The sequence below is a fragment of the Mesorhizobium sp. M0296 genome, assembly GCF_040321675.1.
Taxonomy (GTDB): Bacteria; Pseudomonadota; Alphaproteobacteria; order Rhizobiales; family Rhizobiaceae; genus Mesorhizobium.
The window spans coordinates 107,965-153,657 of record NZ_JAMYRZ010000013.1 but is presented as its reverse complement, the minus strand read 5'-3'; the positions used below and the strand labels follow the sequence as shown (position 1 = coordinate 153,657).

At 59.8% G+C, this 45,693-nt stretch carries 59 protein-coding genes and 2 tRNA genes (1 of these 61 only partly in view); 15 read left to right on the top strand and 46 right to left on the bottom strand.

Annotated features, from left to right (window positions below; translation table 11 throughout):
- From NKI97_RS15540 to NKI97_RS15510, 7 genes are all read left to right on the top strand, one after another.
- Window positions 1–254: integrase core domain-containing protein (locus NKI97_RS15540; protein ID WP_352835122.1), on the top strand; the 254-nt coding region annotated here is incomplete at its 5' end.
- The gene (gene hxsB / locus NKI97_RS15535) at window positions 251–1,258 is read left to right on the top strand and encodes a His-Xaa-Ser system radical SAM maturase HxsB (protein WP_352835137.1); all 1,008 of its coding nucleotides are present in this window, start codon (window positions 251–253) and stop codon (window positions 1,256–1,258) included. The genes NKI97_RS15540 and hxsB, both read left to right, overlap by 4 nt.
- A 1-nt stretch (window position 1,259) precedes the next feature.
- On the top strand, window positions 1,260–2,423 hold the full coding sequence (gene hxsC / locus NKI97_RS15530; protein WP_352835119.1) for a His-Xaa-Ser system radical SAM maturase HxsC: 1,164 nt from the start codon (window positions 1,260–1,262) through the stop codon (window positions 2,421–2,423).
- An 8-nt stretch (window positions 2,424–2,431) separates the two neighbouring features.
- Entirely contained in the window at window positions 2,432–2,998 is a 567-nt protein-coding gene (locus NKI97_RS15525) for a class I SAM-dependent methyltransferase (protein ID WP_352835116.1), read from the top strand.
- A gap of 25 nt (window positions 2,999–3,023) precedes the next feature.
- Window positions 3,024–3,392 carry a DUF6232 family protein gene (locus tag NKI97_RS15520; RefSeq protein ID WP_352835113.1) on the top strand — a complete coding sequence of 123 codons (369 nt, stop codon included), beginning with the start codon at window positions 3,024–3,026 and terminating at the stop codon, window positions 3,390–3,392.
- A 537-nt stretch (window positions 3,393–3,929) separates the two neighbouring features.
- On the top strand, window positions 3,930–4,196 hold the full coding sequence (locus NKI97_RS15515; RefSeq protein ID WP_352835110.1) for a hypothetical protein: 267 nt from the start codon (window positions 3,930–3,932) through the stop codon (window positions 4,194–4,196).
- Window positions 4,197–4,393: 197 nt separating this feature from the next.
- Window positions 4,394–5,350, top strand: coding sequence for a hypothetical protein (locus NKI97_RS15510; RefSeq protein ID WP_352835108.1), 957 nt, complete (start codon window positions 4,394–4,396; stop codon window positions 5,348–5,350).
- 564 nt (window positions 5,351–5,914) lie between these two features.
- Here NKI97_RS15510 and NKI97_RS15505 read toward each other — a convergent pair.
- From NKI97_RS15505 to NKI97_RS15440, 14 genes are all read right to left on the bottom strand, one after another.
- Window positions 5,915–6,439 (bottom strand): cell division protein ZapB, encoded by a 525-nt coding sequence (locus tag NKI97_RS15505; protein ID WP_352835105.1) that lies wholly within the window; start codon window positions 6,437–6,439, stop codon window positions 5,915–5,917.
- Window positions 6,440–6,542: 103 nt separating this feature from the next.
- Window positions 6,543–7,292: a hypothetical protein gene (locus NKI97_RS15500; protein ID WP_352835103.1), complete on the bottom strand. Its 750-nt coding sequence runs from the start codon at window positions 7,290–7,292 to the stop codon at window positions 6,543–6,545.
- An 11-nt stretch (window positions 7,293–7,303) separates the two neighbouring features.
- On the bottom strand, window positions 7,304–7,879 hold the full coding sequence (locus NKI97_RS15495) for a hypothetical protein (RefSeq protein WP_352835100.1): 576 nt from the start codon (window positions 7,877–7,879) through the stop codon (window positions 7,304–7,306).
- 451 nt (window positions 7,880–8,330) lie between these two features.
- Entirely contained in the window at window positions 8,331–8,690 is a 360-nt protein-coding gene (locus NKI97_RS15490) for a hypothetical protein (RefSeq protein WP_352835097.1), read from the bottom strand.
- 268 nt (window positions 8,691–8,958) lie between these two features.
- Window positions 8,959–9,414, bottom strand: coding sequence for a hypothetical protein (locus NKI97_RS15485; RefSeq protein WP_352835094.1), 456 nt, complete (start codon window positions 9,412–9,414; stop codon window positions 8,959–8,961).
- 754 nt (window positions 9,415–10,168) lie between these two features.
- Window positions 10,169–11,503 (bottom strand): tyrosine-type recombinase/integrase, encoded by a 1,335-nt coding sequence (locus NKI97_RS15480; protein ID WP_352835092.1) that lies wholly within the window; start codon window positions 11,501–11,503, stop codon window positions 10,169–10,171.
- Between the two features lie 176 nt (window positions 11,504–11,679).
- Window positions 11,680–11,765 (bottom strand) — tRNA-Leu (locus NKI97_RS15475).
- A 38-nt stretch (window positions 11,766–11,803) separates the two neighbouring features.
- The gene (locus NKI97_RS15470) at window positions 11,804–12,076 is read right to left on the bottom strand and encodes a hypothetical protein (RefSeq protein WP_352835089.1); all 273 of its coding nucleotides are present in this window, start codon (window positions 12,074–12,076) and stop codon (window positions 11,804–11,806) included.
- Window positions 12,069–13,148 carry a tyrosine-type recombinase/integrase gene (locus NKI97_RS15465; protein ID WP_352835086.1) on the bottom strand — a complete coding sequence of 360 codons (1,080 nt, stop codon included), beginning with the start codon at window positions 13,146–13,148 and terminating at the stop codon, window positions 12,069–12,071. Before NKI97_RS15465 ends, NKI97_RS15470 begins: the two co-directional genes overlap by 8 nt.
- Window positions 13,149–13,150: 2 nt before the next feature.
- A complete protein-coding gene (locus tag NKI97_RS15460; protein ID WP_352775833.1) occupies window positions 13,151–13,528 on the bottom strand; it encodes a winged helix DNA-binding protein in 378 nt (125 codons plus the stop codon).
- Between the two features lie 123 nt (window positions 13,529–13,651).
- The gene (locus tag NKI97_RS15455; protein ID WP_352835083.1) at window positions 13,652–14,017 is read right to left on the bottom strand and encodes a hypothetical protein; all 366 of its coding nucleotides are present in this window, start codon (window positions 14,015–14,017) and stop codon (window positions 13,652–13,654) included.
- Window positions 14,018–14,082: 65 nt separating this feature from the next.
- Window positions 14,083–14,295: a hypothetical protein gene (locus tag NKI97_RS15450; protein WP_352835080.1), complete on the bottom strand. Its 213-nt coding sequence runs from the start codon at window positions 14,293–14,295 to the stop codon at window positions 14,083–14,085.
- 238 nt (window positions 14,296–14,533) lie between these two features.
- Entirely contained in the window at window positions 14,534–14,944 is a 411-nt protein-coding gene (locus NKI97_RS15445; RefSeq protein ID WP_352835077.1) for a helix-turn-helix domain-containing protein, read from the bottom strand.
- An 83-nt stretch (window positions 14,945–15,027) separates the two neighbouring features.
- Window positions 15,028–15,195, bottom strand: a complete 168-nt coding sequence (locus NKI97_RS15440) for a hypothetical protein (RefSeq protein ID WP_352835074.1) — start codon at window positions 15,193–15,195, stop codon at window positions 15,028–15,030.
- A gap of 51 nt (window positions 15,196–15,246) precedes the next feature.
- On the opposite strand from NKI97_RS15440, the gene NKI97_RS15435 reads away from it, so the two are divergent.
- Window positions 15,247–15,546, top strand: a complete 300-nt coding sequence (locus NKI97_RS15435) for a hypothetical protein (RefSeq protein WP_352835071.1) — start codon at window positions 15,247–15,249, stop codon at window positions 15,544–15,546.
- A 55-nt stretch (window positions 15,547–15,601) separates the two neighbouring features.
- A complete protein-coding gene (locus NKI97_RS15430; protein ID WP_352835069.1) occupies window positions 15,602–15,952 on the top strand; it encodes a hypothetical protein in 351 nt (116 codons plus the stop codon).
- 7 nt (window positions 15,953–15,959) lie between these two features.
- Here the strand turns inward: NKI97_RS15430 and NKI97_RS15425 are convergent, their stop codons facing one another.
- The 3 genes from NKI97_RS15425 to NKI97_RS15415 form a co-directional block, all read right to left on the bottom strand.
- Window positions 15,960–16,178: a hypothetical protein gene (locus NKI97_RS15425; protein ID WP_352835066.1), complete on the bottom strand. Its 219-nt coding sequence runs from the start codon at window positions 16,176–16,178 to the stop codon at window positions 15,960–15,962.
- Window positions 16,179–16,181: 3 nt separating this feature from the next.
- A complete protein-coding gene (locus NKI97_RS15420; protein ID WP_352835063.1) occupies window positions 16,182–16,601 on the bottom strand; it encodes a hypothetical protein in 420 nt (139 codons plus the stop codon).
- A 184-nt stretch (window positions 16,602–16,785) separates the two neighbouring features.
- A complete protein-coding gene (locus tag NKI97_RS15415) occupies window positions 16,786–17,580 on the bottom strand; it encodes a GP88 family protein (RefSeq protein ID WP_352835061.1) in 795 nt (264 codons plus the stop codon).
- 667 nt (window positions 17,581–18,247) lie between these two features.
- Between NKI97_RS15415 and NKI97_RS15410 the strand changes: the two genes are divergently transcribed.
- From NKI97_RS15410 to NKI97_RS15390, 5 genes are all read left to right on the top strand, one after another.
- A complete protein-coding gene (locus NKI97_RS15410) occupies window positions 18,248–18,481 on the top strand; it encodes a hypothetical protein (RefSeq protein WP_352835058.1) in 234 nt (77 codons plus the stop codon).
- A 100-nt stretch (window positions 18,482–18,581) separates the two neighbouring features.
- Window positions 18,582–18,821 (top strand): DUF982 domain-containing protein, encoded by a 240-nt coding sequence (locus NKI97_RS15405; RefSeq protein WP_352835056.1) that lies wholly within the window; start codon window positions 18,582–18,584, stop codon window positions 18,819–18,821.
- A complete protein-coding gene (locus NKI97_RS15400) occupies window positions 18,815–19,093 on the top strand; it encodes a DUF982 domain-containing protein (RefSeq protein ID WP_352835053.1) in 279 nt (92 codons plus the stop codon). The genes NKI97_RS15405 and NKI97_RS15400 overlap by 7 nt, the downstream gene beginning before the upstream one ends.
- A 190-nt stretch (window positions 19,094–19,283) precedes the next feature.
- Complete coding sequence (locus NKI97_RS15395; protein WP_352835134.1) at window positions 19,284–19,529, top strand: DUF982 domain-containing protein; 246 nt, start codon at window positions 19,284–19,286, stop codon at window positions 19,527–19,529.
- Window positions 19,530–19,606: 77 nt separating this feature from the next.
- Complete coding sequence (locus tag NKI97_RS15390) at window positions 19,607–19,837, top strand: hypothetical protein (RefSeq protein WP_352835050.1); 231 nt, start codon at window positions 19,607–19,609, stop codon at window positions 19,835–19,837.
- 294 nt (window positions 19,838–20,131) lie between these two features.
- On the opposite strand, the gene terL is transcribed toward NKI97_RS15390, so the two are convergent.
- The 7 genes from terL to NKI97_RS15355 form a co-directional block, all read right to left on the bottom strand.
- A complete protein-coding gene (terL, locus tag NKI97_RS15385; RefSeq protein WP_352835048.1) occupies window positions 20,132–21,838 on the bottom strand; it encodes a phage terminase large subunit in 1,707 nt (568 codons plus the stop codon).
- A 100-nt stretch (window positions 21,839–21,938) separates the two neighbouring features.
- Window positions 21,939–23,435: an SGNH/GDSL hydrolase family protein gene (locus tag NKI97_RS15380; protein WP_352835045.1), complete on the bottom strand. Its 1,497-nt coding sequence runs from the start codon at window positions 23,433–23,435 to the stop codon at window positions 21,939–21,941.
- Window positions 23,435–23,692 (bottom strand): hypothetical protein, encoded by a 258-nt coding sequence (locus NKI97_RS15375; protein ID WP_352775785.1) that lies wholly within the window; start codon window positions 23,690–23,692, stop codon window positions 23,435–23,437. Before NKI97_RS15375 ends, NKI97_RS15380 begins: the two co-directional genes overlap by 1 nt.
- Window positions 23,692–23,964, bottom strand: a complete 273-nt coding sequence (locus NKI97_RS15370; protein ID WP_352775782.1) for a DNA packaging protein — start codon at window positions 23,962–23,964, stop codon at window positions 23,692–23,694. The genes NKI97_RS15375 and NKI97_RS15370 overlap by 1 nt, the downstream gene beginning before the upstream one ends.
- Window positions 23,961–24,137: a hypothetical protein gene (locus tag NKI97_RS15365; RefSeq protein ID WP_352775779.1), complete on the bottom strand. Its 177-nt coding sequence runs from the start codon at window positions 24,135–24,137 to the stop codon at window positions 23,961–23,963. Before NKI97_RS15365 ends, NKI97_RS15370 begins: the two co-directional genes overlap by 4 nt.
- A 26-nt stretch (window positions 24,138–24,163) precedes the next feature.
- Window positions 24,164–24,589: a hypothetical protein gene (locus tag NKI97_RS15360; RefSeq protein WP_352835041.1), complete on the bottom strand. Its 426-nt coding sequence runs from the start codon at window positions 24,587–24,589 to the stop codon at window positions 24,164–24,166.
- Entirely contained in the window at window positions 24,589–25,980 is a 1,392-nt protein-coding gene (locus NKI97_RS15355) for a phage tail fiber domain-containing protein (RefSeq protein ID WP_352835038.1), read from the bottom strand. Before NKI97_RS15355 ends, NKI97_RS15360 begins: the two co-directional genes overlap by 1 nt.
- 117 nt (window positions 25,981–26,097) lie before the next feature.
- Between NKI97_RS15355 and NKI97_RS15350 the strand changes: the two genes are divergently transcribed.
- On the top strand, window positions 26,098–26,337 hold the full coding sequence (locus NKI97_RS15350; RefSeq protein WP_352835036.1) for a hypothetical protein: 240 nt from the start codon (window positions 26,098–26,100) through the stop codon (window positions 26,335–26,337).
- A gap of 8 nt (window positions 26,338–26,345) precedes the next feature.
- On the opposite strand, the gene NKI97_RS15345 is transcribed toward NKI97_RS15350, so the two are convergent.
- The 22 genes from NKI97_RS15345 to NKI97_RS15240 all read right to left on the bottom strand — a co-directional run.
- On the bottom strand, window positions 26,346–30,074 hold the full coding sequence (locus tag NKI97_RS15345) for a hypothetical protein (RefSeq protein WP_352835033.1): 3,729 nt from the start codon (window positions 30,072–30,074) through the stop codon (window positions 26,346–26,348).
- A gap of 58 nt (window positions 30,075–30,132) precedes the next feature.
- Window positions 30,133–32,343 (bottom strand): hypothetical protein, encoded by a 2,211-nt coding sequence (locus NKI97_RS15340; protein WP_352835030.1) that lies wholly within the window; start codon window positions 32,341–32,343, stop codon window positions 30,133–30,135.
- Complete coding sequence (locus NKI97_RS15335; RefSeq protein WP_352775766.1) at window positions 32,343–32,888, bottom strand: virion core protein, T7 gp14 family; 546 nt, start codon at window positions 32,886–32,888, stop codon at window positions 32,343–32,345. The genes NKI97_RS15340 and NKI97_RS15335 overlap by 1 nt, the downstream gene beginning before the upstream one ends.
- Window positions 32,889–32,891: 3 nt before the next feature.
- Window positions 32,892–33,356, bottom strand: coding sequence for a hypothetical protein (locus tag NKI97_RS15330; protein ID WP_352835028.1), 465 nt, complete (start codon window positions 33,354–33,356; stop codon window positions 32,892–32,894).
- Window positions 33,356–35,830: a phage nozzle protein gene (locus NKI97_RS15325; protein WP_352835025.1), complete on the bottom strand. Its 2,475-nt coding sequence runs from the start codon at window positions 35,828–35,830 to the stop codon at window positions 33,356–33,358. The genes NKI97_RS15330 and NKI97_RS15325 overlap by 1 nt, the downstream gene beginning before the upstream one ends.
- Window positions 35,830–36,417, bottom strand: coding sequence for a phage tail tubular protein A (locus tag NKI97_RS15320; protein ID WP_352835022.1), 588 nt, complete (start codon window positions 36,415–36,417; stop codon window positions 35,830–35,832). Before NKI97_RS15320 ends, NKI97_RS15325 begins: the two co-directional genes overlap by 1 nt.
- A 79-nt stretch (window positions 36,418–36,496) precedes the next feature.
- Window positions 36,497–37,429: a major capsid protein gene (locus NKI97_RS15315; protein ID WP_352835019.1), complete on the bottom strand. Its 933-nt coding sequence runs from the start codon at window positions 37,427–37,429 to the stop codon at window positions 36,497–36,499.
- Between the two features lie 194 nt (window positions 37,430–37,623).
- Window positions 37,624–37,698 (bottom strand) — tRNA-Ile (locus NKI97_RS15310).
- Window positions 37,699–38,244: 546 nt separating this feature from the next.
- Complete coding sequence (locus NKI97_RS15305; protein ID WP_352835016.1) at window positions 38,245–38,481, bottom strand: hypothetical protein; 237 nt, start codon at window positions 38,479–38,481, stop codon at window positions 38,245–38,247.
- Complete coding sequence (locus NKI97_RS15300) at window positions 38,441–38,737, bottom strand: hypothetical protein (protein ID WP_352835013.1); 297 nt, start codon at window positions 38,735–38,737, stop codon at window positions 38,441–38,443. The genes NKI97_RS15305 and NKI97_RS15300 overlap by 41 nt, the downstream gene beginning before the upstream one ends.
- The gene (locus tag NKI97_RS15295) at window positions 38,707–38,988 is read right to left on the bottom strand and encodes a hypothetical protein (protein WP_352835011.1); all 282 of its coding nucleotides are present in this window, start codon (window positions 38,986–38,988) and stop codon (window positions 38,707–38,709) included. Before NKI97_RS15295 ends, NKI97_RS15300 begins: the two co-directional genes overlap by 31 nt.
- The gene (locus NKI97_RS15290; RefSeq protein WP_352835009.1) at window positions 38,988–39,371 is read right to left on the bottom strand and encodes a M15 family metallopeptidase; all 384 of its coding nucleotides are present in this window, start codon (window positions 39,369–39,371) and stop codon (window positions 38,988–38,990) included. Before NKI97_RS15290 ends, NKI97_RS15295 begins: the two co-directional genes overlap by 1 nt.
- A gap of 90 nt (window positions 39,372–39,461) precedes the next feature.
- Complete coding sequence (locus tag NKI97_RS15285) at window positions 39,462–40,289, bottom strand: capsid assembly protein (RefSeq protein ID WP_352835006.1); 828 nt, start codon at window positions 40,287–40,289, stop codon at window positions 39,462–39,464.
- Entirely contained in the window at window positions 40,289–40,453 is a 165-nt protein-coding gene (locus NKI97_RS15280) for a hypothetical protein (protein ID WP_352775745.1), read from the bottom strand. Before NKI97_RS15280 ends, NKI97_RS15285 begins: the two co-directional genes overlap by 1 nt.
- Window positions 40,446–42,038: a portal protein gene (locus tag NKI97_RS15275; RefSeq protein WP_352835003.1), complete on the bottom strand. Its 1,593-nt coding sequence runs from the start codon at window positions 42,036–42,038 to the stop codon at window positions 40,446–40,448. The genes NKI97_RS15280 and NKI97_RS15275 overlap by 8 nt, the downstream gene beginning before the upstream one ends.
- Window positions 42,039–42,041: 3 nt before the next feature.
- Complete coding sequence (locus tag NKI97_RS15270) at window positions 42,042–42,167, bottom strand: hypothetical protein (protein WP_352775740.1); 126 nt, start codon at window positions 42,165–42,167, stop codon at window positions 42,042–42,044.
- Between the two features lie 61 nt (window positions 42,168–42,228).
- A complete protein-coding gene (locus NKI97_RS15265) occupies window positions 42,229–42,456 on the bottom strand; it encodes a hypothetical protein (RefSeq protein ID WP_352775737.1) in 228 nt (75 codons plus the stop codon).
- A 5-nt stretch (window positions 42,457–42,461) separates the two neighbouring features.
- A complete protein-coding gene (locus NKI97_RS15260; protein ID WP_352835000.1) occupies window positions 42,462–42,674 on the bottom strand; it encodes a hypothetical protein in 213 nt (70 codons plus the stop codon).
- Window positions 42,671–43,405, bottom strand: a complete 735-nt coding sequence (locus tag NKI97_RS15255) for a hypothetical protein (protein ID WP_352834997.1) — start codon at window positions 43,403–43,405, stop codon at window positions 42,671–42,673. Before NKI97_RS15255 ends, NKI97_RS15260 begins: the two co-directional genes overlap by 4 nt.
- Window positions 43,402–43,587, bottom strand: a complete 186-nt coding sequence (locus NKI97_RS15250) for a hypothetical protein (protein ID WP_352834996.1) — start codon at window positions 43,585–43,587, stop codon at window positions 43,402–43,404. Before NKI97_RS15250 ends, NKI97_RS15255 begins: the two co-directional genes overlap by 4 nt.
- A gap of 24 nt (window positions 43,588–43,611) precedes the next feature.
- Complete coding sequence (locus NKI97_RS15245; protein ID WP_352834993.1) at window positions 43,612–43,881, bottom strand: GIY-YIG nuclease family protein; 270 nt, start codon at window positions 43,879–43,881, stop codon at window positions 43,612–43,614.
- 67 nt (window positions 43,882–43,948) lie between these two features.
- Window positions 43,949–45,693, bottom strand: partial view of a DNA polymerase gene (locus NKI97_RS15240; protein WP_352834990.1) — the 3' portion only. Its footprint extends 223 nt past the window's final position; the window shows 1,745 of its 1,968 coding nt (coding positions 224–1,968); its start codon lies off the right edge, out of view; its stop codon occupies window positions 43,949–43,951.

The window sequence follows — 45,693 nt, the reverse complement described above, 5'->3', positions numbered from 1 at the left end:
ATGAACTGCTCAACGAGACGCTGTTTACTTCGCTGGCTCAGGCACGCGTCGCCATCGCCCTGTGGCGCGCCGACTACAACACCGCCCGGCCGCATTCCCAAATCGCCTGGCAGACACCGGCCGAGTTCGCCACCACCTTCAATCTGCGACGGTCGCTCGCGCTGCGCGATGCCAAAGGCTCCGCGCCAGCGCCCGTCGCTTCACCCGCCCAGCAGGGCACAACCCACGCCGGAAACGAACTCAAAACTGGATAGAAACTGGGGGCAACGTCAAGGGGGGCGAGCCGCTTCTGAACTTTGAGTTGATCCGTTACGTCGTAGGACGGGCGGAACAGGTAAATGCGTCGGAGCAAAGGGACCTGCAATTCGTAATCACGACAAACCTCGCTGTCGTCGATGATGCCATTCTCGAGTTCTGCCGCCTACACGACATTCTCATTTCAACGTCATTGGACGGACCCGCTGACCTTCACAACCCAAACCGTCCACGCCCGGGCAAGAACAGCTACGAGCTGGCTGTTGCCGGAATCGAGAAGGCGAGGAAGGTGCTGGGGAACGAACGGGTTAGCGCCCTCATGACCACGACCAAAACGAGCCTCTCTAGGGGCCGTGAGATCATAGACGAATACGTGCGGCTGCAGTTTCCGGGAATATTTCTTCGACCTTTGTCGCCATATGGTTTCGCGATCAAAACCAAGTCGTATGCGGCCTATGATGTCGACAGATGGCTGGATTTTTATTTCGACGGCCTGGAATACATAATCGACCTGAACCGGAGGGGCTTGCCGTTCAAGGAGCTATACGCGTCAACTATTCTGACGAAGATGCTCACCCCATTTGAGCCGGGGTATGTGGACTTGATGAGCCCAGCCGGAATCGGGATTTCGGCGGTCGTGTACAATTATGACGGCGATGTGTACGCCTCCGATGAAGCTCGAATGCTGGCTGAGATGGGCGATAAGACGTTCCGTATCGGCAACGTCCATCACAACAGTTACCATGAGATATTCGCGTCAGACGCCCTGCTGGACCCAATAGAGCAATCCTTCGCTGGCTCGGCCCCAATGTGCTCAGAGTGCGCTTTTGAACCTTACTGCGGGTCCGACCCTGTCTTTCACATGGCCACGCAGCGTGACTTCGTAGGGCTGAAGACGAGGTCAGCCTTTTGTCATCGAAACATGACGATTTTCAAGAGGCTCATCAGCCTAATGGAAGACAGCCCAATGATCCGCCAGTTGTTCTTACAGTGGGCCAACTAGGATGCTCCAGCTCAGCGGCTTCGCCAAGACGGACACCCCAGCAGCCGACCTTCGGCCCGTATTACTCCGGCTGATCGGCGCCCATCGGGCAGAGCGGCATGTTAATCCAGAGCATGACGCCTCCCTCTTCAGAGGCGGGAACCTAGCGGAAGGTTTCGAATGGGTTGTCACCTTTGAAGCTCACGAGGCGGAAGCTGCGCGCATTGCTGGTGACAAGCAACTTATCGTCCTGCCGGACCACTTTGGTTATCTTGGCGATGGAGATGTCATAAGGTTCGTTCCCGGCCGGAATGCGATCCGGGTGCTCTTTCGGGTAACGGCCAGTGCGAACTATTTTCTCCTAACGGAGCGCTGCAACCACTACTGCCTTATGTGCTCGCAGCCCCCGAAAGACATAGATGACAGTTGGCTCGCTGCAGAGATGCAAGAATTGCTTCCGCTTTTGCCGATCAGCACGCCGTTTATGGGTCTGACGGGAGGCGAACCTACTCTGCTTGGGCAAGATTTTTTTGAGCTTTTGTCCACAGCCAAAACGCTCCTACCAGACACGGCGGTCCACATTCTGTCCAACGGTCGAGCTTTCCAAGATTTCGAGTTTGCGTCGCGCTATGCAAGACTGAACCACAGACAGTTATCGCTAGGCATTCCTCTTTATTCGATTGATCCGGAAGTCCACGACTATGTTGTTCAATCCAAGGGCGCCTTTGACGAAACTGTTAAGGGCATTCTGAACCTGGGAGCACTTGGACAGAAGGTCGAAATACGTGTTGTTGTGCACAAGCAGACATATCAAGGGCTTCTAGAGCTCTCCGAGTTTATATTCAGAAATCTGACATTCGTTGACCACGTCACGTTCATGGGATTGGAGATTACCGGGTTCACCCGCGCAAACATGGACAAGCTCTGGATCGACCCTTTCGAGTATCGCGAGGAGCTTCGGTCGGCGGTTCAGTTCTTAGCGGCCGCCAAGATGAATGTGTCAGTGTACAATCACCAGTTATGCGTGATTGATCCGTCGATTCATCGGTATGCTAGGCAATCGATCAGCGACTGGAAGAATGAGTACCTAGACGAATGCTCAAACTGCAGCCGCCGTGCCGATTGTGGGGGGTTCTTCTCCTCAAGCAAGCTCGCGCATAGTGCTCACATTGTAGCGTTCCATTAGAGCTACTTGTGCCAGAACAGCTTGATCGCCGCGCCCGCTTCCCTACCGACCTAGATTTGTCTCCATACGTCAGAGGCTGCCTCCGGCGCTTACCAAACGTATCCGAGCTGGATGTGCTCGATATCCCCTCCGGATTTGGCAGGCATTCATTGTTCTTGGCCGCTCAAGGTAATCGGGTTGTGGCGGCGGATATAGACCAACACAGACTTGACCAGTCGATGGCAAGCTGGCGAGCCTTAGCGCGACGCCACGGGAATTTGCGGTCAGTTTTGGTCGACGCCGAACAGTCTTTGCCGTTCTCTAGGGAGGCGTTCGATCTCGTCCTGGTTGTCCACTACGTTTCTGATAGGATCATTGAGGCGGTCTGCCCTCTAATACGCGCCGGTGGGTTTCTCATATACGAGACGTTCGGTGCCCACGGTCTTAATAGAGGAACCCTCCCGACTGCGGGCCAAACAGCTAGTAGGGTTTCGGGATTTGAGGTGTTGGATTTGAGAGAGAGACCGGTTCGTACTGCAGCCGGAGAGATAGTTACAGTCAAGATGTTGGCGCGAAAAATGGGCAGTCTGATATGATAATCAGAAGGGGGGAGTCTCAACAGTGGCAGAAGAAGTCTATTCCAGGCACGGCAATGTAATAATTGGCCCATCCATGGCGCACTTTGGTTCGACCTCGTATCCTATCGCTAATATCGGCAGTGTCAGCATAAAGGATATCGGTCGGGGACCGGCAGGACCCCTCGGTGTGATAATGGCTATTGTCGGTCTTATTCTGTTGCTGCAGAGCAACGTATTCGTCGGATTGGTTCTGCTTGCACTGGGAGCGATACTCTTCATCAGAGCAAAACCAAAGGCTGCGCTGGTCCTCAAAACCTCTAGCGGCGATGTCCAGGCTATGGAAAGCACAGAGAAGCAGATTATCGCAGATACAAAGACCGCCATCGAAAGAGCTTTCATGAACCGGCGTTGACAATCCTGCTCCAATCCTCAGGGTCTGGCGGCGAAACATGCCGGTGTCATTGCGTGGTCCCGCGATGACAACCCGGCGCTAGGCGAATACGTGGGCCGACGACGCTCTTTGTTGGTGGCGACGTGCCGGATATGGAGTGACGGTCGGCCAGTACCCCTCTGGCTCCCTGCGTTCTCCCAAGGTGTAGAGAGCACAGAGACACAGGAGACCTTGAGCAGGGCAGGCTGCTTATGGCCTTGGTGCCTTGTTGATCAATTCGGATAGATCGGTGACCAGTTCGCGAAGGTGGTCTGGAAGGAAGGCAGGGGGCAGGTATCGACCATTTTTTGGGTCTTACCTGAACAGAGGTCGGACAAAAGATGACTGGTCGTCCAAGTGGCATTGCGGACCACCTCGAGCAATATCGGCAACCCATCGTCCGATCCGTAGGCTCGACAGCTTCTGAACAGTATCTTGCGACATTGGCCGATCGGACCTTCCTCAACCTTTGGTCTTACCCCAATCCGTACCGCGAACAGAAGCTTCTGGGAGGCTCAGATGGAAAAGAGCTATGTGACCTCCTTGTTGTTTGTGACCCTCACGTCATCGTCTTCAGCGAGAAGCACATTGGCTGGCCCGATAGGCCGATCGAAGTCGCGTGGCCAAGATGGTTTAAGAAAGCTGTCAGCGCTGCTGCAAAACAACTTCGCGGCGCCGAGCGTTGGATTGCAGAATTTCCTGACCGGATTTTCCTCGACCGAGCGTGTTCTGTTCCATTTCCACTCAAATTTCCTCCAGCCGAGCGCCGGAAAGTACATCGAGTAATTGTGGCGAATGGGGCTGCAAAGGCTTGCCGCGATCACTTCGGCGGAGGCATGGGCACCTTACTAATCAAGCCGGATGTGGTCGGGGACAACCATTGGGACGCAAAAGCCCCAAACCACATCCCATTTGCGATTGGAGACATTGAGCCAAATAGTGATTTTGTCCATGTCCTAGATGAAGCATCGCTAGATGTCCTAATGTCGGAACTCGACACGATCTCCGATTTCACTGACTACCTCGATAAACGCTCAATCTTTCTCAGATCGGGGCGATTGGCGGCAGCTCACGGAGAGGAAGACCTCCTCGCGTACTACGCAACGAACATCAACGAGAGCGGCGACCACGATTTCGTCCCTCCTGATGGTAAATCATGGGAAGAAGTCGAGGCTATAGCGCTAGGCCCTCGCTACGGGAGCTTTGTTCGGAACCCCCGGTACATTGCCAAGAAACGAGCTGATGAAGTTTCTTACGCTTGGGATAGGTTGATTGAGACATTCACGCAACACATGCTCAGCGGGACCTCGATTGTAGTCCCCGGACAAGTCTACTCGCTTACCAACAGCGAAATGGCCGTCAGGTACATGGCGCTAGAGAGCCGCTTCAAGCGACGCAGCCACAGCGAGGCCATCCTCGGAGCCCTGAAGAGAGGAGAGACGGAGCAGGTATTTTTTCGGGCCATGATCGCGCCTGCAGAGGCTAGGTATTGTGAAACCGGCTTTTTCTTCATGACCTTGAAGTTCATGACATGGATGGAGGCGGACGGAGGTTATGAAAAGTATCGAATATTCCGAACGTTCTACTTGAAAACTTATGCGCAGGCGCTGTTGGTGAAATTCCCGTATTTGAAACGGGTAGTAGGCATAGCGATGGAGCCGCCAAATCAGGGGCGGGGTGCGTCGGAAGACTGTATCTATGCGGCGCAAGCTGAATGGACTGATGCAGAGCTAGCTGAAATCAAAGACGACTGTGAGGGTCTCGGCATCATGAAGTCGCTCGTTCCACGGGAGTATGGCGGCGAAGAGTTTCCCCAAGTTGAGCGTGAAAGGCTCTCTCGACCTTTGAACGGGCTTGAGGGAAACCGGAAGGAGAGACGTGCAAGAGCGGCCGCCGCGAGGGCGCTGCGCAAGCGACCGTTGCAGAGGAATGTTCGGTAGGAATTTCTGAGCGGGGGATCGGATAACTGGCTCGCGGACCTCCCGTGGATAAAATCCCTTCGGCAACGAAGCCTCTCCGTTCCGGAATCTCCCAGATTAGGTCTCTTTTTTATCTTCCATTGTGTGAACAATGGGCATCGGCAATCAAGCCACTTTGTTTGGGAAGCCGAGACCATGACCAACTTTAAAATCATCTTTTTTGGGAAACAAGGCCAGATCATCGGGCAGCGCTACCGCCTGCAATGACCACTGGGATGCCTGCCAATGGGGGGAAGCACATGCCCTCGAAAGGGGACGACTTTCACGTCGAGGAAGATGATCTTCGGGAACGAACGGCAAGATCGGGACAGAAAGGATGACGAAATCATCCAGGAGGCGTTCCACGTTCTTAGAAGGCGAGCAGGGATGGTCAAGGTTCCTGACTAAGCTTCACCACCGGTGCCCACGCGTCGACCGTAACGAGAACGCATGGGCACCGGGCGAAACCCGCGCTCCCTTCCGCCGTCTCCAAACCGGATTTGAGATACGAAAGGAGGGCAGGTAGGGGAGCGAGGGTGTTGTACGTTATTCAGCCTTGGCGATCTCCAAAGCGGTCTTGAGTTCCGACAGATCGGTATCAACCAAGACGTCGGCAGTGCCCGTCACGTCCACCTCAGGACCACTCAGGGACGGAAAGAAGGACGCGAGTTCCGTCTGGGTCACCTTGGGTGCCCCTGCCGTCAAATCACGCTGCGGCTTGGTCTCAGCGGTATAGGGCAGGCCGGTCGCGGGATCATGAGTGCCCTTCTGAATACCAAGACGCACCTCTGCCCATTCCATGCGGCCAGCGCGGTCGGCAGCTGTGGCAATCTCGGCATGGCCTGGCCTGTCTGCGCCGTGGGAGCGCGTCTGAACGTCAACCTTGCGGATTGCCTCACGGACCAACTGGAGGGCCTCGCGTTCGTGCTTAAGCTGTCGCTCAAGTTCCTGGCGCTGGGCGAGCAGTGAAGCGTTCTCCTCGGTTAGCCGGGAGACCTCGGCGTTGAGCTTGCCGATCTCGGTTGAGTTGTCGATGGAATCGAGTTGAGCGAGGAGTTCCTCGCGGGTCATAGGTTTCTTTGCCATTGGTGGCTGTCCTTTGTCAGATGATTGAAGTGATAGCGATCACGCAGATCGAGGCGAGGTAGATGGTGATGGCGAGGTTCAACATGGGTCAGCCATCGACATCCGGCAGGGACTGCCACCAGAGGGAATAGGCGTTTGCCAATCGGGCAGGGTCCAGCCGACCAGTCACCACATCTGAGACGATGCGACGGGCCAAGCTGTCGTCGGTGCGGGATGCCGCATAGACTAGCGAGTTCCAGCGTTCTCCACCGATCTGTTCGGATGCAATGGGGGTCGCTTCCATCACTGTCGTTTCGAGCAGGTTGGTGGCTGTCACCTCGTCCAAGCCGGTGGCCTCAGCTAGACGGGCGAGCGTGTCGTGGAAGTCACCTGTTTCGACCATGGCATCTACGCCAGCCTCGAACGCCTCAGGCGTGAAGCATTCGGCAATTTCGTCCAGGGTTTCGGATAGGGCGAGTGTAGGGTCATTGGCGTCGACCTCAAGCTCTTGCTGGAGAGCCTCAAGTTCCTCGTCGGACATTTCGTCGGTATCAACGTGTTCAAGAGGATCGTCGCCAGCCGGGATTGCTCGGCGATCAAGCGCGACCTCGTTGGTTGCGTAGGCGGTCGAGGGGGCACTGGGGGTGCCCTGCGGTCCAGTCAAGCCAAGCTGTTCGGCAATGTCAGCATCGACATAGGTGTTGAGACCGGCGACAAACACCTTGCCATCAGGGGCGGGACCGGCAGCGGAGCCGCTGGCGTAGTTGGGGTTACTCGTGGGGGACCAGCCGGACCTGTCGTCCATGGGGTTGGGCATGCGCATCGTTTCGGCTGCGGTGTGGTCGTAGTAATTGGACATAGCGGGGTTTCCTAAAGGAGGTTAGCGGCCTTGACGGCCATTCGGGTGTAGTCGAGGAGGGTCATTGAATGACCGTCGTTGGTGGAGACGGTGGAGGACCAGAAGTCCTTGCCGTGTATCTGTTGGGCATGGCGCACGAAGTCGCGGCCAAGGTGCCGGTGGGTTGCCCCGGAGGCCTTCTTGACCAGCGAAGTGGTGCCGATGGTCTTGCGGAAGTCCCCCAAGAGGGCACCCGCGCGGGTCTCAAGGAACCGGTTGCGGTTCTCCCAGAGGCCCCCGGCCTGACCAGAATGGAAGTAGACATGCATCCACCCGATGAGAGCCAGGGCGTGAATGACCGCTTCGGTATAGGTGCGGTGGTCCTTGTGCTGCCAGTTGGCGAGGAGACCTTTGGCCTTGGCGACCTGGGGGAGCTTCTGGTGGAGGTCGGAAACCCCGAGACAGAAGGACGGCGGAAGGACCATGCGGCGCTCAAGGGCCTTGAGGTCCACCCGCACACGCGCGGCGAACTTGGGGTCCGTCTGCATGTAGAGGTCAATCGCCTTCTTGAAGATGGCCAGTTCGTTTCGGGAGGGAAGGCGGGCCAAGGGGTCCCCCCGAGAACTGGTGGCGTCCCGATGAGGTCCGCAGTAACGGGAGACCCCGGATCGTTTGCGGTCGCAACCGGGGCAGTCGCAAGGTTTGGTCTCGTTGCTGATTTGGCGGCAGCGAAGTTGCCGAGCGTTAAAAACAGATTGGGCACCCACGCGCCAATCGCGGGGGCGTCCCGAGGTGACGGGAGATGCCATCGGGTTCCTTGGGGTATGGAGAGCCTCCCCTTGAGGGAGGGGTATAGGAAGCTGCATCGAAGATTGAACTTCGAGCCGAGCTTGTGGGGAACTCAAGTTCAACCCGAGTTCACTGGTGCTGAACTCAGGGGTACTTAAGAGATAATCCCTAGTAGTAATCCTCGAGAGAGAACCTTGAGGAGTCTCTAGATAACTAAGGATAACTTAAGGGGTGCGCGCGTGTACGCGTATAGGGAGCCAAATCTCGTCTTCAAGCAGCGAGAACGATTTTTTGTCTTTCAGTAAGGGTCTCGCCACTAGACAGGGCCTCGAATGGACGGAACTTGATCCGCACCGCTGAGCGGTCCTGAGTGTCAATGACATCGTGGTCGGCCCAATAGGCCAGGGTTAGGTCTCGCTTCAAGACCGGGGTTCCTGCCCGTTCAACGTGGATACGGGTCTCGGGCGGGTAACCGAGGGTGTCCCTGAGGCTGCGGCAGAGGGGACCGAGCGGGTCCTTGTAGGTCCGACGACCGTAAGCCTTGTCGGATGTGTCGATGCGTGTGCCTGATGCCGGGTGGTGGGCGGCATAGGAACCGTTGAGTTCAATAGTGGTGGTGTGAAGGGACATGGAACGGCTTTCTTCCCGTGTGCGGTGGTGGCCACAACAGGGGTTGGATAGGTGTGGGTGGTGTAGGACAGCGGGCGTGGGTCGATGGCCCCTGAAACAGGGCCACCGCACACAGACGGAGCGAGCGTGAGCCGGTGGCGAGTAGCCTTCCTTTTCCTGTATGCGGTGGTGCCGTGGATGGGTGCCCGGGGGGTTGGGTGGTGCATGACAGCGGACCTACTGGCCAGTGTCGTGGAGACGGGGCACGGCACACAGGTTACGAGGGAGTTCAGACCGGCTTGCCGTCCTGGAAGACCCTGAGTTCATCGACCGAATAACGGCGGGTGAACCAGTCGGGCATAAGGTCTTGGGTGTCCTTGGGGCGATGGGTGCCAGCGGTTACCGTGTCGGTGATCTGGTCATAGTCCAGATAGATGGTGTCCGAAGGGAGCCACCCGAGGAGCCGGAAGGACCAGAGGGTCCCGAGGATTTCCTTGATCGCATCGACAGAGATGCGGTGGTTGCATCGTACCCTTTCCATGTCTTTGGCGGTGCAGCCTTCTGGAACCATTCCGCCGACGTGGGCGAGACGGCGGGCGGCACGGGTGATGCGGACGGGCAGGGGAGAATGGCGGCCCCAATGGCGTCCATGGGTTGGGAACGTGGCAGCTAGTGAGGGCTTGGCGGCAGTGACGCGCATGGCGTCAATGGTCGCGGCGATGTCCGCAGCGGCGGTATAGTTCATGGCTTCCTAGATGTTGTTGATGTGTAGCGCTGTGGCGCAAGATGTAGATGAGGTGCCCTCGGCGAACAGAAGGAACCACCAAGGCAAAAAGAGGGAACAGACCTGAGGACTCACTCCTGGGGTCGTTCATATGTTTTCTGTATGAGGGGGAAATCGCAGGTGATGCGAACAAGGCGTTCGTTTGTCATCTCGATACAGGCGCGACACCGGCTCGGAGCTTTACCTGTATCTGTACGGCCCTAATTGGCAGGAGCGCTGAGCTTTGCCTGTATCTATACGGGTGGGTAATCGTGTCGTGGGAAGAAACATGGGCGAGGCCGCCAAGGAGCTTGCCTTTGTCGGTATGGCAACCTTATTGGCGGCTTAGAACAAGGAAACAGACGTGGGGATGCGCCGTGCGGGCGTTCTCTTGTCTCAGTATGGGAACCCATTAGATATTGCTAATGCGGACGTTCGTATGTCTTGTAGAGGGGGCAAACCAGAGATCAGAAGCGAGCGGAGGAAAAGAAAATTCTTCGTTCTATGTCCACTATATGGCAACGCAATTATTTTATTCTAACGGACCCCACGTGGGGGTGTTGCGGGAATAATTTTCTCTTCAGCCATAATCAGCCCGGCTCTCCGCTGCCGTCGAAAACGAGGGCGTGAGTGTGACCACTCCGCATGGGTGACTGAGGCGCGCCTGAGGGTCTTGCTGTCGCTCTCAAGGCGTCTGTCCGATCTGCCAGACGAAGCTCAGGTTCCCTCACGGACTTCACCAAGTTTTTTGGAGCGCCTCGCGTTTCACCTTGAGCGCGTGTCCGGCACCGTAGTTGAAAGCGACCCCCTGTTCGGAATGGCCCATAATCTCCCGGGCCAAGCTCTCGGGACAGTGGGTATTGCGAAGCAGGTCCTTCATTCGGTGGCGTAGGCTGTGGATGGTCTTCTTCCTTTCAGGCACCACTGTACGGAGTCGTTTCATGAGTGCGGCGGATGCGGTCTCTGATTTCCTCGGACCCGCGTAACGGCTGAACAGGGGCGTCTCGGGAGCAAGGTCTCCAAATAAACATTTGAGGGCACCCAAGGCTTTGGGAGATAGTGGCACGGTGCGCTCTGAGTTCTTGGTCTTTAGCGTGTGGTCGCCGTATGGGCGGATGTGGATGCTTTCCGCGTTCTCGTCGACATCCATTCTCCTGAGGTTGCAGACCTCACCAAGGCGCGCGCCCGTGTCTCGAAGGGCAACCCAAATAGCTACCAGAGAGACGTCTCCCTTCTCCATCACTGGGGCGAGGGCGGTCATGTCGTCTTCTGACAAGGGGAGGCGGGCGTCTCTGCTATTGGCTGCGCCTTTGATCTCCAACTGGGAGAAGGGGTTCTTCATGTCGAGGTCGTGTTCCTTGATCATCTTGTTGATGGCAGGGCTAACGATCTCGATTGTTCGCTTCACTGACGGGGGCGCCATTTCAGCAGCCAGGGCGTCTCGGAACTTTCTGGCCTCAGAGCGCGACAGTTTCTCTAGCGGACGCTTGGTGACCTCGTGCTTGCCGATCACGACTTTCAGGCGTTCCTTCACCTTGTTGACCCTGTTGGTGAGCGCCAAATCCCTTGCGCGAACTCCTGTGGACTTCATGCTTAGATAATGGTCGAGAGCGCTGGAGACGGTATAGGTTTCCTTGGGTAGCTGCTTCCGGCCAATGGCCCGAATGGCCTCAACGGAAAATGCGGGGCCTTTGCCGCGATCTTCGGCTTCTTCGTATTCGCGTATCAACTCGTCCTGAAAGAGGCTGAGGCCCTCGTCCAAGCGTGAGTCGGGTTCTACGCCGTGTCCGGCTATTGTGGCGATGTCCTTCTCGGTAAAGCCCATTTGCCGCATTCTGCGGATGACTAAAGCCCGTTCGCCGACGTCTGCTGGTGCTAAGACTTTGGCCGACTTGAGAAGCCTTTCGGTTTCCCTTTCGACCTGGGCGTAAAGCCTCAAGGCTTGGGTGCGGTCCTTACCGAGGGACTTTTTGATTTCGCGTTTGCCAACGACTTCCCTCAGGGCTTCGGGCACTACGAAGCGATACTGATAGTGACCGGATTGGGAAACTTTGAGATGCGGCGTTGACAAGGCGGGCTCCCGTGATTGGCGGGCGCTTTGTACCAGAGTTTGTACCGCTAAGTCAACGGATACGCGCAAGAATGGCGCATTTGCGGGCTTCTAGGTGGAGAAAATGGTGCGGATGAAGGGACTCGAACCCCCACGCCTTTCGGCACTGGAACCTAAATCTGTTCCGCTAGCGGAGCTGGTGCGGGTAGAGGGACTCGAACCCCCAAGCTTTTCAAGCACTTGGACCTAAACCAAGCGTGTCTACCAATTCCACCATACCCGCTGAAATTGTCACTTTGTCACCGTTTGTCACGGCGTTTGTCACAAGTCAACGCGGCGCATCCTGGGGGTTTCCGGCTCTTTGAGGTGCCTCAGGAGTAACTGTGCGGTCAAATGGAGCCCGATGGCGAACGCGGCCCCAATCGCCCACGGAATGAAGAACGCAAGGTAGGACTTGGCGCTGAGGCTAACCATCGGGATAATGATTCCGGTCGCGAAGGATGCGACGGCCAGATTGTTGAAGAACACTGCGCCGAGTTTGACCTGCTCGTTGTAAACAAGGTTGGTCACCGGTTTCTTCTCTGGTTTATACATCGGACACCACCTTAAGCTGTGGCTTGGTCACGTCAAGGATGTCCCCGAGAATGTCGCCGGCAAGATCCAGATCGCCGGTCGCCAGCTTGGCGTATTTCAGCGTGGTCTCGATGCGCTTGTGCCCGAGCCACGTCTGGATGCGCTTGAGGTCGACCCCGTTCTGGACCAACCAGCTCGCACAGGTGTGGCGAAGCGTGTGGACCACGACATCGTCCCACCCGAGGGTCTTCTGCATCTCGTCCCACAGGTCACGCAGATGGCGAGCCTTACCGTCCGAGCCCTTCATGTGCTGGAACGGCCCTCTGCTGTCGGGATAGGCGCGCTGCATGGCGAGGACCGCTTCCTTGGCAGCCTTCGACATCGGCAGGGTCCGTGGCTTGGACTTCTTGTCGCCGCCGAGGAAGAGGACGGTGTTGAAGCCCGGCCCGAAGGCGTTCCAGCGGAGGTCCATGATGGCCCCGACGCGCGCCCCGGTGTGGAGGGCGAAGACGGTGAAGGCGTGGGCGTCAGGCTGGTGCCAGTCGCGCCACAGCTTCAGGAGCTTCTGAGCCTCGTCCTTGGTCAGGAACCGCAGGCGCTCGTTGTCCTCTCGATAGAGGGGCACCTTCGGGACGCGAGGGATCACCCCACGCTCGACCGCGAAGCGCAGCATCTTGGACAGGGCGGCGAGCTTGCGGTCAGCGGTGGCGAAGGATCGCCCGCTCTCGACGACGTGCCGAGCCAGCCGCTTCATCTCGTCCTGGGTGAGGTCTTGGACCGGCGTGTTGCGCCCAAAGAACTCCACGACCTCGCGCCCGTTGGCGATGGCCGTCTGCGGGGCCTTGATCTTCGGGTTGTTCTCCCAATGGTCGGTCTTCACGTAGTCGAACAGCGCCCCGAGCGTGTGTAGGGAGGAGCCGGTCTCGGTGCGACCGTTCTTGGGGGCCGGGACAGGAGAGCCACGCACGAGGGCCGCGCGCGTCTCCAGCTCGTATGCTTCGGCCTCAACCTCGCTGTCGAAGGTCTCACGGTAGCGGGTTCCCGCGACCATGAAGTCGGCCATGTAGGTGTCGCCGCGTTTCCTGACGGACATGATTAGCTCCCCAAGAGTTGGATCAGGGTGTTGTAGACCCGAAGACCCCGCTGCGTCGGCTTGACGCGCTTGAAGCGGCGATCCAGAGGGTCCTCGTAGGTCTCGATTAGGCCGTGACCGTCGACCAGCTCGGGCTTGCCGGCAACCATGACCTTTCGCTTCTCGCTAAGCGCCTCAATGTTGCGCGAGATAGGCCCACCGTCGCCGAGCCCGGCGCGCTGAGCGTATTCCTTGATGGTCAGCTCCGGCTGCGCAACGATGTGCAGGAACAGGCTGATCTGTTGGGCCTGCATCTCGGCGTTCAGCTTCCTGAACTCGTCAATGAAGGCGATGAATTTACGGGCGGTCTTGTTCTCGACCCCGCGCGTGCCAGCGTTCATGGTGGTAACTCCTTCCCAGTGATAGGTACGAGGTAGTTGTTATTCCAGTCCCGCATCTACTGCAATAGCGGAGGTTCCCTCATAGACCTCCGCCACAGTTCCCCCTGTTATCCCCCGCCTGTGTTACCGGATACGCTCTTGGAGAAGCGACACCGGATAGGCGTTCAGTTCGTTGATGCCGATCTCAACGAGAGGTTCCGGCGCGGGGACCTTGATGATCCCGATCCCCCGCCGACTGGCCTGATGCGTGAGCCAGTGTCCGTCCCGAAGGGTTCCAGTGATGGGGTCGTCCATCAACTCGAACGCGCCGGGCATGTTCTTCGAGAAGTAGCCGAGAACCGTGTCGTACCCATCGGGAACGTCAGGGCTCTGGTAGGGGTTGTTGGGGGTTGCCGCGCTTCCCCCTTGCGCGACCCCTCCCGCACTCTCCAAAGCGATGGCAATACGGGTCAGTCTATCGAGGAGGACCTCGATCTGGTGTTCTTGCATAATGGTAGTTCCCTGAGTTGGCCGTTATCCCGTGGGTGGGCCGGCTACAATCGATTTATCGACGGTCACATTTTGTGTCTATCCGTTAACGTGTCCATTTTGGACAGGTTAGCTGATGCTTGAAGAACGAGCTGCTCCAGCCTCTTGTAGAAGCCCTTTGTCAGCGGGCGATCAGCACCAATGAGGATCGGCAGCGCGCGGCGCCCGGTATTCACGACCGTGATCCTACCTAGCTCCTCCAGAGCCTTGATGTGGCGGATCACAGTCGTCCGTGGCATGATAGTTCCCGAGGCGTATCGCCATCAGGACCAGATGTAGGTCCCGGTTCTCACCAAGAGCGACCATCTCTGCGCAGATGCCGAGGACCAACTCGATCACGGCAGTGCGTCTCGCTCTTTCCTTTGCAGGCACGTTCGGCATGGGTTCCCTTCCTGGCCCCGCGAACGGGTCACGTAAGGGCACCAGAGCGGGAGTGCGAGAGTGCATTAGTAGCAACTCACACTCCCCGGCCAAGGTTCACGCAGCCTGCAAATGGTAGCGGGCGTACTTCTGGCCAGTCGGGTCGACCTTTAACTCGGTGATGATCCGGTGCCCGAGGCGCTTCAGTTCGAGCATGCGGGCCGGCAACTGGCGACAGCGCAGGACACCCTGAGCTTCGAGCGGGGTGATCGCACCTTTGCGACGCAGAAGGTCGAGGACCGACTTGGTCATCGGTGCCGTGGGCTCTTTGGCGTCGATCACCTCGAACTCGTCGGGGTAGAGTATGCCGGTGTTGCCTGTCGTGGCGCTGACCGCTTCGACCAGCCCGTGAAGGTCCGGCTCGGTGATGGTCACGGTGTTGCCCGTGGCGAAGCCATCGGTATGGGCAGCCCACGCCTGTTCGATGATGCGGATGCGCTGGCCTTTGAAAAATTCTTTCTTGAGCATGTCAGTTGCCTTTGAGAGTTGCTGAGAGTTTTGACCCGGGCGGACCACCCGAACCGGGACTACGAAATGCAAGAAGTGTGCCATCAGTTGACTGCGAAGCGGGAGCCGACCACCTCCCAATACTGGCCGCAGCGGGAGCGGCGCTTGGCCAGCCGGGTGCCGAAGATCGAGGGGCGGTACTTGTCGCTGTAGTCCCGCATGAAGGTGGTGGCCTTCCCCTCGGTCAGGAAGAGTTCGTTGACGTGGTGCATGGTGATCTCCTGTTCTTGCTCCGTTCACGTCGAGGCACTATTTGTCCTGGCATGAGCGAGATCGAGTTGAAGTTGAGGTGGAAGCGGACGTGGGATGACCGTCCCGACGACTTCTCGGCCTTTGCCGAGGAGCAGGGAGTGGGTCGCATCTACAAAATGGCTGGTGGCCCTCAGGGTCACCGCTGGTATTGGACAATGAATGCCATGATCGGGCACACCGGCTTCAGCCACGCAGGGTTCGAGGACACCCCGCGCGAGGCCGCGAGGGAAGTCGAGGAAATCTGGTTCACAAGAGGGGTGGCAGTTCTGGCCCGGAAGGTGGCTGCATTTCACGCGCCCAAGGGCGATTAATCCACAAGGGTTGCGCGGACGTGCTAGCGTGCGATTCTAATTAGGATTGGCAGCGATGAAACTGGAACGTGGGACTGTAACCGAAATATCATTCACGCCAGATAGGGATTGCCTATTCGGTCGAGTTGAACTTCAGTTTGATGCCCCTGAATTGGGCGAAGATTTCGGACACGTTATTGTTGCGCGTGTTCGCATCAAAGCCAAAGAAGCTCAGAGTCTAGTAGAAGCTGAGGCCGCTATCCTTGACGCAGCACAAAAGGTTTTGGCTCGCTCCGTCGAAGCCCTCGTCGGCGCAACTCCCCAATCCCTACACGAGTTGAGTGTAGCGTCTGAGCGTGAAAAGGCTCAGGCGATCCAGAGGGAGATGGACCAAAACCTAAACATTGCGTTTGCATCTACAAACTGAGCGAGGGTCACGCTTCCATCCTCCACTCAGTGATGCGGACGGGATTGTCACGAACCTCGACCTTGCCCCGGCGACCGGCCAGAAGCCGCGCCACGGTGACCGCAGCGGTGCGCTTCATGTGGAACCCGAGAGTCGTGCGGGCACCATCCAGATGCTCGGTGAACAGCAGCCATTTGTTGCCCCGGTCGGTGTATTGATCGAGGCGCTGGACGACGAACTTGGTCATTGGTCAGCACTCCCCGGCTGTTTTGAGGGTGGCGAGATCGAGGGTGGCGATGGGCTTGGCAGCGGAGTGCCGGAAGGCGATTTGCCAGTTGCCCGCGACGACGTGTTGAGGGTCCACCTCGTAGACCCGGAGGACGGCGCTGCCGCCTTCCTGCATGGCTTGCCGGCCAGCCTTGGACTTGAACCAGCGAACCAGTTGCGTCTTGGACCGGAAGCCGAAATAGAAGTCGCCGTAGGACGCGCGGCACTCGTTGAAGAGCGCATATAGCGCGGTGCCGTGTTCGCCGTAGCTGCGCGGCCCGGGCGGATCATAGGCACTGTGGTCGCCATTGACGCGCGGATGGCCGTCATAGCGAAAGACCGCGCCAGTCTGCCAAGGCCCCCCGCTGGCGTCGTTAGGGTGTTCGATGCGGTAGACGTTCATGACGGGCTCCGCAGGGTTGCGATGAAGAACACGGCGCAGGCGGTGATCAGGGCCGACCACAGGACAGCGGCGACAAGCGTTTCAGTTGGCATTGGAGGGTCCTTTGAGATTGACCCGAGCGACACCGGCCAGCACTGGAGGGGCCGACCGATGCGCTCAGGGAACTGGTACCTTGTGGGAGGCGTTAGCCCACGACGAAGCCCGAGGTGTCGCGCTTGGCGGGACCCTTGGCGTAGAGCCCCACGATGACCCCGCGAGGATCGCTGAAGCGCATGTCGGTTTCGTCGCCGTCGATGACTTCACGCGACCAGCCGCCAGTATAGTCACGGCTTGCCATGCGGGCATTGCGCAGCGCCTTGGTGCGGAACACGATGGCGACATTCATGCCGGTCTCGCTGGCAGTCTTGGTGACCGCGTTGGCATAGGCCGGATTGGCCTCGCTATAGGACAGGGTCAGCGCGTAGTTAGCCGGCAGCGCCCGGTAAGCCCGCTTGGTGATCTTGGTGTAATCGTAGAATTGCACCTCAGGGAACGCATGGAAGATCGACGCGAAGTGCGCCTCGCGTTCCTGTTGGGGATGCTTAAGCTTGATGTAGCGAACGCAAGGGTGCGCTACTTCCCATTGAATGTCGCTGGTACCATTCAGCCGCACCGCGGGCTTGACGCCTTTGCGCTCGCAGTAGCGAACAAAGGCTTCAATGTCCTTGACCAGTTCGGCCATGAACGCGGCACGGTCGCTGAAATAGCGCCGCGTCTTGGCGATCCGAGCGTTGACGATGGAATTGAAGATTGCCGCGCGGCCAGCCTTTGACAGACAGCCCATTTCGCAGCCAGCTTGACCAGCCATTGGGCAGACATTGCCCATGCCCGATTGTGCAGCCGGTGCAAGGTACATGATGGCCGTTTCGTACTCGCCGGCCTTATCGCCCTTGATCGTCTTGGCGTTGCCGCCAGAGCGAATGAGTGATCCACGATACATGATGGAACCCCTTGATTTGTGTGAGCTTGTCAATCCCCTACGTTGCCGTATCTAGTACCTTAGAGGATGGACAAGATCACACTTGTCACGCTGCCCGGTTCAACCTTGCGGTCTTGCCACTGCGTTGATTGCGGTCCACCTAGCTCTTCAGCTTTCGCTCTAGGCTCTTATCTCGCAACCATCCCGGTTAAGCGTTGTCTCCCGGTTCCGCACCAGTCTGACCTTTGGTTCCGCTGTACGGTTAGGGCTCGGAAGCCCACCCCTGCGCCGAGGGTTTGTCCCCGGTCTCGAACCGTCTGGCGAAGCCGTCTTGTTCGATGACCCTTTGTCTCACAAACGTATTAGATACGCAAACGGAGTTAATGAAAAAAACGACAGATAGGGCTCACTTTTGAGCTAAGACATTGAAATCACTGTGAAAGAAAGTTTGAAAATAATCCTCTGAATGCCGGAAATGGCCGATTAGGTCCGCTTGTGGACGCTTTGCGCGCCCCTATCGTGACCTATTGCGCGCCCCTGCCGATCACCTAGCGCGCGCCATGCGAGCTATGCCATAACCTACAATGACCGCTGCAAAAACACGTGAATATGGAGTCTACCTATGATTTTTCCCGACAGAGGATCATGAATGTTCCGCGTGGGTTCTCGCTGAGGTGGGAGGCCTTGTATGAACGTTTGGACGAACTGCCGACTCATCAAAGTGACTGCCAATGAGCTTGTTCAAGAGCTGATTTTACAAGCCCGGCGCGGCCAAATCATCATCATCTCCGTCAAAGAGACTATCGCAGCAGTGCGCCGAGACGGCCCGCATCTCGCGGAAAGTGACTGCGAGCTGGTGGAGCTTATCGTCAATGTTGCCCCAGCCTTTGGCATGTTCGTCGCGTTCGACCTTCGCGAATAGCCGCATGGCTCTCAACTGGTTGAACCCGCCCAGTCTACGTCAGAACCAAACATTCCCGACCCGGCTTGGCGCAGAGACAGTCCTGCTCTAAATTTCACCCATGGTAATCCTTTGGTTCTCACCTCCTGTGTACGTTAAGACGGAAACTAAAGGCTTCCGCTACGGGGTCCACCACGTTGAGGCTGCGGCTGAGGAACTCATCTTGTGGACTAGGCGTGGGCCCAGGTGGGAAGAGGCAATGCGCGTTTGTGTGGATGCCATCAGCGGAAGGGTATCCCCACAGCAGGCCCGTGATGCGTTCGAGGAGGCTGCCAAGGAGGAGGATATGCTCTTTTGCTGATTGGGAGTTCTATCTCTCGCCATTGGTTCTCCCCTCCGGTCTACGTCAGGACCGACCAGCCAGGTGTCCGCGTCGGGGTCAGCCACGTCGAGGGTGCGGCCGAGGAACTCATGAAGTGGACTAACCGGGGTCCTCGGTGGGACCTTGCGGTGCGTATCTGCACGGCCGCACTGGCCGATAAGGTGTCACCTCAAGTGGCTGGTAAGGCATTCCTGGCTGCTGCAAAAGAGGAGGGGACATTACTCCCCCCATATGACAACCAGCTAACTTGAACTGCGGTAAAGGTTCTCTGACCAACACCGCCTTCGCGAAAGGAGCCCGCCGCCCGTGAGAAAGGCGACGGACCCCCACAGCGGCTGCACATCCAAGAAGAACCGCTGCGAGTTCCAAACCCGCGAGGGCCTACATCGTTCCCTACAACCTGCGTTGGTCGGCAGGCCTGTGCTGCTCTACATTTCCCCCATGGCAACCCATTGGTTCTCCCCTCCGGTCCCTGTGAGGACTGAGCGCGCCGGTCTGACCCGGAACGTGAATAACGTCGAGGCAGCCGGCCAGGAGCTGATGAAGTGGACCAAGCGTGGCCCCAAATGGAACCAAGCGGTGCGCGTCTGCATCGCCTGCATTGCCGACCAGATGGAACCTGAGGAGGCACGGAAGGCATTCCTGGCTGCTGCCGAGGAGGAGGGGATGCTGCGCTCCTCTGAATAGTTCTGCATTCCGCTTGCCACCACCCCCCACGTCTGATTACTACCTTTGATTGTTTTCAAACCTCGGGAGGGAATAAAATGACTATGTTTCCGCAGACCATGATCGATACCGCACGGGCTGGCGGCGGCCTGGATATAGACCTGTCCAAGCAGGTCATGTTCCCCCAGACGATGATCGACGTTGCAGCCGCTGCGGCTGCGAGTGGCAAGAAACCCACCATCACCTTCCGCAACTGTAAGAGCGTCTTCCCACAGACGAGGATCGACGTCGCGCGAGCCGGGCAAGGCTGTGTCGTGTTCGTAGACTAGCACTTTGGGTAGCCTGTCTGATTAGGCCGCCTTCCGCTTCTGCGCTTCTAGCTCTGTTCCGCCTTGGTGGATGGGTAGGTAGGGTCTCCTGGGTCCCTGTGCCCCCTCGGCTACACCAGTGGAGAACTGCTGGGGTAACTGAGGGGGTAGCCTTGACGGAAGGCTCTCAGGTAGGACCCTAACGTACCCCTTAGGTTCCCTCCCAGGTGTCACCCTAAGGTACACTCTAAGGGGAACCCTCGGGGATAGTCCTATTGGTCACCCTATTCCCTTGAGGGGGATTGAAGGGGCCTGTTAGAAGAACCGAGGGGACGACTGTAAGGAGGCCCCGAGGGCGTTCTCCATGAACCGGGCCAGCTCCAGGTCGAGCAATTCCTGCTTCCGTTGGTCAGCAGCAGTGGTCTGGTTCCGAGCCATCCATTCGCACCAGTAGGCCACAGCACCGGCAACGGCATCGAGCCTGTCGTCATGGGCGAGGGCACCCCGGTTCTTCGTGATCCGGGTCATTTGGTAGAACAGCCTCATGCGGTTCTGATCTTCCAGCGGGTAGCCGGTCGTGCTGTCGTAGTCACGCTCGACCACCTTGTCGGAGACCACCAGACGATGCTGGTTCATGATCGGCTCAAGGGTGTCGATGATGCGGGCTTCCTTCTGGGCCTTCGACCAGTCGGCATCCTCAATCGAGACCGCGTAGATGATCTGGGATCGAGAGCGAAGGAGCTGGGCGAACATGCCGTCGCCGAAGTTCGGCTCGACGAGGATCAGGTTGACGCCCTGTTCCTTGGCGTCGAGGAGGATCTTGTCCAGCGTACCGTTGTCGTAGCCGGCCCTCACAGCGCCCACACGGGTCAGGTAGAGGGTGCCATGCAGCATCTTGACCACGGCCCATGCAGTCTCATCCTTGCCGCGCCCTGACGGGTCGACGAACATGGTCGATCCCTCGAACGGGATGTGATCCTTGGAGACGAACATCGGGCGGTGGAATCGGTCACCCGGCAACCCGATCATCGGGAGCTTGTCGAGGACCTGATCGGGGGACGAGCCCCATGCGACCTCACTCGGTCCCATCTTGGCGTCGAGGCCCATGACGATCAAGTCGGAGAGCTTGAGAGGGTACTTGTCCTCGTCCGACAGGCTGGTGTCCAACATGAACTGCAGGGAGAAGCCAGAGCGCCCGTAGGACAGCTCTCGTTCGTCGAGGTCGACCTCAGAGAACCGTTGGGGGTCCGTAGGCTTGCCCACGATGTCAGGGTCCACGTCCAGCTCACGGCCAATCAGCGGAGCCAGCTTCGAGCCGTACTTCGCGCGGCGATCCTCGTCGGGATACCTGGCCGGCCAGATGCGAACCACGTAGCCGCGATCCGGCAGGAGATTGTAGATCGACATCTCGGTCTGCGGGGTGCCGAGATAGATGATGCGGCCACCCGGCGAGAGAACGGCGTCGAACTCTTTGATCTGCTCGGACAGCTTCTCGCGCTTGAGCGAGGTGTCGGAATTGTTCGGGACTTCGATGTCGTCCGCGATGATGACGTTGGCGCGAGAGCCGGCGATCTGCGAGGTGATGCCCAGCGACTTCACAGACGGGGCGTGGGAGGCGCGGGCAGGGGCGACGTCGAATGCCACCTTGGACATTCGCTGGCCGTCCACGGGCCTGAGGTGGGCCAGCAGCTCCATCTCGAAGATGAGGCGCATGGTGAAAGTCGAGAAGTCGTCCGACCGCTGCTTGGAGGCCGAGATGACGAGTATCTTCGTTTGGGGATCGCAATAGAGCAGCCAGCAGACGAAGGCCGAGGTGACCCACGATTTGCCGACCCCTCGGAACGCCTCAATGATGAGACGCTTGGGGCCGTGCTGGAGGAACGATGCGATGTCGTACTGGACCTTTGTCGGGTCCGGTAGGTTCAGGTGTTTCCAGACCACATACAGGAAGTTGCGGAAGTCGCGGAGTGGGTCTGTCTGCGTCGACAAGTGTGTCGAAGCAGCGAGGGACTGCTTGGTCATTAAACCTTTCGGAGAGAGGCAGAGAGCGCTCAGGACGAGCGTTATGAGCTTGGGGGCTGTTGGGTTGCTGAGCGACCTATGGCTCGTCCTGAGGCGTCTGTTAGGCCGCTATGAGCGACTCGATTGCAGGCTTGAAGGCGTCTGCCCAAAGCTGCTGGCCGGCATCGTTAAAGTGGACGATGTCGATGTAGTAGTTCGCGGACCAGTAGGCGAACTGCGGGATGTCGAGTTCCACGAGGCGCTCCGCATACGTCGCGTAGTTGGCACGGAGCCAAGCGTTGTAGGAATTGCGGTAAGTCTCCTGCTGCGCTGTCGCGGTGTCTCGGTAAGGGATCGTTGCGGCGATGAGGAGCTGGCTGGCGTGGATGCCGTTCGCGTAGGTCTGGAAATCGGTGATGAGCTGCGCGTCCGTCCTGCCGTTGGTAAGGTCGTTGATGCCCGGGCCGCCCATGCAGACGATGTTCTTGGTGAACGCAGCGTCGTACTGGTTGTTCACGCGACCGGCGACGTTCGTTGCCATGTTGCTGAGGTACTGACCGCCAACGGCCATGTTGACCGCGTAGATTGGCGTCGACACCGACTGGACCAGCTTCTTCGTCCACGTCTGGTTCTTGGAGTGGCCAGAGCCCTCGGTCCTGCTGTCGCCGTCGAAGACGACCTTGACGGTGGAGGATGTCAGAACGTTACACTGGGCTTTGAGGGCTGCCTCTACTGCCAGACATTCGGCATCGGACAGAGCTGCCGGATAAGCGACGTAGGCGATGATGTCGAACTCACCGTCGTAGCTGGAGGGCGTGGTGGCATTCCACCTGCCGAAGCCCTTGCCGGTCACGTTGCCAGCGACAGGGGCCGTGCCGACCAGGAACAGGGAACCGTTGACGCCGAACTGTTTACCCGTCGGACCACCTCTCCAGCGAAGAACGCATTGGTTCAGCGGCGGTACCTTCCGGGGACCCGTCCGTGTGTCGTTGAAGGGCGTCGTGTTGTTGCCCCTCAGACCGACGTTTGCCGTCGTGGTGAACAACGACACCGTCGTCGCGTCTGCCGGGAACGAGCCGTAGTAGTTGTCGTTGAGCGAGAAGTTCGGCGAGAGAAGGTAGAACTCGGTGAAGTTCTCCTTGGCGATGGTCGGGCCGGTGGTGCAGGCCGTGAACTTCGAGCTTTGGTTCTGGACGAGCGCGGAGCTGTCGAACGAGATCGAGGGCGCGCCATTGTACAGAACCTCGGGGAAGACGCCCGGCTGGTTGACCTTGGTCGCCTGCTCTTGGTGGAAGCCGTTGCCCGTCTGATCGTACCACTTGCGCAGCCCCAGAGAGCTGGCCCCACGGAACGATGTGGCGGCTGCAGTGTCGAAGTACTTCGAGCCGAAGCCGATGTCCTGCTCAACGTCGTCGACTACGCGCTGCACACGGAGGGCCGGGCCTGAGTAGGTCTGGACAAGCCTTGTCGTTCCATAGACGACCGCAGGGGCTGTCGAGAGCGCCGGCAGGTACACCGGATCGACAGGCACAGGCGCCGGCTGGGACGGAGCTGCTGCGGCAGAGGTCCACAGGACGTCGCTAAGGACGCCCCGGAAGAACATGTAAGGGACGCCCATTAGTAAATCTCAGCCACGACCGTGCCGGAAGTGAACCCGCCCGTCTTCACGCCTACGCGGAAGTACCAAGCGGAGCCGGATACGCCCGTCTTCTCGGCTGGGGCGGTGAAGTTGTCGACGTCAAACCAAGTCGAGCTGTCCTTGGATCGCTGCACCGTAACGGTCGCTACGAAGGTGCCGCTGATCGACACGTCGAAGATGTCGCCGGCCTGTATCAGGACAGCAGGGGTGAAGGTGTTCTGTGCGGTGATGTTCATCAGTGTCTCGGATAATCCTGATCGTGTTCAGAGCCGTCGAAGGGGAGCTTCGAGGCCAGATCGTTGACGACCTTGTTGGTGCCCGGTACGGGCTTCGTGCCAGTGTCCTTGAGAAACTGACGGACGACATTCAGGGACGCCGCGTCGGGCGTGATGCGGACAGCCTCGCCGGTCTCCTTGTCGACGACCGTTCGGCCATTCGAGAGGAGATCGTCCAGCTGCTTCGCGAACGTGTCGAAGAGGGCTTCGAGCGCGTTGCTATCGGTCTTCACTTCTTGTCCTTTCGGAGCATTTCCTTGGCCTTGGCGACGATCTGGACGACGAGCCAGACCGTGCCGAGGATGGGTGCGATGAGGGCAGCGCCGTCAGACGCGGCGTGAAGCCACGGGAGCCAGACAGGGCTCGATACTGCGGAGACGGCGACCGCAGCGGTGGTGTTCTCCACGGGGGTTCCTGTGATTAGAGCGAGGGTCACAGCGCAGCCGCCCATGCCCAAAGGCTGTCGATCTGCGCCGGAGTGATGCTGAAGAGTGAACCGAGGCTATCGATCAGCGGGTGAGTTCTGCGGAAGTAGGTTGCCCATCTCCATTCGATCATTCCAGCCGGGTCATTCACCAGCTTCATCTCGACGTCTGCTTCGGCGATGCCGATGGACAGGAGAGCCCTGCGGACCTGACGGGGGCTAAGGGTCGGCATTGCCTCGCGAAGCTCTTCGACGGTCGGTGGGGTTGCAGGAACGTACGGAGTGGCTGAGGCACTGGCCGAGGCATAGAGCTGCCGACCAAGAACCTCAGGGTCCCTCGGGGATGCGGTGAAGGGTATCCATCCGTGGACTGGGTGATTGATCTCCATGTCGATGGAGCGAGCTGCGCTGAACTTTGGGTAGCGGTATTCCATTAGGCGATCCTCACGAACTGAGTGAACCGGGCGTAATTGGTGCCAGTGCTGTAGGAAGACCGACCCAGCGCGCGCCATGTGCCAGACAGAGCGGACCCACCCTTCGTCAGGGTACGGTCGCCCGAAGGAGCGTTATCATCCGTCATAGCGGTGAAAGAACTCAGTTGCAGACCAGCAGGCTGGATGGAGGAGCCGGCGTAGGTCCCACCTTCAGTGATTCCGGGGTTGTAGATGTAGCCAAACACGAACGAGCCAACAGCGCCGTATGCGATGCCGGCGATGGCTGAGCCGACTGCGGCTGAGGTTATTGTAGCGTCTGTGCCGGCTGGGCCTTGCGGACCCTGCGGGCCAGCAGCACCCTGCGGGCCAGTGGGGCCAGCGGGGCCTTGGATGCCGGTCGCGCCAGTGTCACCCTTGACGGCTACGGGGGACCAGTAGGTCGTGTTCGTCGGGAGGTTGCCGGTCGAGGCCAGGATGTTAATGTAGGCCGAGCCGTTGTAGGCGACGACGTCCTTGGGGGCGTAGGCAGTTGCGCCTGCATAAGCGCCACGCCAGATCATCCCCGGGGTGCCTGCGGCTCCTGCGGGTCCTGCCGGGCCTTGCGAACCAGCGGGTCCTGCCGGGCCTTGGATGCCTTGGACGCCCTGAGCGCCGGCACCGAAGGTGATCCCTGCGGACCAATTGCCGGAGGTCGCGCTGAGCTTCCAGAAGAGCTTGCCCTGCTCGATGTCGAGGTAAGAGAAGTTCTGCGCCTGAGCGTCGTAAGCCGCCCGTCCTGCGGTCAACCCTTGGGCGTTGGGTGCGTAGTTGGCCCCGGCAAGACCTTGGGGACCTTGAGGGCCTTGCGTACCCTGCGGACCTTGCGGACCCATGGGGCCTTGAGGGCCTGTTAGACCCCTTTCACCTGTATCGCCCTTGGGCATGTCGGCGGACGTGAAGGGTCTAAACTGGCCGTCGGCGTCGAAGCCAAGGACGCTATTCTTGCGGACTTCGATAGTCGGGAAGTGGAGGACGATACGACCGGCGTCCGTGGCAGGAGCCGTGATCGCTCCAGTCTTCAGGAGGATCGCGATGTCAGCGCTTTCTTGGCTGACGTACATGGCCTGCAGCGCTTGCCTGTTGAGGTCTTCGGCGCGCAGCGAGGCACCGTTCGCAATGGTGACCAGCGGCTGAGCAGAGGGCGTCTCGCGAGTGATGCGGACTTTGGTTCCTGCTGCCGGTGCGGTGTAGAAGCGAAGCGAGAACGGCCCTGTCCAAGTGAAGGAACCCGAGGGGACGTCGTCGATGTATGCCTTAACGTGATTGCGGTCGAGGTAGCCGAAGTCGAACGTGTAGTCGAGCGTCGACCCGTCCCCGTCGTAGACGACGAAGGATAGAATTGGTGTGGTCATTTCGTTCCTTGGTGGGGAATGCAGAAAGGCCCCCGGGGGTTAGCCGAGGGCCTTGTTGAGGTGACGGAGCCTAAGCAGATCGGTATATTTATCGGTTCCCAATGGCAGGAGGGAACAATGAGCGAAGCGACGGGCTGCCTGCTTATCCTGATAGTTCTGGTCGTAGTGGGGACCCTCGGCGGGTTATTCGTCACGTCGACTGCCGTCCTCTATCATGAGAAAGAGGTACGAGGAGAGGGAGGTGGCTTGTTCGAATGCCACTACTTCACCGGGACAAGAACGCTCAAAACCTACAGCAATGCATTGACCGGCTGTAAGCGATTTATCACCGTAGGGGGGCCTAACGAGCCGCCGTGATTACATGATTAACGGGGAGCCCGTTCAGGCATTCCGCTGATCCAGCCATTGAGACCCATGACGAGGGGTAGGGCGTTGCCGAACATCAGGACGCGGGAGACCTTGCGGGCCTCGTCCTGTGACCAGTCGCCGTCCCTGAAGATGCCAGCCACAGAGCGGCCAGCTTGGTACAGGTCGTCGACGCCACCCGTGGTCGGGTTGCCCAGCCACATGTTGCTCGCCTGACCCGTGGAGCGGGTGTACGAGAACAGCGTGTCCTGCCCCGCCATGCCGAGGCCCGTATCGATGAGCATCGGAATGATCGAGGAAGCGCCGGCCCGCGAGAAGCTCGCCGCAGCCAAGTTGCCGGGGGCGAGACGCTCTTCGAGGAACTTGTCCCCATCCGACCTCAGTGCGGCCTGAGCCTTCATCTGTAGGATGTAGCCGGCAGTGGCGAACGCCGTGGTCATGACGAGCTGGTGGGCCGCAGCCAGGTAGTCCTTGTCGTGGATCATACGGGCTACCTTGAGGGTCTGCTTGCCATACGATCCGACCATGAACGTGCGGAACTGCATCAGGGCCTTGGCCAGCGGATGGGACATCCACATGGTCATGTTCCCGATGTCGTTCTTCTGGATAATCTGACGGCTCAGGCGATGGGCTGCTTGAATGAACGCCTCTCGGGCCGGCTTGTCCGACCACTTGTCGAAGTGAGCGCGGGTGATCTTGCGCCCCGTGATGAACCCCACCTCATGCTCGAAGTTGCCCTCAGTGTTGAACATCTTCATGATCCTGTCGGTCATGTCCTTGTCCAGCCCGAGGTCGGCCAACCGCTTGGCTGACATCCCCTTGCCGCCGTTGGCCGCCATGTCGGAGAACTTCTGCACGATGGCCTTGGCGGTCCACCGTTCCAGCATGACGTTGGCTTGGGTCAGCCCCGAGATTTCCGAGGTGATTCTGTTGGCAGAGTTCAGTTTGCCTTCCACGAACTCCTTCCAGCTCGACGTCGGCTCCCCATGGAAGCCATTGGAGAACTCGTCGATCCGGTAGTCGGAGGTGTGGAGCAGCCGGTCAGCGCCCACGCCTATGATCGCCTCCAGATCGTCGCCGAGGCCAGACTTCAGGAGCGAGGCTCCGTCATCCGTGACGACGCGCCTGAGAGACGGTGCCTGCGATAGTGCAGCCTTCCAGCCGAGGGACGCGATAGGTGCGCCAATCTCAGAGACCTGAGCGAAGCCCACTTGGTTCATGATGCGCGAGAAGTTGTACTTCCTGACCATCCTGAGGAACCAGCCGGCGTTCGTGGCCTCCATGTCGCTTGTTGGGCGACCGAGGATCGACGCATAGGCGTATTCCAGACGCTTAATGCCAGAAGCCGCTTGGGCCTTGGTGATCTTGCCCTCCGAGATGAGGTCAGCGTTCTTCTGCTTGACCTTGGTGAGGTACTGGGCGAACTCCCTGTCGCTCGTGAAGCCGTTGATCAGGAGTTCCCCGGAGACCGGGTCCTTGAAGCGGTACCGAGCGAGTGCCACCCGGCCCATGCTGTTGCGCATGTAGCGGGTGAAGTTCTGACGGGCGTCCGTGACCACGAGGTCCGAGATGCTGATGCCGCGCTCGTTCACGACGCCGTGCTTGTTGGCGACGTTCTCAAGGGTCATCTTCTCGTCCAGCAGAAGGCGGGCTTTGTTGTGGCCATCCCTGCCGGCATCCTTGGCGCGGTTCTTGCCGAACTCATACTTGAGCGCCGTGGCGTCCTCCGGGGCGAGCCCGAAGTGGCCCTCCAGCATCTCGACGAGGTTGTCGAGCTGGTCGGCGCTGAGGATGTGTGACGAGACGTCTTCGAGGCCGTGAGCCCGGTCGACGATGGCATTGGTGAATGCCTTCGCCGTGCGCTCGATAACGTCATCCTTGAGGCCGGTGTCAGCCGACTTCATGGCCCTGCCAATGAGGGTCACGATGGGGTCGATGCCGAACTCATTGACTGCCGAGATGATCGCTTGGCTGTTCCAGTAGCGCGGGGCGTAGTGGGGGTCTGTTGGAATGCTGTCAGCGCCAAGCACCGGACGAGCGTCCTCAATGCCTTCCCGCAGGAATGGGTTCTGCTGAAGACGCAGGGCGTCGGCGTACAGCTCAGCCTGCTTATTGCCCACTTTGACGACCGCAGGGTCATAGCGGTCTGCACGACCTGGAGCCCTGTCGGTGATGTAGGCGTGGACCTCCTTGTTGAACTGCCGCTCGACCTCTGCCGAACCCATGCCCTGCTGACGCGAGGCGTAGTCCTTGAGCTGCGGGATGTAGGTCTGGGCTTCGGTGATGCGCTTCTCGTCGAAGAGCCGCGTCATGTCCTCCGAGGCCGCGAAAGCGTTGACCGCTCCGTTGGCCTTGCCGGTGCCGTCCTGCACGAGCCCAGCGCCGGCCTTCACGAGGACGTTGCTGTCCTGCTGTAGGCGAGCCGAGAGGTCGGGCCGGATCGAGCCGGCGAAGGTCTTGTTGAAGTCCCTGTCATCGAGCAGCCCGAGGCCCTTCTCGTCGAGGAACGGGGCATTCGGGGAAGCCTTAGCGGCACCCACCGAACCAGCCATGTCGATGCCCTCGTGGGCTTCAACGGCCCTGCGGCCAGCATGCTGGAACTGGGCACCCTCGAACGCGGTCTCAGGGCGACCATAGAGGTGACCCACAGCACCACCCACGCCGAAGCCGAAGACGGTCGCGGCGAGAAGATCTGATTGGTTGACGTTGGGGTTCACGGCGGCATTGACAGCCACCGAGGCAGCGCCACCGGCAGCGCCAGCAATGGCCCCTTCAAGGACCCTGCCGAGACGCCGAGCGCGATTACCAATGACCAGCTCAGGCGCCACCGTGGATGCCAAGAGATCGGCACCGAGGGCCACCGGATCGAGGATCGAGTTGGCCATGCTGAGGGCCGTGCCGCTGAAGCCAGCGTTGGAGAGCCGCACGTTGCGATCCCAGTCGTCCTTAACGCGACCGAGGTTGTCCTGATAGTCGGCCTCAGAGACGCTCGACAGTTGGGACGTGTAGCGTTCAGCTTCCGTTGCGGGGACTCCGCGGGCTTCCAGATCGGTCTTCACACGAGCCGGGTCGAGCGACCAGTTCTCGTCAGGGGCGATCTTCTTGCCCTGCGACAATAGCCACGGGAGGGTCTGTTGGGTGTTGTAGGCGTCCTTCTGGAGCTGCCACCACGACGGGTCGGCAGTCTCTACCTCAGGAGCCCGGGGGGTGTTCGTGCGCCAATCCGAGACCTCGACCGAGGGGATCGAGATGTCGGCTGATCCGTTGTCCGAGGGGGACGAGCTTATCGTCTGAAAGGTACCCCCGAGGAGTGCTGCTGCATTCCTCCGGTGACCTCCCATCTGGTTATCCCACTTGTCCCGCACGTCGCCGGGAGCGCCACCATTGTTGGCGTCAGAGGCGCTGTAGTGGCCCGGGGCACCAGCGTTGATTGTGGAGTACAGGTCGAGCCCGCTCATGCCCGGCTTGAAGCCGTGGGCGACCAGATAGTCGGCGGAAGACTTGACCAGCTCTGAAACGGATTTGCCCGGCGTGTAGCCGAACTGCTTGCGCTGGGGGACGCCCATCTGGATGAAGCCAACGTGCTGGCCCCACTGGGTCGTCGGACCCTTCTTCCACGGGTCGAATGTGCCGCCAGTCTCATACGACATGGCCGTAGCGAAATCGACCGGGTCAGCCCCGATCCGCTTGGCCTCGGAGACGATGGCGTTTCTTAGTTCGTCGTTCATTGTTCCTCATGGTTGAAAGAGAAAGGCCCCCGAGGGTTAGTCGAGGGCCTTGCGATAGTTAGCGGTTAGCGCCGCCTAGCGGGGGCATGAAGCCGTTGTCGTCGTAGACCGGAGCGTCCTTGCGGATGCGCTTGCCGAGCTTCTTGACGTTGGGCTTGCCGCCCGGCTCTGGGATGGTGATGTCGAACGCTTCGCGGGTCTTGGGGTTGATCCAGACCGTGCCGTTGCCGTCCTCTGCCTTGGCAGGGACCAGACCATGGGTCTTGGCAGCGCCCTTGATGGAGATGTCGTGAGCAGCCTTGGCGGTCTTGGCGTCGTCCATCACGCGGGCTCGATCACGGACAGTCTTCAGGGTGACGAAGTAGGGGATGCCTTCTTTGTCATCCATCAGCGGGAGACCCGTGTTCTTGTCGGCCAGCATAAATCGGCCGCCAGAGCGGTTGAGGTCCTGAGCCGGCAGGATGGTGATGTCGCCGGTCCCGATGTCGTGATCCTTGAGGACCCCCGGGTTGCCCGTAGCGAAGTCCCCGATGATGCCGTCGAGGGCGTCCTTGTAGTTGTCAGGGAGCGCCGCCTGACCGAGTTCCAGTAGGGTGCCGTTGTAGGTGATCGAGTTGCGCTGAACGCTGTCAGCGGCCACCGTAATGGCCCTGTCCTGATCCACGCCACCACGCACGAGGCGCTTGGCAATGGACGCCACACGCTGCTGCGCGGCTGCTGAGTTCCACGGCGTCGTGTGCGACCAGAACCAACCATCGGACGTGGCGAGGCTCTTCACCGACCTGTCGATCTTGTCGTTCTGGTCTCGGGTGAAGTTCAGGCCGTCGACCTGTACAGGCTGCGAGGTCCTCACAGCGAACTCTAGGGCCGCATTGTCGGACATCTGCCTGCCGTCTTTGCCGGTCAGGTCGTCCTTGGCAATGATGAAGCTCTCCATGAAGTCACGGTCGGCTTCCGAGAGGTAGGAGATGTAGGTGTTCTTCGAGGCGTTGTAGAGCCAACGCGCCGTCTTGACCTTGTCCATCACCCTGCTCATCGCCTCAGGGTCCTGCGTCATGTCCACCGAAGCGGCATCAGCGATTCCTGTGACGACGCCCTTGAGGGCCGGATGTTCGAGACCAGCGAGCTGTGCCTTGCGGAGTTCTCGCTGCATGGTCTGCTGGCCGTCTTCCTTGTTCTGCGCCGCGATCTGCGGGGAACGTTCGAGGTAGCGGTTGAAGGCTTCCTTCTTGATCGTGACAGCCGGGACCGTCTTCTGGTTCCCGTCGTGATCCCACCAAGTCGTGTCGGTGACACGGTCGAGGCGATCGTCGGCCAGGAGCCCGTCGGCCTGGGTGTCGATCTCGGTCTGAGCGTTCCTGTCGTTGCGGAGCCCGACTGCCTTGGCAGCCTCGGCCTTGATCTGCAGAACGCGGTCAGCGTAGGCCCGCTGCTGCGACAGGGAGGTCTTTCCAGAGCGTCCGCTGTACTCGGCGTCCAGCATCGCCACGGCATACTCGGGGCTCGTCTGAGCAAGCCGAGCGGCGGCGTTGAGGTACTGCTGATCGAGTTCGTCCTCGCCGGCCCCGAGGGAGCCCTTGGTGCCCAGCTCGCCACGCATGGCGTTGAGGTTCGATGCGAACTTCTGAGGATCGACGCCGTTGCCGATCCATTCGTTCACCTTATCGGTGATCACCCCGTAGGCGGTGTCAACGGTGGACTGGTTGGTCCGGTCGATCCGGTACTTCTGCTGCTTGGCGAGAACCGAGGTCTTGTACTGGTCCCACGCGCGCCCCGCCGAAGCGATGGCGTTCACGTCGGTGAGGCCGCTCTCCTTGATGCTGTCTTGGAACTTCTTGGCGAGGAACTCTTCCGGGTTCCCCTTGTCCCAATCAAAGCTGGTCTGAAGCTCAGCGTCGGTGTCCTGAGCGAGCCCCTGAGCCCACTTGTCGCCGTAGTACGACTGACGGGCCGCGTTGGAAATCTTGTCGTCGGTGACCATCATGCGGCCCTCTTTGATCTCCTTGCGGGTCTCTGCGAGGGTCTGTCCTGCGACATGCATCTGGAATGCAGCATCCTCAGCCGCGCGGGCTTCCCTGCTGCTCTTCCCGGTCACACCGACGAGGTTACCGACTGAGTTCGAGAAGGCTCCGAGGGCGTCAGCCAGCCGGAAGAGGTTCTCGTTCTTGTCCGGCTGCGGCGGGGGTGTGTAGGTGTCCGACTGCATCGGTGCCGGCGTGAGCCGCACGTTCGACTGCAGTTCGGGGGCTTGAACTCTTCCTTGTGCCATTAAGCGACCCCTGCTGCTCTAGCTCTCTGGTAGCCGCCGTAAGCGTCGAGGCCCCCACCCATGATGCGGATGGCTGCGTCGGCGAACGATGGCCTCTGGCCCTGCTGGACCGAATTGATGCGGCCCTCGGCCTGCGCCTGGGTGGCGTCCATCTCCCCGCGGAGGTAGTCGGCCTGCATCTGGTAATTGTTGTCGAGGGTTCGCTCGTAGCGGCCCTGCTGCCCGTAGTAGTCGGCGATCAGGGCATTGACGGAGAGACCAGTGACGCCAGCTTCGCCGGCTGCGACCTCTGCGGTTGCTCTACCTCGCATCGCCTCGACGTTGAGGTTCTGCTGCTCCTGAGAGGCAGCCTTGCGTTCCTGTAGGGCACGGTTCTGATTAGCCGCGTATGTGTTGACGGCTGCCTTGTTGGCCGCCTCACGGTTGTTCCGGTAGTATTGCTGCTGCGCCTCATACTGCTGCTGCTGGCCCATGAAGCCGGCGACAGTGCTGGCGGCGGACAGAGCGAACTGGGCAACAGCCAAACCGACTGCGCCAATGCACATTCGTTATGACCTCAATCTTGCAAATTCGTGGAAGGGACGCTTCTCGACGCCAAACTCAGCGTGGGTTCTCAGGAACGAGAAACCCATGCGTTTGAGCCAGCGGATGTGCGTGGTGTTGCGCGCGTCAATGTGATTGCCGAGTAGGGGACGCACCCGGTGTAGCCTCTTGAGCCACTTAGGGGCCATGCCAATGAGGTCTCGGCGGTGTTTCATGATGGTGGGCGAAGAGACCATCCAGACAATCCCGAGATGGGGGTTGCCTTTGACGGGGTCGACACCGAAAAGGCCGAAGACCTCTCCGTTCGGCTCCACGCCGGCCCACACATAGTTGCCCTGCTTGACGAGCTGGGGCAGGACCACCTCAGGTTCCATCCCGAGGTAAGCCCTGCACTCATCCCGATCTGCTGAACGCAGACGCGGGGCCAAGGAAATAGCGTCGGCCACCTTGGCCCTGCGAATTGTGATCATCAAATCCTTTGCGATTTCTGGACGTAGTTGCCGATCCATTCTGCGGAGAGCAGGCAGGACGGGAGGTAGCTGTCGTTCACGATCTCGACCTTCACGCCGTCATTCTTGGACAGCAGCGGGACCTTGAAGGCGCCGTCGCTGAGATTGACCTCATCGGCCCTGTTGTTCGGATCGCCCATGAGACGACCAGTCGAGAAGTAGGCCCGTGTCTCGCGCGCCAGAGGGGTGACCTCGACACGGAAGTAGGCGGTCTTCGAGAACTGGATCAGCAGGCTGATGAGCTGTAGCCGGCCCTCGGTGATTACCGAGACACCGCCATTTCGGCTCTCCTGCCGGATGAAGATCGTGGACAGGCCGTAACGTGTCTCGTAGGTGGTCCCGAAATAGAGCGGGACTTCCCTCAGGTCGCCTTGGAGGACCACTTCGTCGATGTCCGAGGACAGGATGCTTATCTCCAATCCCGGTTCAAGGATTGGCGTCGGCGATCCCGCTGTGACACAGACGTATGGAGCTTCGGTCATGTCGTGATCCGTCAGCACCGTGGTCCGATTGGTGTACGGATCGTATGTGCGGAGACCGTAGTTCTCGACCCTGAAGCGCCTGTCGAGGTTCACCACGAAGCGGATGTCTGGGTCGACACCACCTGGTTGTATTTCCATGACCTCAATGAACGCCTTTGTGTCCCTGTTGAGGACCAAGACGAGCTGGCTATCAATGAAGCCTATGTCGAGGATCGAAGTCACGCCGGGGAACGTCCACCGGGACCAGCTAGCCTGAAGCTGCTGAGCGTTGGACCAGTAGTACTTGTAGACATAGAGGGACGTGAGGTCCCCGTCGGCCTGCACCACAAGGATGTCCTCATGGGTCGACGCGGCGAGCCTGATGGCGGTTCCCGGGATGTACTGCGGAACGTGTCCGGTAGCGTCCTCGGCGTCGGCTAGGCCGGTGTTCACGTCGATCTTGTAGTCCCTGATCATCGTGAACTGGCCACGGTTCACCGGGAAGAAGATCGAATTGCCAGCCCGCACAGGGCGCGCCTTGCTGGACATTGAGAACGCTGTCGAGGGGCGGATCGAGGCTGTCTTCGGGGTCAGCAGCTCGTTGCCCATGAGGGTGAACTGCATCTGGTCGGCCCACAGGACCAGCCTGTCCGACGAGGCCACCGCGCTGCGAAGCACAGAGACACCGTTGTCGGTCGCCGCAACGTCGATTGGATCATCGTCGAGCAGAGCCGTAGCCGTGGAGCGGAAGAAGTCGAAGAAGCTGCCGTGCCTTGACAGGACAACATTCTCGCCAGCCAGGAACCCGAGGCGGTTCTTGAAGAACAGAACCTCGTTGACCTTCTCACCCACAAAGGATGGGCCGGGAGCGATCACGTCGTCGCCGCACTTACGCTTGTCCCAAGTGGCCACGTCGAAGGTGAACGAGCCATCTGCCTGACGGATAAGGACGTGGGGCATCGTCGAAGACTTCAGCGCGGTGACAATCCCGGGCTTGGGGATTTCACGCCAGACGCCGATGGAGGAGTTGGCGTCCTGCCGGTCAAAGCGAACGAAGTAGTTGTCGAACGGGGTTCCGACCGAGCCTACCACCTCAACGGCGACGTCGTCCTCGCAGTAGGCAGGCAGATCAGCGAAATCCTGAACGGTCTTGCAGATCGCCTTCATGGCATGGCCGTTGTAGCCATCGTCGACAGAGACGCTGAAGTCCGCGCCGTCGTCCTTCTTGATGTAGATCGTCGACTTGAAGACCTTGACGGTCCAACCGTTGGCCGAGGTTATCCCGTTGGCGGCGAGGTTTGTGTCGGTGTCCTTCCACCTCCAGTTGCCATTCGGTTTGTCATCGGCGGTGTTCTCCATCAGGACGGTCTCACCAGTGGCGAGGCGGCGGGCTATGAAGGAGACGTCCACCGAGGGGGTCTGCGCGGAACTCTGACCATCGGGGGTCAGGTAGCGAGCCACCTCGACGTTGTTGATCTTGATCGTGTACGCCTTGCCGTAGTTGCCGGCCATGACATTGATCAGGGCCTCGCTAGGGGAGGGCTGTTCAATCACCGCCGTGTCCAGCTCGACCTTGACCGTCTGGTTCGTGATGTAGGTGTAGTCGCCCACCGTCAGTGCCCGATAAGGGGGACGGTCGAACGCACCGCTGTCGTAGCTCAGATAGCCGTAGCCATTGGGAGCCGTCACGGTACGCTCAGCGCCGTTCAGGGTGAACACTCGGATCGCCGTGGGTGTGGCCATCACTTGGTAGCGCTCGAAGGCGTCACGGTTGATCTGATGGGTGAAGACGTTGCCTTCGATGGCAGGCCCGAGGTTCGCCCTGAGCTGTGTCGGAGGGCGCTTCTTGAGGCCGTCCACGATGGTGGAATAGGCGTTCGTCTGGATGTCGCCTTGGGTAGCCAGCCGCAGGGCCATAGCCTGCTGACTGACGCCGTTGGCGAAGTTAGGGATCGACCCGGAGACCTTAGCCACTACGAGCGGCCCCGGAGCTGCTGCATGAACTGACTGTCGGTCAGCATGTTCGGGTCGGCGCTGTCGAGTTCCTCCTCCATCATCGCGGCGCGAGCGATCTGCTCGTCCTGCAGCGTGTAGGAATGAGTGGCCTGATCACCGAAGTATCGATCCTGATACTTGCGGGCGGCCCTGATTGTGATGAAGAGGCGCGCGGTGGACGGGAGTTCCTCGAAGTCGAGACCGAGGACCCAATCGACCGTCACCGGGCCTGCGAATTGGTAGGTGCGGTCGCCCTTGTTGTAGAGGCGTTGGCCGCGTTGGACAGCGTTGATGCTGGAGCTTTCGCCTGAGGTGTCGACCTTCAGGACGTTACGTGGGAGGATGATCTCCCCGTTCTGGTCCGGGGTGATGCTCACGCCGTCTTCGGAGTTGAAGTTCCAGCCAACGGTTTGGACCTCCACAGAGGTGGCGCGAAGGGTATTCATGGCGAGCGAGGCGTCGATCACTTGGTTGTCCTCAAGGGCCGACACAGGGCTTTCGGCGCTGGTCGCGAGGATTTCGTTGATCGCCTCAAGCTCTGTCAGTGGGGTCAGGCCAACGGCCATAGATGCCTCCGAGAGAGGTTGAAATGAAAAAAACCGAGGCCCCTTTCGGAGCCCCGGTTCATTGGTGGAGAGTGGTGGATTACGCCGTAGCGAGTTCCAGAGCGCACTCAGGACGCAGCTTGTCGTGACCGACAGCGTACTTGGCGACGATCAGGGTGCCCTGACGCGAGACCATGTATTCCTGCTCAATGGCGACATCGAGCAGCTTGACGGTGCCGGCAGCGCCCTTGTTGAAGATCACGCCAGCGGTCGCCGTAAAGTCGCCCTGGTACTTGGCCGGGCCGGTGTTCACGTTCGTGCCGTTCGGGAGGTTCAGGGACTTGAACACCGGAATGTCGGCGATCTTGACGACCTTACCATCCGAGTACGAGCCCTTGCCATCCCAGTCACGGTTGATGACCTTGGTGTTCTGCGCCAGAGCGTAATACTGCACCGGCTTCAGGGCACCCCAGCGGTCAGCCGGGACGTACTTGCCGTCGAGCGTTGCAGCAGCGTCGAAGAAGGCCGCAGCCATCTTGTCGCTGTCCGTGAGCAGGGCAGCATTGACGATCTTGCCACCACCCGGCAGGCCATCGACAACGGCAGCGCCACGCGAGGCGAGGATGATGGTGCGGGCGACGTTGCGGTCGTATGCCTGAGCCAGCTCTTCGCCGAGCTGCTTGGTCATCTCCGAGCGCGTGTCGAAGTGGTTCATCGCCTCGTAGATGTTGGCGGTGAAGTAGTCGGTCAGGAGCAGATCGTCGATGGTGATGACGCGCTCGTTGAACTTCGTGACCGTACCGAGGACCTGATCGCCCGGGGTATGGTAGCGGGCACCCGAGGTGCGGCCCGTGACCGGGAAGGAAGCGGACTTGCCTTCCGAGATGTTGCGGACCATGTGCTTGTCCGCGAACTCGACAGTGCGAGCGAAGGCGGTCAGGATTTCGCCGGTTGCGACCTTGACGAAGTTCGCCTGAACGTCACCGACGCCGTTGGCCTGACCGAGATTGGAAACGATGCCAGGATTGGCCATGTGTGGTATTCCCGTGGTTGTTCTGAGGTTTGCGCGGACCTCGGAGCAGCACTGGAAGCGTCATTGGGATTGTCCGGCTTCCACACCCTCAGGTGCGGTCGGCGGGTCTCCAAGTGGTCTTCTGGTGAGACTTCCTTGGTTCCTTGATCACCGCCTAAAGAGGGGTGTGATCTGTCAGAACAGGGCGTTGGGAATGGACGGCGAGGCAGGTATCGATCCTGCGTCTTCCCCACATTAGGGGGGCTGCTCTACCTTTGAGCTACTCTCCGAAAGCAACCCGTATTTCGGCCATAATAAAAGTGCGGCCAGAATTGGAATAATAAAGTGTTAGAAGGACCTAGGCGGCACGTAGAGGCAGATTGTGCTGTCGGGTCCAGGTTGCACCTCACGATGCCGGTTTGCCGTTGCTTTTTGGGTATGGCACCAATGGAAACGCATGTCGTGTGATTTACGCACCCTGTTGTCCGCGTAAGGCAGCAACTCACCGGATGGCATCTTGAAGCCCTTGCTTGTTTCGCGCACCGCGCCATCTGCGATCGGCTCACAGTGCTCATCTTGGCAGCACTGCTCTTCATACCAATCATGTGCCGATGCAGACGGCATCCCGAAAGTGCAGGCTGCGGCTACGATAGCGCCCAACCCGAGAGCGCTGCCGTCCCTTCTCAATAGCCGGATCATTAATTACATTAGACTTACCTTGTATAAGGTCGCAAGCCGTGTTCGACGAGACGGGCAACGTGATCTCAGACGCCTTCAAAAGCGGCCTGAGCGACCCCGGGCGCATGGCTCAGCCAGAGACGCTGCCGGGGTGTATGTCAGTGGGAGACGTTGTCGTAGAAGGCGATCAGGCGTTTGCCGCAGTCGGTCTTCTCGGTCTCCGATTTCTTCAGCTCCGCGATCAGATAGATCACGCGCTTCTTGGTCATCACGCCGCTGGACGGCGGGGCGACTTGGGTCTCGAAGCATACCCGCAGATCGGCGGGCAGCTCAGGGTAGTGCGGCTTGGCGAACTTAGCGCCAGAGGTCGCGCAGCCGCTCAACGTCAGCGCCACTAAGGCACTCGCGATCAGCGTCTTCGAGCGTTTCCACATACTGGTTCAATTCGCCTATTTTGGTCTGGAGGGCTGCCTGACGCTTGGCGTTCTCGGCAGCGATGATGGCGTCGGACTGGCGCGCTGTGCGTTCCTTGTCGAGCGCCGCGTTGGTCAGCTCGATTGTCTCGTTGAGCTGGCTAATCTCGATTGCATGTTTGGCGTCAAGCCGGCCCTTGCCGTAGATCACCCCGACGAGGGCGAGGACGGCGAGCAATCCGGCGAGATACCCGTAGATGCGGGGTATGATAGGGACGTCTCCTGTCCGTTGAAGAAATTGAGGAAGCGCCGGTAGTCCATGTGGCCGACACCGACATAAGCCCCGTAGAGGGAGCCAATCAGGGCCAGCGAGGATGCCACGGCGGCAGTCCCTTGGTTGGTGTAGAGGGAATAGAAGGCGAGCCCCCAAGCCAACCCGGTGTTGCCGAGCAGGAACATCTTGGAGGTGCGCCTACTCGACTTGGTCATCACGGATATGAGGCCCATGGGAGCTGGAAGTGGGGACCGTCCTTGAAGGTCTTCCAGTCGCCGCCCCATTCGATGGAAACGCCAACGTCCTTAGCGGCCTGCTTCATGGCTGCCGCGAGGGGGTAGTAGAACTTCCAGTCGAAGGTCGGCTTGCCGTTCACGATGGGCAGGAGGTCGACCGCATGCCCGTCGAGGTGACGGGAGCGCATGGTGGTCGAGACGCCTTTCTTGACGTTCGCCGCCTGCTGCGCCTTTGAGCGGAGACCTTCGCCTACCGTGAAGTCTTGGGTGGTGATTTCAATGGCGCGCTTGACCACCTTGACGAGGTCAGGATGGACGCCTGCCAGATTGGCGAGCGACTTCGCGCCTAGGGTGAAAGCCATGGGTTCCTTGTTGGAGGGACCCCCCGGGGTGCGCTTGAGACGCTGGTGTAGTCACCATGGCCCTGCAGAGGCGTGGGGGGTCGATTCCAGTTAGCGGATGTTGTTGGACCGGGCGAGCTTCTGCTCGACCTTCGTCCGGTAGGCATGATCGCGGTTGTAGCGCTCGTCAGACATCGCGGTCTGGACTTCCGCCCAGCTCGTGAAGGTGTCCACGGCACCGCCAGCCGGCTTGCCGCCGATCAGCGTCGGGTCCTTGCCATTGGCCGCTTCGTACTTGGCCTTGAGCTGTTCCATGGCGACCACGGCAGCGTTCACATCAGAACCCTCGAACGACTTGTTGAAGGTGTCGATCTCGGCAGCCTGAAGGGACGTGGAGGCCCATGCGAACATGCGGTCCATGTTGTCCTTGCCACCGGCAGCGCCAGTGATGCGTTGGGTCGCCATCTCGGCGAGCGCCTGCTGTCCAGCGATGAAGGCGTCGACAGTTGCACGGTCGTGGCCAATGGCCTCGGCAGCAGCGTAGTCGGCGTCGGTCAGCTTGTTGCCGTTCTCGACGAACTTCTTGTTCAGATCGGCGACGACCTCGGATGCCTTCTTGGGGCCATCCTCAGCCTTCTTCTCTTCCGGCTTCTCCTCGACCTTCTTCTCGTCGGTCTCGGCTTCTTCCTTCGAAGCGCCGAGCTTCTTCTCAAGCTCTTCGTAAGCCTTGGCCATGTCCTCCGGGGTGGCGAACTTCTCGTTCAACCAAGAGGGGCGCTCAGGGGCCGGTGGGGCTTCCTTTGCGGCCTTCTCGGCGTCGAGCTTGGCGCGGGCTTCGGCTTCGTTCGTCGGGGCGGTCTTGGCAGCTTCCGCGAGGGCCGCTGCGGCTTCCTCTGCGGTCGGCTGGGCGGCTTGGACCTGGATGGTCTCAACCGACATTAATGGGCCACCAGCACGTTGCCGCTATTGAGCAGCGTATGGTTGGCCGGGAGCTTCGGCTCTTTGGCCTTCTTCGGGGCGGGGCCAGCGGGGCCGTTCGCGCCTTTGGTTTCGGGTGCGGGCTCGGTGGAGCCGGTCGCGCCTTCTGTCACTTCGTCAGCCATTCTGTTCTCCTGTCGTGGCTTGGGGTTGCTGTTTCATGCCCTCCTTGGCCATGCCGCCCATTTGAGCGATTGCCTGAGGGCCGAGTTGCTGGACCATGGCCATCTGTTGGGCCTCCTGATCGGACGCTTGGATTTCCTCGTCGGTGCGGATGAGGCCACCCATGTCGATACCGAGGGCAGCTCCACGGCGCTTGAAGTACTCGCCGAGGTTGACGTACCGGCCAATCGCTTCGGGACCACCGACTTGGGCGGCACCAGCGATGAAGCTGTCGAGGTTCTGTAGGTCGTTGCCGCGTCCAAGGGCGTCGAGGCCCGTAACGATGGACGTGGAGGTGATCTCCTTGGGAAGCGGAGGCACCTTGCGAACGAACTCCATGCGAGCTTCGTAGAGCTTGGCGACAGGCATCTGGAACTCTTCGGCCAGCAGCGAATAGACGCCGCCGAGACCCTGATCGAGTTCACCAGCCATGTACCGAATCTCTTCAGCCGTCACTCGCTCCCCACTCCGCTGGATGGCGGTGTTCAGGAGGAACGCGAAGGAGAGACGTTCGGTGAGCTGAGCGATGAACCGCTCGGCCACGGCCATGTCGTTCGCCTTGTCGAGACGCAGCGCCTGCACGGCATTGATGTCGCCTTGGACGAACCCACCGTTCTCGGCTTTGGCCAGCTTGTTGACGTTGATGGTCGAGTTGGGGGAGACGATCCAGATGACCTTGGCACCCTGCACGGTACCGTCACGGAGGGCTCCGGTAAGGACTTCGAGGGAGTTCAGGTCGCCGATGTATTCGTCAACGAAGCCACGCCCGTAGTCCTCGCCCTCCACATAGGTGAAGCGGAGCGGGAGCCACGGGAGCTTGTCAGCCGGATAGTTGCCAGAGTACTCACCGTCGATCACGACGTCGTCGATTTCTTGGGTGACGATGTACTGGTTCGTGGCGTCGTCGAGGGTGATCTTCGTGTAGACGTCGACCTCGGCCTCGCGATCTGCGGTGGCCACATTAGTGACTGCGCCGATCTTCGCCTTGATGTCCTCCGAGAGGGCCACCCTAGCGACCACCTCTTTGACCACGATGTCGAGGACGTTGCCTGCGGGATCGCGGTTCACCACGTAGGAAGTCAGGCGGAAGCCGCGAGGCTTGCCCTTCTTCGGGATGAACAGGAGGTAGTTGCCGGCAACCACGAGCTGGCGGCAGGCTTCAAAGGCGATGGGCCGGAACATGGAACCGTTCATCTCGCTGATGACGGCGCGTTCGCGGGCGTTGAGTGCTTTCTCGATTTCACCACGCTTGTCGTCGGCCTTGGTCAGGTCAGCGAGCGCGATGTCGTCGATTTCGTATTTGAAGAAAGGCGCGTTGATGGGAAACAGGCTGATGCTCAGCTTGGAAGCGAGCTGCCTGACGCCACGAGCGCCGAGACCTTGGTTAGGCTCTGTGAACGTTGTCGATCCCGAGGTGCCGTCTTTGGGCACCAGATACGGGACAGTCAGCTCCGCAGCCCTGCGCGCCCTCACTAGGTAGGGATCGCGGGACTGGGCTAGCTGATCGTAGAGAGCCTTCGCGCTGATTACGTCAACCGCGTCGGCCAAGGATTACTGTGGAATGTTGATGCCGGAGCCGCCAGTACGAGCCAGCGGTATGGTCAGTGCCTTGCGGCCCCTGCGGGCGGCATTGGCGGTGGCGCCTTCCTGATTGGCGAGGCGGGACGTTTCGTTCAAGACAGGCGCGAGGGGCTTGTCATTGGCCGGGGGTGGAGGAGGCGCGACCGGGTCGGCCTTCTCAATCTTTGGCTTGCTGAAGCACATTGGTGAGGAGGTCTTCTTCCTGATTTTGGAGGATAGCGTCGAGGTGACTAATCACCCGCTGTTCTCCGATCTTGGCCCCAAGCTCACGGTCGGAAATGGTGATGTCGGGGATCTGATTTCGGAACACCTGTTGAAGGTATTTGATCAGCTCCCGAGAGACTGACGGGGGGCTAAGAAAGCCCTCCGTAGTGCTATTGGTCACCCTATTCACCCGAGGCGATCCAACTCGCGCTGGGCGAAGTAGATGATCTTCCTGAGGTCGTAGGCCCGGGACGTGCCGTCCTTGGAACCGAGGCGGTAGCAAGCCTTGAAGATGTTGCCGATGCTGAAGCCCATGTTCTTGTGTTCGATCAGGTCCATCAGCTCTTTGGCATCCTCAGGGATGAGGTAGTAGGACGAGGAACCCCCGTCAGATTTCACCGGGGCGTCCACAGAATGGGCTCCTTCTTGGCGTGATCGTAGTCGTCGTTGTGAAGGATGCGAGCGAGCCGAGCCTGAAGCAGGGCATCGTCGGCGGTAAGGCCGGCCTTCTCGTACGCGGCAACGATGTGAGGCCAATAGAGGTCACCGGGCTGGATCGCCGCGAGGAGCTTCTCAGCCTTGACAGGTCCCATGCCCGGGCAGCCGGGATAGCCGTCCGTTACGTCACCTGTGAGGGTCTGCTTGAGGAAGTTGTGAAGGGCCTCCCGGGGGCTGACCTCAATGATGTTGCCATTGCGGTAGATCAGGCCCGGGATCGTGAGCATGTCCTTGTCCTGGCTGACGATGACCTTCTCGCCTTTGATCAGGCGAGGGTTGGTCGCGAGGATGCCCATGACGTCGTCGGCCTCGATCCCCGGCTTGTACTTCGCGCCGTGTTCTTCGATCAGCCAACGCTTGACCTCATTGGTGCCGACAGGCTTGCGTGAGCGGCCCTTCTTGTAACCGGCGTAGAGGTCGTGGCGGAACGTCGTGCCCTTCGAGAGAGTGATCACCGAGGCGTCGGCGTCGAGGTCTCGCTCAAGGCGTCTGATGGTGGAGAGGACGGTGGCCTTAACCTCTGCGACGTCGCATGTCAGGGTCCACTCGTCGTCGCCCCAGTCGGTCTCGACCTCAAGGGCAGCTCCAGTCGATACGACGAGGATGTCCCCGTCGATCAGTAGTGTTCTCAATTGGTCTCCTTGGGGTTGGTGTAGTAGTCGTCGCCGCGCTCACGCTTGATCTTGATGGCGAGGTCGTAGGACTTGCGCGCGTCATCGGCCCAGTCGTAGATCGGGCACATGTCGGGCCTGCCGTGGTAGGAGGCAAAGCAGGCACCATGCTCGTCACAGCCGACGCCCATGTCGCACCGCATCAGTCGATTTCCCTGATGCCGTATTTATTGGTCAGGACGTCCTGCATCGCCTTCCGGTCGATCTCTCTCAGGCGTCCTGCGATGGAGCCCCCGTAGCAGACCGGCTGCATCTTCAGGGTGTAGGTCGAACCATTCGGTGCCGGCGATGCGATAGCCAGCCAGCAGCTCGTGAAGAACTGCCTCAGCCTGTTTGCGATCATTAAATCTCCTCGTTTCATGGAAGGCGTATGCCCGGTCGGGGTCGTTCGTATTCATCTGCCGAAGCCGGTTCTTGAGGTCCTTGGCGAGACCCACCTTGCAGCGCCCGGGCCATGCGGGATTAACCGCGATGTAGACGTAGCCCGGGGCGTTAAGGGGAGCCTTAGTGTGTCTCTGCCCAGTTCGTTCCCACGACGGAGTTGCCGGCGAGAGGGCAGCGGAAATTGTAGTATTCTCCAGCGAGACGGATGGCTTTCTCGGCCTCCTTCCCCACCAGAATTGCTTTGTCTTCATCGACCTCTATCTGCCACTCGTCGTGGACGTTAACGACGAACTCGTAGTGGAGGCCCGGGAACATCCCGAGGGCCTGTAGGTTGTTGTCGAGGATCACCAGCGCGCGCTTCATCTGGATCGCACCGGCAGACTGCAGGAGCGTGTTCAGGGAGGCATGGGCCGAGCGAACCATGAGGATGCGACCGTCAAGGCCCTTGATCCAACCTTGGGTCTTGGCCTTGCGCTGCACCGCTTCGGACAGCTTGCCGAGCGCCGGAAGAGCCTTGAGGAACTTCTGACGGGACTGCTTGCCAGCGGCAATTGCCTTGGCCTTCGACGAGGTGACACCGAGGATGTTCCCGAGGTTCTCGTCGCCGGAGCCGTAGATGAAGGCGTAGAACCAGACCTTGGCGACGTCTCTGCTGCACCCCAGCGCCTTCGCGTTGAGGGTGTGCATGTCGGTCCCTTCGGACTTCTTTCCTTCGAGGACGGTCTTGATGTACGCGCCACCGTCGTAGGCGGCCATGTACCCAGCCAGGTCTCGCAGCTCCAACGCATCAGCGTCACAGCCGACGAGCTTCTTGCCCTTTCCAACGGTCCAGCATTCCCGACACTCGTAGCCGTATGGGAGCAGCTCACCAGTCTTCTTGTCGTGGATGCCCGGGACCTGAGCCATGTTTGGCTTGGAGTGGGTCATGCGACCCGTGACCGCCCCGTTGGTGGCAACCTTTCCGTGGACGCGGCCATTGCGCTCGTGATTGAGCCACGCCTCCTTGCCTTCCGCGACTTGGCCGATGCGCTTCTGAACGACGAAGTACTCGGTCAGGACCTTTGCGGACGGGTACGGGAGGCCCTTGAGCGTCTCGTCGTCGACCTTCGGATGACCATCGGAGGTGAACTCCGTGGGCTTCCAGCCGAACAACTTCTTCAGCCGGTTGGCGACGTCCTGCCGTGACCCCGGATTGAACGGGACCAGCTTGACCTCGGTGTACGGAGCGTCGGTCGAGTAGTGTATCTTCGGCCAGATCGGCTTCTTCTCGCCGGTCTTCTTGTCGATCTTGAAGTTGCCCTTTCGGTCAACCTCGTAGCCGACAGGCTTGAGGTGCTTCTGCGAGACACTACGGTCGATGGTCGGAGTCTTCGGGCCGAGGTTGCGATACCAAGGCTTGAACGCAGCCTGCAGCATCCGCTCCAGGTCGGCCTTGCGCTGCGCGAGGGTGCTGTGCAGCGCGTGGACCTTGGGGAGATCGAGGGCGAACCCGTAGGTCTCCTGACGGGCCACGATGCGGCGCACGTCATGCTCAAGCTGGATGCTCTCTTCCGAGAATCCCTTCTTGATGAGCTTCTGCCAGAGCCGGTCGGTGACCTCGACGTCCTGCTCGCAGTAGTCCTGCATCCCTTGGGACCAGTTGCCCCACACGAACGTGGTGAGCGGATCGCCCTTGAGACCTTGGGCGACACCAGCCTCCTTCATGATCTCGCCGTAGTCGCCCTTCCAGAGCCCCATGCGCTGGCCCCAGCTTTCGAGGCTGTGGCGGCCCATGAGCTGCTTCTTGATCCACTTGTTGAGACCGAGGCGCTTCTCTTGCCGGAAGTCGGCGTCGAGCATGTCCGCGTACATCAGACGGGACATGA

What these genes read in the sequence shown, in the direction of transcription:
- hxsC (WP_352835119.1), top strand. Translation starts at nt 1,260, where the DNA reads ATGCTCCAGCTCAGCGGCTTCGCCAAGACGGACACCCCAGCAGCCGAC.
- NKI97_RS15515 (WP_352835110.1), top strand. Translation starts at nt 3,930, where the DNA reads ATGGAAAAGAGCTATGTGACCTCCTTGTTGTTTGTGACCCTCACGTCA.
- NKI97_RS15510 (WP_352835108.1), top strand. Translation starts at nt 4,394, where the DNA reads ATGTCGGAACTCGACACGATCTCCGATTTCACTGACTACCTCGATAAA.
- NKI97_RS15505 (WP_352835105.1), bottom strand. Translation starts at nt 6,439, where the DNA reads ATGACCCGCGAGGAACTCCTCGCTCAACTCGATTCCATCGACAACTCA.
- NKI97_RS15500 (WP_352835103.1), bottom strand. Translation starts at nt 7,292, where the DNA reads ATGTCCAATTACTACGACCACACCGCAGCCGAAACGATGCGCATGCCC.
- NKI97_RS15490 (WP_352835097.1), bottom strand. Translation starts at nt 8,690, where the DNA reads ATGTCCCTTCACACCACCACTATTGAACTCAACGGTTCCTATGCCGCC.
- NKI97_RS15485 (WP_352835094.1), bottom strand. Translation starts at nt 9,414, where the DNA reads ATGAACTATACCGCCGCTGCGGACATCGCCGCGACCATTGACGCCATG.
- NKI97_RS15470 (WP_352835089.1), bottom strand. Translation starts at nt 12,076, where the DNA reads ATGTATAAACCAGAGAAGAAACCGGTGACCAACCTTGTTTACAACGAG.
- NKI97_RS15465 (WP_352835086.1), bottom strand. Translation starts at nt 13,148, where the DNA reads ATGTCCGTCAGGAAACGCGGCGACACCTACATGGCCGACTTCATGGTC.
- NKI97_RS15460 (WP_352775833.1), bottom strand. Translation starts at nt 13,528, where the DNA reads ATGAACGCTGGCACGCGCGGGGTCGAGAACAAGACCGCCCGTAAATTC.
- NKI97_RS15455 (WP_352835083.1), bottom strand. Translation starts at nt 14,017, where the DNA reads ATGCAAGAACACCAGATCGAGGTCCTCCTCGATAGACTGACCCGTATT.
- NKI97_RS15450 (WP_352835080.1), bottom strand. Translation starts at nt 14,295, where the DNA reads ATGCCACGGACGACTGTGATCCGCCACATCAAGGCTCTGGAGGAGCTA.
- NKI97_RS15445 (WP_352835077.1), bottom strand. Translation starts at nt 14,944, where the DNA reads ATGCTCAAGAAAGAATTTTTCAAAGGCCAGCGCATCCGCATCATCGAA.
- NKI97_RS15440 (WP_352835074.1), bottom strand. Translation starts at nt 15,195, where the DNA reads ATGCACCACGTCAACGAACTCTTCCTGACCGAGGGGAAGGCCACCACC.
- NKI97_RS15435 (WP_352835071.1), top strand. Translation starts at nt 15,247, where the DNA reads ATGAGCGAGATCGAGTTGAAGTTGAGGTGGAAGCGGACGTGGGATGAC.
- NKI97_RS15430 (WP_352835069.1), top strand. Translation starts at nt 15,602, where the DNA reads ATGAAACTGGAACGTGGGACTGTAACCGAAATATCATTCACGCCAGAT.
- NKI97_RS15425 (WP_352835066.1), bottom strand. Translation starts at nt 16,178, where the DNA reads ATGACCAAGTTCGTCGTCCAGCGCCTCGATCAATACACCGACCGGGGC.
- NKI97_RS15420 (WP_352835063.1), bottom strand. Translation starts at nt 16,601, where the DNA reads ATGAACGTCTACCGCATCGAACACCCTAACGACGCCAGCGGGGGGCCT.
- NKI97_RS15415 (WP_352835061.1), bottom strand. Translation starts at nt 17,580, where the DNA reads ATGTATCGTGGATCACTCATTCGCTCTGGCGGCAACGCCAAGACGATC.
- NKI97_RS15410 (WP_352835058.1), top strand. Translation starts at nt 18,248, where the DNA reads ATGAACGTTTGGACGAACTGCCGACTCATCAAAGTGACTGCCAATGAG.
- NKI97_RS15405 (WP_352835056.1), top strand. Translation starts at nt 18,582, where the DNA reads ATGGTAATCCTTTGGTTCTCACCTCCTGTGTACGTTAAGACGGAAACT.
- NKI97_RS15395 (WP_352835134.1), top strand. Translation starts at nt 19,284, where the DNA reads ATGGCAACCCATTGGTTCTCCCCTCCGGTCCCTGTGAGGACTGAGCGC.
- NKI97_RS15390 (WP_352835050.1), top strand. Translation starts at nt 19,607, where the DNA reads ATGACTATGTTTCCGCAGACCATGATCGATACCGCACGGGCTGGCGGC.
- terL (WP_352835048.1), bottom strand. Translation starts at nt 21,838, where the DNA reads ATGACCAAGCAGTCCCTCGCTGCTTCGACACACTTGTCGACGCAGACA.
- NKI97_RS15380 (WP_352835045.1), bottom strand. Translation starts at nt 23,435, where the DNA reads ATGGGCGTCCCTTACATGTTCTTCCGGGGCGTCCTTAGCGACGTCCTG.
- NKI97_RS15375 (WP_352775785.1), bottom strand. Translation starts at nt 23,692, where the DNA reads ATGAACATCACCGCACAGAACACCTTCACCCCTGCTGTCCTGATACAG.
- NKI97_RS15360 (WP_352835041.1), bottom strand. Translation starts at nt 24,589, where the DNA reads ATGGAATACCGCTACCCAAAGTTCAGCGCAGCTCGCTCCATCGACATG.
- NKI97_RS15355 (WP_352835038.1), bottom strand. Translation starts at nt 25,980, where the DNA reads ATGACCACACCAATTCTATCCTTCGTCGTCTACGACGGGGACGGGTCG.
- NKI97_RS15350 (WP_352835036.1), top strand. Translation starts at nt 26,098, where the DNA reads ATGAGCGAAGCGACGGGCTGCCTGCTTATCCTGATAGTTCTGGTCGTA.
- NKI97_RS15345 (WP_352835033.1), bottom strand. Translation starts at nt 30,074, where the DNA reads ATGAACGACGAACTAAGAAACGCCATCGTCTCCGAGGCCAAGCGGATC.
- NKI97_RS15340 (WP_352835030.1), bottom strand. Translation starts at nt 32,343, where the DNA reads ATGGCACAAGGAAGAGTTCAAGCCCCCGAACTGCAGTCGAACGTGCGG.
- NKI97_RS15335 (WP_352775766.1), bottom strand. Translation starts at nt 32,888, where the DNA reads ATGTGCATTGGCGCAGTCGGTTTGGCTGTTGCCCAGTTCGCTCTGTCC.
- NKI97_RS15330 (WP_352835028.1), bottom strand. Translation starts at nt 33,356, where the DNA reads ATGATCACAATTCGCAGGGCCAAGGTGGCCGACGCTATTTCCTTGGCC.
- NKI97_RS15320 (WP_352835022.1), bottom strand. Translation starts at nt 36,417, where the DNA reads ATGGCCGTTGGCCTGACCCCACTGACAGAGCTTGAGGCGATCAACGAA.
- NKI97_RS15315 (WP_352835019.1), bottom strand. Translation starts at nt 37,429, where the DNA reads ATGGCCAATCCTGGCATCGTTTCCAATCTCGGTCAGGCCAACGGCGTC.
- NKI97_RS15295 (WP_352835011.1), bottom strand. Translation starts at nt 38,988, where the DNA reads ATGACCAAGTCGAGTAGGCGCACCTCCAAGATGTTCCTGCTCGGCAAC.
- NKI97_RS15290 (WP_352835009.1), bottom strand. Translation starts at nt 39,371, where the DNA reads ATGGCTTTCACCCTAGGCGCGAAGTCGCTCGCCAATCTGGCAGGCGTC.
- NKI97_RS15285 (WP_352835006.1), bottom strand. Translation starts at nt 40,289, where the DNA reads ATGTCGGTTGAGACCATCCAGGTCCAAGCCGCCCAGCCGACCGCAGAG.
- NKI97_RS15280 (WP_352775745.1), bottom strand. Translation starts at nt 40,453, where the DNA reads ATGGCTGACGAAGTGACAGAAGGCGCGACCGGCTCCACCGAGCCCGCA.
- NKI97_RS15250 (WP_352834996.1), bottom strand. Translation starts at nt 43,587, where the DNA reads ATGCGGTGCGACATGGGCGTCGGCTGTGACGAGCATGGTGCCTGCTTT.